At 72.4% G+C, this 57,671-nt stretch carries 41 protein-coding genes and 2 pseudogenes (1 of these 43 running past the window's edge); 12 read left to right on the top strand and 31 right to left on the bottom strand.

Features of this window, described 5'->3' with window-relative positions:
• Window positions 1–106: 106 nt before the first annotated feature.
• The 11 genes from V2S66_RS23080 to V2S66_RS23130 all read right to left on the bottom strand — a co-directional run bounded on the left by V2S66_RS23080 (window position 107) and on the right by V2S66_RS23130 (window position 10,242).
• The gene (locus V2S66_RS23080) at window positions 107–1,330 is read right to left on the bottom strand and encodes a serine hydrolase domain-containing protein (protein ID WP_330797994.1); all 1,224 of its coding nucleotides are present in this window, start codon (window positions 1,328–1,330) and stop codon (window positions 107–109) included.
• A gap of 212 nt (window positions 1,331–1,542) precedes the next feature.
• The gene (locus V2S66_RS23085; protein ID WP_330797996.1) at window positions 1,543–2,235 is read right to left on the bottom strand and encodes a hypothetical protein; all 693 of its coding nucleotides are present in this window, start codon (window positions 2,233–2,235) and stop codon (window positions 1,543–1,545) included.
• A gap of 251 nt (window positions 2,236–2,486) precedes the next feature.
• The gene (gene lepB, locus V2S66_RS23090) at window positions 2,487–3,350 is read right to left on the bottom strand and encodes a signal peptidase I (protein WP_330797998.1); all 864 of its coding nucleotides are present in this window, start codon (window positions 3,348–3,350) and stop codon (window positions 2,487–2,489) included.
• A 145-nt stretch (window positions 3,351–3,495) separates the two neighbouring features.
• The gene (locus V2S66_RS23095) at window positions 3,496–3,633 is read right to left on the bottom strand and encodes a hypothetical protein (protein ID WP_330798000.1); all 138 of its coding nucleotides are present in this window, start codon (window positions 3,631–3,633) and stop codon (window positions 3,496–3,498) included.
• Window positions 3,634–3,754: 121 nt separating this feature from the next.
• A complete protein-coding gene (locus V2S66_RS23100) occupies window positions 3,755–3,931 on the bottom strand; it encodes a hypothetical protein (protein ID WP_330798002.1) in 177 nt (58 codons plus the stop codon).
• Between the two features lie 100 nt (window positions 3,932–4,031).
• Window positions 4,032–4,607, bottom strand: a complete 576-nt coding sequence (locus V2S66_RS23105) for a DUF5994 family protein (RefSeq protein ID WP_330798004.1) — start codon at window positions 4,605–4,607, stop codon at window positions 4,032–4,034.
• 443 nt (window positions 4,608–5,050) lie between these two features.
• On the bottom strand, window positions 5,051–5,764 hold the full coding sequence (locus tag V2S66_RS23110) for a CoA transferase subunit B (protein WP_330798005.1): 714 nt from the start codon (window positions 5,762–5,764) through the stop codon (window positions 5,051–5,053).
• A complete protein-coding gene (locus tag V2S66_RS23115) occupies window positions 5,764–6,552 on the bottom strand; it encodes a CoA transferase subunit A (protein ID WP_330798007.1) in 789 nt (262 codons plus the stop codon). Before V2S66_RS23115 ends, V2S66_RS23110 begins: the two co-directional genes overlap by 1 nt.
• A gap of 70 nt (window positions 6,553–6,622) precedes the next feature.
• Window positions 6,623–8,329, bottom strand: a complete 1,707-nt coding sequence (gene mhpA / locus V2S66_RS23120) for a bifunctional 3-(3-hydroxy-phenyl)propionate/3-hydroxycinnamic acid hydroxylase MhpA (RefSeq protein ID WP_330798009.1) — start codon at window positions 8,327–8,329, stop codon at window positions 6,623–6,625.
• Between the two features lie 3 nt (window positions 8,330–8,332).
• Window positions 8,333–9,259, bottom strand: coding sequence for a VOC family protein (locus V2S66_RS23125; protein ID WP_330798010.1), 927 nt, complete (start codon window positions 9,257–9,259; stop codon window positions 8,333–8,335).
• 128 nt (window positions 9,260–9,387) lie between these two features.
• Window positions 9,388–10,242, bottom strand: coding sequence for a fumarylacetoacetate hydrolase family protein (locus V2S66_RS23130; protein ID WP_330798012.1), 855 nt, complete (start codon window positions 10,240–10,242; stop codon window positions 9,388–9,390).
• Window positions 10,243–10,389: 147 nt separating this feature from the next.
• On the opposite strand from V2S66_RS23130, the gene V2S66_RS23135 reads away from it, so the two are divergent.
• Complete coding sequence (locus V2S66_RS23135; RefSeq protein ID WP_330798014.1) at window positions 10,390–11,253, top strand: FadR/GntR family transcriptional regulator; 864 nt, start codon at window positions 10,390–10,392, stop codon at window positions 11,251–11,253.
• A gap of 32 nt (window positions 11,254–11,285) precedes the next feature.
• The gene (locus V2S66_RS23140; protein WP_330798016.1) at window positions 11,286–11,633 is read left to right on the top strand and encodes an IclR family transcriptional regulator domain-containing protein; all 348 of its coding nucleotides are present in this window, start codon (window positions 11,286–11,288) and stop codon (window positions 11,631–11,633) included.
• A 7-nt stretch (window positions 11,634–11,640) separates the two neighbouring features.
• Here V2S66_RS23140 and V2S66_RS23145 read toward each other — a convergent pair whose 3' ends face one another.
• The 5 genes from V2S66_RS23145 to V2S66_RS23165 all read right to left on the bottom strand — a co-directional run bounded on the left by V2S66_RS23145 (window position 11,641) and on the right by V2S66_RS23165 (window position 16,955).
• Window positions 11,641–12,336, bottom strand: a complete 696-nt coding sequence (locus V2S66_RS23145; RefSeq protein WP_330798018.1) for a sterol desaturase family protein — start codon at window positions 12,334–12,336, stop codon at window positions 11,641–11,643.
• Window positions 12,337–12,461: 125 nt separating this feature from the next.
• Window positions 12,462–13,673: a condensation domain-containing protein gene (locus V2S66_RS23150; protein ID WP_330798019.1), complete on the bottom strand. Its 1,212-nt coding sequence runs from the start codon at window positions 13,671–13,673 to the stop codon at window positions 12,462–12,464.
• Window positions 13,670–14,590 (bottom strand): NAD-dependent epimerase/dehydratase family protein, encoded by a 921-nt coding sequence (locus V2S66_RS23155; RefSeq protein ID WP_330798020.1) that lies wholly within the window; start codon window positions 14,588–14,590, stop codon window positions 13,670–13,672. Before V2S66_RS23155 ends, V2S66_RS23150 begins: the two co-directional genes overlap by 4 nt.
• The gene (locus V2S66_RS23160) at window positions 14,587–15,720 is read right to left on the bottom strand and encodes a GNAT family N-acetyltransferase (protein ID WP_330798021.1); all 1,134 of its coding nucleotides are present in this window, start codon (window positions 15,718–15,720) and stop codon (window positions 14,587–14,589) included. Before V2S66_RS23160 ends, V2S66_RS23155 begins: the two co-directional genes overlap by 4 nt.
• On the bottom strand, window positions 15,717–16,955 hold the full coding sequence (locus V2S66_RS23165; RefSeq protein ID WP_330798023.1) for an aminotransferase class I/II-fold pyridoxal phosphate-dependent enzyme: 1,239 nt from the start codon (window positions 16,953–16,955) through the stop codon (window positions 15,717–15,719). The genes V2S66_RS23160 and V2S66_RS23165 overlap by 4 nt, the downstream gene beginning before the upstream one ends.
• A gap of 749 nt (window positions 16,956–17,704) precedes the next feature.
• Between V2S66_RS23165 and V2S66_RS34600 the strand changes: the two genes are divergently transcribed.
• On the top strand, window positions 17,705–17,995 hold the full coding sequence (locus tag V2S66_RS34600; protein ID WP_413966462.1) for a response regulator transcription factor: 291 nt from the start codon (window positions 17,705–17,707) through the stop codon (window positions 17,993–17,995).
• Window positions 17,996–18,062: 67 nt separating this feature from the next.
• On the opposite strand, the gene V2S66_RS23175 is transcribed toward V2S66_RS34600, so the two are convergent.
• The gene (locus V2S66_RS23175) at window positions 18,063–24,272 is read right to left on the bottom strand and encodes a ricin-type beta-trefoil lectin domain protein (protein ID WP_330798025.1); all 6,210 of its coding nucleotides are present in this window, start codon (window positions 24,270–24,272) and stop codon (window positions 18,063–18,065) included.
• A gap of 339 nt (window positions 24,273–24,611) precedes the next feature.
• On the opposite strand from V2S66_RS23175, the gene V2S66_RS23180 reads away from it, so the two are divergent.
• Window positions 24,612–31,673, top strand: coding sequence for an RHS repeat domain-containing protein (locus tag V2S66_RS23180; RefSeq protein WP_330798026.1), 7,062 nt, complete (start codon window positions 24,612–24,614; stop codon window positions 31,671–31,673).
• 117 nt (window positions 31,674–31,790) lie between these two features.
• On the opposite strand, the gene V2S66_RS23185 is transcribed toward V2S66_RS23180, so the two are convergent.
• Window positions 31,791–34,712, bottom strand: coding sequence for an AfsR/SARP family transcriptional regulator (locus tag V2S66_RS23185; RefSeq protein WP_330798028.1), 2,922 nt, complete (start codon window positions 34,710–34,712; stop codon window positions 31,791–31,793).
• A gap of 361 nt (window positions 34,713–35,073) precedes the next feature.
• Between V2S66_RS23185 and V2S66_RS34605 the strand changes: the two genes are divergently transcribed.
• The 3 genes and pseudogenes from V2S66_RS34605 (at window position 35,074) to V2S66_RS34615 (ending at window position 35,962) form a co-directional block, all read left to right on the top strand.
• The gene (locus V2S66_RS34605) at window positions 35,074–35,199 is read left to right on the top strand and encodes a hypothetical protein (protein ID WP_413966463.1); all 126 of its coding nucleotides are present in this window, start codon (window positions 35,074–35,076) and stop codon (window positions 35,197–35,199) included.
• A 122-nt stretch (window positions 35,200–35,321) separates the two neighbouring features.
• Window positions 35,322–35,693, top strand: a pseudogene (locus V2S66_RS34610) (FAD-dependent monooxygenase); the annotation flags it as partial.
• A 62-nt stretch (window positions 35,694–35,755) separates the two neighbouring features.
• On the top strand, window positions 35,756–35,962 hold the full coding sequence (locus tag V2S66_RS34615) for a hypothetical protein (protein WP_413966466.1): 207 nt from the start codon (window positions 35,756–35,758) through the stop codon (window positions 35,960–35,962).
• A 201-nt stretch (window positions 35,963–36,163) separates the two neighbouring features.
• Here V2S66_RS34615 and V2S66_RS23195 read toward each other — a convergent pair whose 3' ends face one another.
• The 3 genes from V2S66_RS23195 to V2S66_RS23205 all read right to left on the bottom strand — a co-directional run bounded on the left by V2S66_RS23195 (window position 36,164) and on the right by V2S66_RS23205 (window position 39,264).
• Window positions 36,164–37,687: an MFS transporter gene (locus V2S66_RS23195; RefSeq protein ID WP_330798030.1), complete on the bottom strand. Its 1,524-nt coding sequence runs from the start codon at window positions 37,685–37,687 to the stop codon at window positions 36,164–36,166.
• Window positions 37,684–38,325: a TetR/AcrR family transcriptional regulator gene (locus tag V2S66_RS23200; RefSeq protein WP_330798032.1), complete on the bottom strand. Its 642-nt coding sequence runs from the start codon at window positions 38,323–38,325 to the stop codon at window positions 37,684–37,686. Before V2S66_RS23200 ends, V2S66_RS23195 begins: the two co-directional genes overlap by 4 nt.
• Before the next feature lie 624 nt (window positions 38,326–38,949).
• Window positions 38,950–39,264, bottom strand: a complete 315-nt coding sequence (locus V2S66_RS23205; RefSeq protein WP_330798033.1) for a hypothetical protein — start codon at window positions 39,262–39,264, stop codon at window positions 38,950–38,952.
• Window positions 39,265–39,632: 368 nt separating this feature from the next.
• Between V2S66_RS23205 and V2S66_RS23210 the strand changes: the two genes are divergently transcribed.
• Window positions 39,633–40,187, top strand: a complete 555-nt coding sequence (locus tag V2S66_RS23210; protein WP_330798035.1) for a hypothetical protein — start codon at window positions 39,633–39,635, stop codon at window positions 40,185–40,187.
• Window positions 40,188–40,611: 424 nt separating this feature from the next.
• On the opposite strand, the pseudogene V2S66_RS23215 reads toward V2S66_RS23210, so the two are convergent.
• The 4 genes and pseudogenes from V2S66_RS23215 to V2S66_RS23230 form a co-directional block, all read right to left on the bottom strand.
• A pseudogene (locus V2S66_RS23215) lies at window positions 40,612–40,818 on the bottom strand (transposase); the annotation flags it as partial.
• Between the two features lie 286 nt (window positions 40,819–41,104).
• The gene (adh, locus tag V2S66_RS23220; protein ID WP_330798037.1) at window positions 41,105–42,622 is read right to left on the bottom strand and encodes an aldehyde dehydrogenase; all 1,518 of its coding nucleotides are present in this window, start codon (window positions 42,620–42,622) and stop codon (window positions 41,105–41,107) included.
• A 113-nt stretch (window positions 42,623–42,735) separates the two neighbouring features.
• Window positions 42,736–43,971 (bottom strand): transcriptional regulator, encoded by a 1,236-nt coding sequence (locus V2S66_RS23225; protein WP_330798039.1) that lies wholly within the window; start codon window positions 43,969–43,971, stop codon window positions 42,736–42,738.
• A gap of 199 nt (window positions 43,972–44,170) precedes the next feature.
• Entirely contained in the window at window positions 44,171–45,325 is a 1,155-nt protein-coding gene (locus V2S66_RS23230) for an ROK family transcriptional regulator (RefSeq protein WP_330798042.1), read from the bottom strand.
• Window positions 45,326–45,768: 443 nt separating this feature from the next.
• On the opposite strand from V2S66_RS23230, the gene V2S66_RS23235 reads away from it, so the two are divergent.
• Window positions 45,769–47,922, top strand: coding sequence for a fibronectin type III domain-containing protein (locus V2S66_RS23235; RefSeq protein ID WP_330798043.1), 2,154 nt, complete (start codon window positions 45,769–45,771; stop codon window positions 47,920–47,922).
• Between the two features lie 418 nt (window positions 47,923–48,340).
• Complete coding sequence (locus V2S66_RS23240; protein WP_330798045.1) at window positions 48,341–50,527, top strand: alpha-galactosidase; 2,187 nt, start codon at window positions 48,341–48,343, stop codon at window positions 50,525–50,527.
• Window positions 50,528–50,587: 60 nt separating this feature from the next.
• On the opposite strand, the gene V2S66_RS23245 is transcribed toward V2S66_RS23240, so the two are convergent.
• Complete coding sequence (locus V2S66_RS23245) at window positions 50,588–51,220, bottom strand: ATP-binding protein (RefSeq protein WP_330798047.1); 633 nt, start codon at window positions 51,218–51,220, stop codon at window positions 50,588–50,590.
• Window positions 51,221–51,413: 193 nt separating this feature from the next.
• Here V2S66_RS23245 and V2S66_RS23250 point away from each other — a divergent pair, with 193 nt between their 5' ends.
• Together V2S66_RS23250 and V2S66_RS23255 are read left to right on the top strand one after the other, a co-directional pair.
• On the top strand, window positions 51,414–51,656 hold the full coding sequence (locus V2S66_RS23250) for a DUF397 domain-containing protein (RefSeq protein ID WP_330798049.1): 243 nt from the start codon (window positions 51,414–51,416) through the stop codon (window positions 51,654–51,656).
• 87 nt (window positions 51,657–51,743) lie between these two features.
• Window positions 51,744–52,646, top strand: coding sequence for a helix-turn-helix domain-containing protein (locus V2S66_RS23255; protein ID WP_330798051.1), 903 nt, complete (start codon window positions 51,744–51,746; stop codon window positions 52,644–52,646).
• Window positions 52,647–52,741: 95 nt separating this feature from the next.
• On the opposite strand, the gene V2S66_RS23260 is transcribed toward V2S66_RS23255, so the two are convergent.
• From V2S66_RS23260 to V2S66_RS23280, 5 genes are all read right to left on the bottom strand, one after another.
• A complete protein-coding gene (locus V2S66_RS23260) occupies window positions 52,742–53,554 on the bottom strand; it encodes an SAM-dependent methyltransferase (RefSeq protein WP_330798053.1) in 813 nt (270 codons plus the stop codon).
• 102 nt (window positions 53,555–53,656) lie between these two features.
• On the bottom strand, window positions 53,657–54,529 hold the full coding sequence (locus V2S66_RS23265) for an LmeA family phospholipid-binding protein (protein ID WP_330798054.1): 873 nt from the start codon (window positions 54,527–54,529) through the stop codon (window positions 53,657–53,659).
• On the bottom strand, window positions 54,526–55,161 hold the full coding sequence (locus tag V2S66_RS23270; RefSeq protein ID WP_330798056.1) for a TetR/AcrR family transcriptional regulator: 636 nt from the start codon (window positions 55,159–55,161) through the stop codon (window positions 54,526–54,528). The genes V2S66_RS23265 and V2S66_RS23270 overlap by 4 nt, the downstream gene beginning before the upstream one ends.
• Before the next feature lie 155 nt (window positions 55,162–55,316).
• Complete coding sequence (locus tag V2S66_RS23275) at window positions 55,317–57,179, bottom strand: coagulation factor 5/8 type domain-containing protein (protein WP_330798058.1); 1,863 nt, start codon at window positions 57,177–57,179, stop codon at window positions 55,317–55,319.
• A 205-nt stretch (window positions 57,180–57,384) separates the two neighbouring features.
• A protein-coding gene (locus V2S66_RS23280) for a hypothetical protein (RefSeq protein ID WP_330798061.1) crosses the window boundary here: on the bottom strand, window positions 57,385–57,671 show its 3' portion. Its footprint extends 1 nt past the window's final position; 287 of the gene's 288 nt are visible here — the last part of the coding sequence; only part of the start codon is in view: it crosses the right edge, with 2 bases visible at window positions 57,670–57,671; its stop codon occupies window positions 57,385–57,387.

Genomic DNA, 57,671 nt, shown 5'->3' on the forward strand with positions numbered 1-57,671 from the left:
CCGCGGGGGGACGGGGGCCCGCGCCGGCCCCGCCCCCCCCCCCGCTCCCCTCGCCGCGACGTGCAGGCCGTGGAGGGGCGCCGAGGGTGCCACCGGACCGCGGGCGTCAGTCGAACAGGGCGCAGGTCACCGCATCCATGAGGGACGCGCCGGTCCGGTGCTCCTCCTTGTCGAGGGTGGAGGTGGCGAAGAAGAAGGACGCCGTGCGACGGCCGGTGGGGTCGGTGACGTTGTACGTCGCGTAGCCCGGGACGACACCGATGTGGTCCCACACCGCGCCGCAGGAGGACGCCTCGCTCTCGATGCCGAGCCCGTAGCGCAGGTCGTCCGGGTCCCCGGGCCCCTCCTCGGGCACGGTGGTGCGCATCTCGGCCAACTGGGCGGCGGGCAGCAGGCGGCCCGACATCAGCGCGGTGTAGTAGCGGGACCAGTCCCGGGCGGTGGACACGATCGCGCCGTCCGCTTCGGCCGCGGTGAGGTAGTCGCCGGTGACGTCCACGTGGCCGTCGTGCCGCGGTCCCGCGTAGTCCCGGAACTCGGGCGGGACGTCCGGCGGCATGTGGGCGGCGTCGGGTTCGTAGCCGTGTGCGTGCGGGCTGCGCCAGGCGTCGCCGGTGGTGTAGAAGGTGTGGCGGAGTCCGAGCGGCCGGGCGATCCGGTCGCGCACCAGAGACGCCAGGCTCTTCCCGGTCGCCCTCTCCAGAACGGCGCCGATCGCTATGTAGTTGGTGTTGCTGTAGGACCACTGGGTGCCCGGCGGGAACAGCGCGGGGTGCCCGGCCACCAGGCCCAGGATCTCCTTCGACGTCCACACGTGGGAGTCATGGCCGGTGAGCGCCGGGGCGAGGGCCGGGTCGTCGGTGTAGTCGAAGAGCCCGCTGGTGTGGTTGAGCAGCATGCGCAGGGTGATGGCCCTGCCGTCGTGCACCTGGCCGGGCAGCCACTTGTCCACCGGGTCGGTGAGGGCGAGCCGGTGCTCGGCGACCAGTTGCAGGACGAGGGTGGCCATCACCGTCTTGGTGTTGGACGCCTCCCGGACCTCGTCGTCCGCGCCGAGCCGGTGGTCCTTCCTCGTCCAGGCGGCCTGCTCGGTGATCTCGATCGGCCTGCCGTGACCGTCGTCCACCCGCACGATCACCCCGGGCATCCCCTCGTCCACCAACTCCCGCGCCAGCGCCCGCAGGTGCGCGCGCGTCCGCGCGTCGCCGTCCTGCGGGACCGACGAGACCGTCCCGCGGCCGGCCGTCGCCCCGGTGTCGCCGGCGGCCGCACGCGACGGCGCCGCCGCGAGGGGAACGATGAGAGCCGCGGCCGCGGCCACCGTCAACACGGCGCTGAACCTGGTCAGTTGTGGACGCCGTCGAACGCGGGCACCGACACCCAAGGCATGCTCCTTCGTGGATCCGCTGCGGGTTACCACTGTCGAGCACGATCGGGGTGCGCGCGGGATAACGCGACATCTCCGCGCGGCGGCGGGTGAGCGGCGCGATCGGCCTCGTCGAGCGTCGCACTGCGGGCCGGCGCGGGACGGCCGGTGGCAGCTCACCCGCGCTTGCCTCCGCGGGCCGGAGACCGCTTCGCCGGCGACGCGGAGGAGTCCCGCTCCTTCGCCGCCTTCCTGGCCATCGCCTTCGCGGCGGGCGGGTTCTTCGGGCCCGGCTTCCTGGCGGCCCTCTCGGCCCTGGCCTTTCCCGCCATCGCCCTGGCCTTGGCGGCGGGAGGGTTGCGCACTCCGGCCGCGTGCGGGGAGGACTCGTCCGCGCTCTCGCGGCGGGCAGGACGGCGCCGGGAGGACGGCGGAGGCACCTCTTCCTCGGCCCCCGACCGGGCCTCCGACTCGGCCCGAGCCTCGACCTCCGGCCCGGCCTCCGCCTCGGCGTCCTCCTCGTCCGACGCCTCGGCGTCCTCCCCGTCCGCTTCGGACGTCCCCGGGTCGTCCTGCTCCGGGCCCGCGTCCGCCGGGGACGCTTCGTCGTCCTCGTCCCCGCCGGCCTCGTCGTCGAGGAGCGCGCGGGTCTGCCGCTCCAGAGCGCTCGTAAGGGATTCGCTGACCTGTTCGAACTGGGGGCTCTCCGCGAACTTCCTGATGCCCTGGCCGATCAGGGACATCGGGTCCATGGCGCGGCCCGTCGCGAGGGACAGGAGGCCGAGAGCGAACTTCTCCTTGTTGTTGCGGCCGACGAGATATCCGGCCGCGACGCTCGCCGCAACGATTGTCCTGGTTCTGGAATCCATAGCCATCGCCCTTTGGGAGAGTGCGGAAAGCCTCATGGGGGCGTATTCCGTGCCGCCGTCGACCGCTTCCCCGACGGAGCGGCGGACCGACCTGGACGCCCGGTGCGGGAGCGCCGCGTCAGGGCGGGGCATCGTCCGAGGACATGCCCCACACGTCCACCATCCTTCACCTGGCGGGCGCGCGCATCTTCCGGGCCGGCGTCCGGCATCCCGTACGGCCGTTTCCCGAGCGCCACGGGCCTCCGCGCTCGTCAGAGCCGGCGGTGCCGACGCCACAGGACGAGGGGGACGGCCCCGGCCAGACCCAGCGCGCCCGGGGCGGCCGCCGACGCGGCGCGGATGCCCGGCTGTCCGAAGGTGTCCGGGACCGGCAGGGTCGCCCAGCGGTCGATCGGCCAGGCGACGACGACGGCGCGCCCGACGACGTTGCCGACAGGGACGAAGCCGTGCGTCGTGTCGAGTCGGTGGTACCGGGAGTCCGACGAGTCCTGGCGGTGGTCGCCCATGACCCAGATCCTGCCCTGGGGCACGGTGACGTCGAACTGGCCGCCCTGGTCGTCGCTGCTGCACGGGGTGTTGCCGGCGAAGACGTAGGGCTCGTCCAGCGGCTTGCCGTTGACATACACCGGTCCCGTGCCCCGGCACTCGACCGTGTCGCCGGCCACGCCGATGACCCTCTTGATCAGGTCCCGCTCGCCGGCCGCCGGCATGAGCCCGATGAAGCCGAGGGCCTTCTGCACGGCATCGGGGTGGCGGGCTCCCTCGCCGCCCAGCCAGTCCGCCGGGTCGTGGAAGACCACCACGTCCCCGCGCTCGGGTTTCGAGCCGAACCAGGGGGTCAGCTTGTCGACCAGGACCCGGTCCCCTGGCTGCAGAGTGTTCTGCATCGACTCCGAGGGGATGGAGAACGCCTGCATCAGGAAGGTCTTGACGAGCAGCGCGAGCACCAGGGCGACGACCACCAGGATCGGCAGTTCCCTCCACAACGAGCGCTGCCTCCGGCCTTCCGGTCCTGGCCGGTCGGACGGCTCCGCGCCGTCGTGGTCCCCTTCGCCCCCTCCGTCCCCGTCGCCCTCGATCCGGGCAGCCCCGTCCGTCCCCACAGCTCGATCCACGCCGGCTCCCGTGTCCGCCTCGTCGTGCTTCGTCGTGCGCCCGGCCGGCGCTGCCGGCCCCCAGCCAGGAGAACGATCGGGAGTTCCCCGCGCACCGGGCGGCGAGGGGCCGCGCGTGGCGGGCGGGCCACTCCGGCGCTTCCCCCTACTTCAGGCGGGTCCTGCCGTTGCAGTTCGTGTCGGGGCAGAACCAGTCCAGGGTGTAGAAGGGATCAGGACGCGCCTCGGCCGTCTCGACCTTGACCGCCGCGGGATGGATCGTGCGCTTGCAGTAGGGGCACATGCGGGACAGCCCGGCCAGCTCACTGGCTCGGCACCGTCGGGGCAACGCTCGGGTTTCCATACTCATACCGTTCGCAGAAGGTCCTCGCCGGCGCCGAGATCGGCGCCGGCGCCGATCTCGGTCAGTTCGGGGCGGGGGCCGCGTCGCGGGCGTCGGTGTCGCCGGCCACCTGGCCCGGTGTGGGCCGGTCGTCGAGGCGTCCGCGAGCGAGCCGGTCGCGTGGCGGCGGCGTCGGTGAGGCGCGGGACGCCTGGAACCCGCCGTCGGCGGCGATGACGTGGTCGCGGTCGGAGATCACAGGGGGCCCGGGCGGACCGGGCCGGAGGCGTGGACGATCAGGGGCGGGCGACGGCGTTGCCGGAGCCGTGCCGAGGGGGCGTGTGGTGCTGGAGCCGCCCTCAGGCCGCCCTCGTCGCGGGGTCCGGTGACGCCGGGAGCGCCCCGGGGGCGGCATGGCCGGCCTCGGAGTCCCAGACCGCTTCCGGCTTCTCCTGGGGCGTTTCGGCCGCGACGTGCTCGGCCTCCGCCATCAGCTGGCTTCCGGTGGCGGTCCGCCGCGGGTCGGCGGCGGCGGCCATCAGCCAGGCGGCGGTGGCGGGAGGAGTCTGCGGCGGGATCACCAGGAGGTCCCAGCGGCCCGTACGGTAGGAGAGCAGCATCACCTGATGCCGATCCTGTTCCTCCTTGAACCAACCGACCTTCACCACGTGCCCGTTGGCCGACACCTTGCGCGGAATCGCGGGCCAGTACGCGGGGTTGACGGTGACGTGGGTGATCCGGTCCCACTTCACGTCGAGTTCGCCGATCAGGGCGGGGAGTTCGGCGGCCACATCGCGGGAGTACGGCCACCACGCTCCGTCGATCCTGGCGGGGGCGGAGCCGGCGGGCGTCAGTGAGACACGCAGCTCCTTCGAGGAGACCGGGACCTCGGGTGACTCTCCGGTCGGCAGTGTGCGCACAGTCGTCGCCGTCATGGCGCGAACCTCACCCCGGGCCGGTTCGCATCGGTCCGGTGGTCGTCAATCGCCGAAAACGACACGAGCTGGATGCGGGTGCACGAAATACCCTCGGTAGTCCCATCGTACTCCTCGGTGGCCGGGCGCGGGGTGGAGGTGCGCGGCCGGGCCCCCGCCGCGGCCCTGCTGCGACGGCGGCGCCGGCTCGGGCGAGTGCCCCGACGCCTCCAGCCGCGGGACCGCGGCGCAGGGTCCGGTTGCCGCCGGCGCCCGGTGGTCAGCCGATCGCACGAAGGGCGCTGCCCGGTCGGCTGCGAAGGCGTTCCACGGCCCGCGCCGCCGTCTTGTCGGCCGCCGGGTGGACTCCTGCCCGGCGAGGGGGGCGGGTTCGGCCGTGAACCACTCGGGGGCGGCCAGTGCGGTGGCGCCGAGCAGGGCGTCGACGGCGTACGTGTGGCCGTTCAGGCCGGTGCCGGCCAGGAGCGGCGCGGCGTGGCCGCCGATGGGCCCGGTGACCGGTTCGACGATGAGGCGGGACCGGATCCATGGTGAAGGATGGGTGCCGCTGTCGCCGCGCGGATGTCGGCGGGGGTGACGCCGGGGGCTGTTTCGACGAGGACCAGTCCGTCGTCGGTGACGTCGAGGACGGCCAGGTCGGTGATGATGCGGTGCACGCAGGTGCGCCCGGTGAGGGGGAGGGTGCACTCGCTGACGATCTTCGGGCTGCCGTCCTTGGCGCTGTGCTCCATGAGGACGATCACGCGGCGCGCGCCGTGGACGAGGTCCATCGCGCCGCCCATGCCCTTGACCATCTTGCCGGGGATCATCCAGTTGGCGAGGTCGCCCGCGGCGGAGACCTGCATGGCGCCCAGCACGGCGGTGTCGATGTGGCCGCCGCGGATCATCCCGAAGGACAGCGCGGAGTCGAAGAAGGAGGCGCCGGGCAGGACGGTGACGGTCTCCTTGCCCGCGTTGATCAGGTCGGGGTCGACCGCGTCCTCCGCGGGGTAGGGGCCGGTGCCGAGGATGCCGTTCTCCGACTGGAGGACGACGTGGACGCCCGGCGGCAGGTGGTTGGGGATCAGGGTGGGCAGGCCGATGCCCAGGTTGACGTACGAGCCGTCGGCGAGTTCGGCGCCGGCTCGCGCGGCCATCTCGTTCCTGTTCCATGCCATCAGCCGCGCACCGTCTCCCGGGTCGTGGACGGCGTCGCGGAGACCGTGCGCCGTTCGATGTGCTTGTCCGCCGCGTCGCGGGCGTCGAGGGGGACGATCCGCTGGACGAAGATGCCGGGCAGGTGGATCTCGTCGGGTGCGAGCTCGCCGGGCTCGACCAGCTCCTCGACCTCCGCGACGGTGACGCGCCCCGCCATCGCCGCGAGCGAGTTGAAGTTCCGCGCCGACCGGTGGAAGACCAGGTTGCCGTGGCGGTCGCCGCGGGCGGCCCGGACCAGGGCGTACGCGGTGGTGATGGCGTGCTCCAGCACGTAGTCGCTGCCGCCGAAGGTCCGTACCTCCTTGGCCGGGGAGGCGACGGCGACGGCGCCGTCCGGGGCGTAGCGCCAGGGCAGGCCGCCCTCGGCGACCTGGGTGCCCACCCCGGCCGGGGTGTAGAAGGCGGGGATGCCGCAGCCGCCGGCCCGCAGGCGCTCGGCGAGCGTGCCCTGCGGGGTCAGTTCGACCTCCAGCTCGCCGGAGAGGTACTGCCGGGCGAACTCCTTGTTCTCGCCGACGTAGGAGCCGGTGACGCGGGCGATGCGGCCGGCGTCGAGCAGGATTCCCAGCCCGTGGCCGTCGGTGCCGCAGTTGTTGGAGACGATCTCCAGTCGGCCGGCGCCCTGCGCGTGCAGCCGGCCGATGAGGACGCTCGGGATGCCGCAGAGCCCGAATCCTCCTACGGCCAGCGACGCGCCGTGGGGTATGTCGGCCACCGCCTGGTCGGCGCGGGCCACTGTCTTGTCCATGAGGGAGTCCTTTGTCAGCCACGCCGCCGGTGCGTGCGCGGGCCGGGCCGGTGGGCGGCTGGTCGGAGCGCTAGCGGTCGGGCGTGGTGGCGAGCGGCCTGGCGGCCGTCGGGGCGGGAGGCGTGCCCGGCGTGCGGTCCGCGGTACTGTCCGCGGCCAGCTGGGTGCGCAACTGCGCCACGAGGCCGGGCAGTTCGTGGGGGAGCGCGGTGGCGCCGTACAGATAGGAGTCGGGGCGGATCAGGGCCGCCGTGTGGCCGTGTGCGACCAGGTGGCCGAGGTAGGCGCCCTCCGTGTCGAGGTAGCCGCCGGACGCCGACGGCTCGCTGGACAGCGGTACGACGGTGGTGCCGATGGAGTCGAGGAAGGCGCGGTCGGTCTCGTCGAGGGCGTCGAGCGGGCCGGCGCCGTCGGTGAGCAGGGTGAAACCCGGGCCGGTGAGGTCGTCCAGCAGCGCGGTGCGGCCGGCGTGGGCGACGGGGAACTGGGGGGTGAGGTGGCCGACGTCCGGTGCGCGGCTGCCGTCGGGCCCGTGCTGGAGGACGCCGTCGCCCAGGACCGGCGGCGGGGCCGGCGGCAGCGCACGCGCGGGGTCGGCGTCCGCGGCGATCATGCGGGCGTCGCGTTCGGCGGCCTGCGCGGGGTCCAGGACGCAGATGACCTGCCCCAAGGCCATCGACATGCCGACGGCGTGCTGCAGGTGGACGCTGCGTTCGCTGGTGTAGGTGTCCAGCAGGCAGGCGCCGGCGAGTCCGCGCAGGACCAGGTCCATCTTCCAGGACAGGTTCGCGGCGTCGCGCAGGCCCGAGCACATGCCCTGTCCGGCGAACGGCGGCATCTGGTGCGCCGCGTCGCCGGCCAGCAGCAGCCGGTCCTGGTTCCAGCGGTCCGCCCAGCGGGCCTGGAAGGTGTAGACGGCGTGCCGTTCGATCGTGGTGTTCCCGGGTGTGCGCCCCCACGGCGCGAGCAGTTCCCAGGCCGACTCCACGGTGTTGAGCTGCTCGACGTTCTCGCCGGGCAGCCGCATGAACTCCCAGCGGCGGCGGCGCGGGCCCCCGGAGACCACGGTGGTGGGGCGGGCCGGGTCGCACAGCTGCCAGTTCATCGGCGACCACGGCACCTGGTCGAAGTCGTGGGGGAGGGTGTCGACGATCAGCCAGTCGTAGAAGAACCCGAGGTCGGTGACGGCGACGTTCATGCGGGAGCGGACGAAGCTGTTCGCGCCGTCGGCGCCGACGACGTAGCGGGCGTCCAGGACGCGCTGCTCGCCGCTGGTGGTGCGCGCGGTCAGCCGCACCCGGTCCGCCCGCTCGTGCAGGGCCACCACGTCGTGGCCTCGGTGCACGGTGACGGTGGGCTGTGCGCAGGCGGCCCTGGTGAGGACGGCCTCCAGGTCGGGCTGGGAGAAGAAGTTCGCCACCGGCCAGCCGCTCGGGCCGGTGCCCGACCAGTCGATGCGGACCAGGGGCTCGCCCGCGGCGGTGCGCCACTCGTAGTGGTCGGGGACCGGATCGGTGACGGAGGCGACCTCCGCGGCGATCCCGGCGTTCTGGAAGATGCGGCCGACCTCGTCGTCGAAGTGCACGGCGCGCGGCAGGTCGTACGGCTGCGGCCAGCGCTCCAGTGCGACGACGCGGTGGCCGGCCCGGCCCAGGAGCAGCGCGAGCATCTGACCGACGGGGCCGAAGCCGACGATCGCGACGTCACAGGTTTCCGCGGGGGCGGCGGGGGCGGCGGGGGCGGTGAGGCCGGCGGGGGCGGTGGGGTCGGGGATCACGGGTCACCTTGCCTGGCTGTGCGTGCCGGTCATGAGGGCGGCGAGGTCCTCGGGGTGCAGGAACGAGGGGGGCGGGGGCGGACCCCAGTCGAACAGGCCCTTGGCGCCTTCCAGCACCTCCGGGGTCCACAGCTGGTCGTCCACGATGCAGTCCATGTCGGAGTAGTACTCGGAGAAGTTGCCGGCCGGGTCCTTGAGGTACCAGAAGAAGTTGGAGCCGGCGTGGTGGCGGCCCAGGCCCCACACGTGCCGCTCCGGGTGGTCCTCCAGCATCGCGAAGGCGCCGCGGCCGACCTCGTCGACGTCGTCGACCTGCCAGGAGGTGTGGTGCAGGAAGGTGACGGGGGCGGCCAGCACCAGGATGTTGTGGTGGTCGGTGGAGCAGCGCAGGAACGCCCCGTGGTCCTTGATGTAGTCGCTCGCCCTGAACCCCAGGCCGTCCCGGAAGAACGCCGCGGTGACCGCGAGGTCGGTGCTTCCGATCACGGCGTGCCCGAGCTTGCGCGGGCGCACCGCGGCCGTGCGCAGCACGCCCGGCGCTCGGGAGCCGGCGCGCTCGGTGCGGCCCGGACCGTTGTACGGGGTCGGTGCCACCGGGTCCTGCACGAGGCGCGGGGCGATCTCCAGTACCGCGCGGACACCCGTCGGCCCGTCGTAGGCGGTCAGCGTGCCGGGAGTGCGCTCGACCGTGACGTCGAGGCGGCACAGCCGGTCCGCGGCCGCGGCCAGGTCGTCGGGGTGGTCGACGCCGACGCGCACCTCGATCAGGCGGCGGGTGGCCGCGGGCACGATCCGCAGCTGGCGGCCGGCGTCGCGGGTGCTGAACCATCCGTCGGCCTCCGCACCCAGACCGAAGTCGGTGTAGTAGGCGGCGGTCCGGGCGACGTCGGGGACCCCCATGGTGACGGAGGTCAGACGGTGCAGTGCCATGTCGGGGACTCCTTCGTCCGTTCGGCCGTGGCAGGTGGCGGCAGTGCGTGGCGGTGCGTGGCGCTGGGCGGCAGCGCGTGGCGGTGGGCGGCGGTGGGTGCGGACGCGGCCGGTGGGTCGCGGCGCGGTCAGGCGGTGAAGCGCTGGCGCAGCTCGCCGATGCCCTCGATGGTGCTCACCAGGTCGTCGCCCGGGGCCAGCCAGCGCTGCGGGTCCCGGCCCAGGCCCACCCCGGCCGGGGTGCCGGTGAAGATGACGTCGCCGGGGAGCAGCGGCAGCACCGCGGACAATCCGGCGATCAGGGCGGGCACCGAGAAGATCAGGTCGCGGGTGCGGCCCTTCTGGACCTCCTCGCCGTTGATCGTGCACCGCAGTTCGAGGTCGTCGGGGTTGTCGAACTCGTCCGGGGTGACGAGCCACGGTCCGATCGGTGCGAAGCCCGGGAAGGACTTGCCGAGGCTGAACTGGGGGACGGGGCCGGCGAGCTGGCTGACCCGCTCGGAGATGTCCTGCCCGACCGCGAGCCCCGCCACGTGCTCCCACGCCGCGTCGGCCGATACCCGGTGGGCCTCCGTCCCGACCACCGCGACCAGTTCCACCTCCCAGTCGGTGTGGCCGCCTTCGGGCAGGACCACCTCGGTCTCGGGGCCGCTGATGCTGGTCACGAACTTGGTGAAGACCGGCGGCAGCCCCTCCGGCGCGCCGAATCCCGATTCCGAGGCGTGGTCGCGGTAGTTCAGCCCGATCGCCAGCACCTGCCGCGGCGCGGGGGCGGGCGCGCCCAGGTCGGCCGCGGTGAAGGCGCTTCCCTCCGGCAGGCCGCCGCGCTCCTCGGCCTCGGCCGCCCAGGCGCGGAACTCCGCCCAGCGTGCGTATACAGCCTGCGGATCGGCGCCGAAGCAGCCCGCGCTGGCCTGCTCGACATCGATCGCCCGGTCCTGCCGAACCAGTACCAGTCGGTCACGAAGATTGGCGATGCGCACGGGCACTCCTGGGAAGCGAGTCGAACCGGATCCGGTGCCCGAATCCAGCATGATGATTATCATGATGTTGCGCGGTGGTGAAGCTGACGTCAAGCCCCGAATGCCGTAACGTGCATATTCAATTGCTCGATAGCACCGGGAGGGACGTTGAGCGCCGCACGTGACGACAGCCACAGCCTGTCCACTGCACGGCAACGCCAGGACGGCCGCACCCCCGCCGACGGTCGCCCCGCGGCCGGAGCGCCGGGCGGATCGCTGACGGCCGGCCCCCTGCCGGCCGGCTCGCCGTCGGGCCGCGGCGCAGGCGGGGCCGGCACCCGCGCGGAGGCCGCCGCCCGCCGGCTCATCGACCTCGCCGAGGCGACCGGCCCGGGAGTGCGGCTGGGCACCAAGGAGGAGCTGCGGGTGCGGTGCGGGGTCTCGGTGGGCACCTTCAACGAGTCGTTGCGGATGCTCCAGGCCCGCGGGGTGATCACGGTGCGCCCCGGGCCCGGCGGAGGGCTGTTCAGCGCCGAGCAGTCACCCATGGTCCGGCTGGGCAACTCCGTGCTCGCCCTGGACTCCCAGCAGACCGATGTGGCCGAGGCCGTGCGCATCCGCGACGCCCTCGACCCGCTGCTCATCGAGGACGCGCTCTGGCACGCCTCGCCGGCCGACATCGCCGGACTGCGCGAGCAGTTGCACGCGATGGCGCTGGCGGTCTCGGCCGAGGACCCGGTGGCCTTCGTCCACGCCAACTGGCGGTTGCACGCCCGGATAGCGGCCATCAGCCCCAACGCACTGCTGCGTTCCCTCTACAGCAACCTCCTCGACCTCATCGAGGCCCACACCCTGGCCGTGCAGCCCTTCGGCGAGGAGCCGCTGCGCGAGTACATCGCCGCACGCCACCAGCTGCACAGCGACCTGGTGGACGCCCTGGACCGGCGGGATCGCGACGAGGCGCTGCGTCTCATCCACGACCACAACACGAGCCCGAGCAGCCAGGAGCCCGCCGCCGATCCGGCCGGCTGACCGGCCGGGCCCGCTGTACCGGGTGGGCGGCCGTGCCCCTTCGCTCCACCGGGGCGGGCCAGGTCCTGCCGGCCTTCTCCGGCTCCGCCGAGCAGCAGGCGTGCCTCGACCGTGCATGGCGCACCGGACCCGAGGACGTCCCGATCCCTGCCGGTGAGCTGCGCCAGGCGCTGGCCGAGGTGCGACGGCGGGGTTGCGCCACGGTGGTCCGCGCGAGACCTGGTCCGCTGATGTCGGTCGCCGCCCCGATCCAGGACGGCGGCGGCACGGTGGCCGCGGCGCCCGCGGTCGGCTCGGCGCCGGCGATGCCAGGAAGTGGGTCCTTCCGACGCAGCGGACATGTCATTCAACGGCACAGCGGCGCCGCACCGCCCCGCTGAGTCGCAGTCAGATGCGCCGCGAGGTGAACCGCGACCGCGCCTCGGGCCGACAGCGGGCGCCGCACGGTCGGTTCGCCGGTGCCCTGCGCTTCGGGGCGGTGGCGAAGACGTGGTCCCAGTAGGGGCAGCTGATGCCGAAACCGCGGCTGTCGTCCTGGAAGTGGTGCCGCAGGTGGTGGTTGCGCAGGCGGCGCCCGAGTGCGGTCGACGGGGAGTCGTGGTGCAGGTGGAAGTGCAGCTCGTCGTAGACGACGTACCCGGCGACGTAGCCGGTCGCGGCGGCGGAGCCGTGCCCGGCGCCGAGCACCAGCAGCATCACCCCGACGGGGGATCCGATGATGGGGAGACTGGCCAGGGGAGGCATGACCAGGCGCCGCGGGTCGTTGGGATGGTCGTGGTGGATGCCGTGCATCACCCAGTGCAGCCGCTCTCCCCAGGGGCCGCGGGGAGAGAAGTGGAAGACCGCACGGTGGACCCAGTACTCCGTCAACGTCCATGCGCCGTAACCGAGCACGCAGTCTCCGACGAAGGTGGCCGGCTTGAGGCGGGCGAGCGCCAGGACGGCGAGGAGGACGACCACCGGGCCGTACAGGAGCACGGGCACGGCCGGGTGCACCCGGGTGAAGCGGTCGAGGAACGGTGAGCGGAACACCGGTGGGGAGGCCCGTAGGCGCTGGGCGCGATCGGTGTGAGGGAGCGTCATCGCTCGTTCCTCTCGGAGTACGGCTGTCCGCGCCCGTCCGGATCGAGGGGCGCGGGCGACGCCTGCGATCCAGGTGCCGACATGTCACCATATCCAACGGATCGTTGGGCCGGTCACGGCGAACGTCAGCCGAGTGCCGTCGTGAGGTGGGACATCGCCCGCTCGCACAGGTCCTGCGAGCCGGCGGCGTCCGTCGACGTCACGCTGAGGCACAGGCGGCCCTCGACGCCCAGGGCGATGACCAGGGGCGCACCGGAGAGGCTGGTGTGTGCGGCGCCGTAGAGGGCGGACAGGCGCAGGGGGCCGTAGTCGGTGGGGATCGGGAGGCGGGTGTTGCTGATCGACACATCGAAACGGGCGCCTTGGGACTCACTGCGGTGGAGCAGGGACCCGATCGCCTGGTGGGGGACGAAGGCCATCAGGCGGTAGGCGCGGACGAGCGGGCCGAGTTCGTCCGGGGCCAGACGGCGGTGGATGTCAGCTCTGACGGTACGGACCTGAGCCCAGAAATCGGTGCCGGTGGTGTCGATGGGCTGGACGAAGGCGGTGGCGTAGAGGCCGACGGCCGAGCGGGCGGCCGGGTCGAGGACGCGGCGCAGGTCTGCCGTCACGGCGATGTGCACGGATCGCGCGAAGGCGCGGGCGAAGGCGGTGCAGAGCGCCGCCTGCAGGGTGGCGCCTTCGGCGCGGCAGCGGGCCAGGAGCGCGGCGGTCTCCTTCTTCCCCAGGGACCAGGTGGCGAAGGTCAGGGGACCGCCGGGGTGGGGTCGGTGGGTGCGGCCGCTGAGCGAGCCGGCGAGTTTGCGGAGGTCGGAGAGCGCCGGCCTGGGCCGGGGCAGGAGTGCGTCGGCGGGTGCTGGGAGGACGGGCGCGCACGCGCCGTCGGCGGGGCCGCGGAGGATGTCGTGGATGACGATGGCCGCCGAGTTCACGTCGGAGACCAGGTGGTGGTAGACGCTGATGAGATCGAAGGACTCCCCGGCGTCCACGAGGACGAAGCGGGCCAGCGGACCGGTGACCGTGTCGAAGGGGCGCTGGACCTCCTCCTCGACCACCCGGGCCCACCTGCCGGGATCCGTCGCCCGGACGACGCGGAGCTCCGGGCCGGGGACGCCGTCGGTGGTGAGCCACGCCCGCCACCGCCCGGTGCCGGCGACGCGTGCCGCGAGGAGCGGGTGGCGCCGTCGTGCGGTGGCGAGGGCCGCACGGAGCACGCTGGGCTCGGCGCGGCCGTGGATTCGGGCGATGACGGCGAAGTTGACGGGCAGCACCTGGCCGGCGGCCCAGACGAAGCGTTCCTGCGCGGAGAGCCTTCGGCGCGCCGCGGGCTCCCTCACGGTCTGCCGCTTCGATGGCCGAGGGCGCTCTCCAGGCCCTCGTGGAGCAGGATGCGCGGGGTGAAAGGGAGCCGGCCGCCGGCGCAGGTCCAGTCAGGGTGCACGAGTTCGCTGATCTTGTCCGGATTGAGCAGGGAGGCGCGGCCCAGGGTGCGGGCCGTGGACATCGCCACGAGCGCGGGGATGTGGACGAGGCGGGGCGGTCGTCGGCCGACGGCGGCGGCAGCGGCGGCGCCGATGTCCTGCCAGAGATGTTCGGTGCCGTCGCTGACGTGGTAAGTCGCTCCCGCGGCGCCGGAGTCGGCGGCCAGCAGCAGGGCCTGGCACAGGTCGTCGACGTGGATGAGGGAGTAGCGGCGCGGTCCGCGGGCGCCGACGGCGGGCAGCAGTCCGGCCCGGACCGCTGTGACCAGGCGCGGCAGGAACTCGGCGTCGCCGGGGCCGTACACGATCGGCGGCCGTACGACCACGCCGGGAACCCGGTCGGCGGCGTCACGCAGGGCGCGCTCCCCGCCGAGCTTGCTGCGGCCGTACGCGGAGACGGGATCGGGCGGGTCGTCTTCGTGGCGCAGCCGTCCCGGGCCGGCCGCGGCGAGGGACGAGCAGTAGACCAGGCGCGGCGGCTGCGGGAGGGCGGCGACGGCGGCGCACAGGCGGCGGGTCCCCTCGGTGTTGACCTCGGCGAAGTGCCGCGGTGTGCGGGCCTTCGTGAGTCCTGCGAGGTGGATGACGCGGTCGGCGTCCCGCACGGCCGCCGACAGGCCGGCCCCGGTGGCGAGGTCCCCCTGGACGGTCCGGGCGTGGGGGACGTGCCGGCGGTCGCGGACGAGGGCGGTGATGTCGTGCCCGTGTGCGGCGAGCCGCGCGACCATCCGGGCGCCGATGAAGCCGGTGGCCCCGGTGACGAGGTACTTCACGCGGTGCGCTCGTAGAGGCGGTGGGTGCGGAAGTGGATGCCGCCCAGGGCTTCGGTGGAGCGGTTGGCCAAGTGGTTGTCCTCGAGGATCCAGGACACCTCGGTCTCGGTGTAGCCGAGGCGGAACGCGGCGCGCTGCGCCTGGGTGATGAGCGCGGCGCCGAGGCCGCGGGTCCGGTGCTCCTTCCTGACCCCGGCGGCGATGACCCGGATGCGGTCGATGCGGCGGGTGGCGCGTTGGACGCGCACGAGCCCGATGGGCAGACCGTAGGTGGTCAGGCGGCCGCGGGCGGCACGCAGGGCCTGGTTGGCGTCCGGGAGGATGAGGGCGAAGGCGGCGGGCTCGCCGTGGACCTCGGCGATCTGGACCAGCTCCGGGCGCATCAGGGGCTTCATCTGCCGGATCGTGTGGGCGAACTCCTGGTCGGTCATGGGGACGGAGGCGTAGTTCTCGGACCAGGCGTCGTTGTAGATGCCCCGGATGGCGGCCATGTCGGTGTCGAAGCGACGGCGGTTCATCGGGCGGATCAGGACGTCAGGCGCGCTCAGGGCCTCTTCGGCGGCCCGCCGGAAGAGGGCGGGGGGCTCCCCGCCGGCGGGCATCGGAACGCGCCAGGACAGCAGGTCCTTGGCCTTGGTGAAGTCACAGCCGGCGAAGAGCTTCGGGTAGTAGGGAGGGTTGTGCGGCATGAGCATGGTGGGCGGCCCGTCGAAGCCGTCGACGAGCAAGCCGCACTCGTGGTTCGTGGAGAAGCTGAGCGGGCCGAGCATCCGGGTCAGGCCCTGCTCGCCGAGCCAATCGGCGGCGGCGTTGAAGAGGGCGGCGGCGGCCTCGGTGTCGTCCACGCACTCGAAGAGGCCGAAGTGGCCGCACTTCGGGTCGTGCCGCTCCTGGTAGCGGGGGTCGGAGATCGCGGCGATCCGTCCGATGACGGTGCCGCCTCGGCGGGCGAGATAGAGGCGAACCGCGCCCACCGCGTGGAAGGGATTGCGCCGCGGGTCGAGGAAAGCCCGCTGCTCGCGCTCCAGCGGGGCGACCCACAGCGGGTCGCCACGGTAGAGGGCGTACGGGAGGCGGATGAAGGCGGTGGTGTCGGCGCGGCCTTCGACAGGCGTGACGGTGACGGTCATGACACACCGGCCGCTGTGGCGGGAGCGAGCCGCTGGTGCGGGGCGGCCTGGGGCTGCGGGGGGATGAGCCCCAGGCGCCGGCCCGCGGCGGCGAACGCGCCGAGGATCCGGGCGATGTGGTCGTCGGTATGGGTGGCCTGCAGCGACAGCCGGATCAGCCCGTGGCCCTCCGCCACCGCGGGGGCGACCACCACGCTGGTGAACACCCCCTCGTGCAGGACTTCCTGCCACATCCGCCCGCACATCCCCGTCTCCCCGATGTGCACCGGAACGATCGGAGTCAGTGACTCCCCGGTGTCGAAGCCGAGCGCCCGCAATCCGGTCCTCACCCGCCGCGCCACCTCGAACACGCGTGTACGGCGCTCGGGTTCCCGCACGATGACCTCCAGGGCGGCGAGCGCGGCCGCGGCGGAGGCCGGCGGCATGGACGCGGTGAAGATCACCGATCGGGCCGTGTAGCGGAGGAAGTGGATCACCTCGGCGGGTCCGGCGAGGAAGCCGCCGATCGACCCGAAGCACTTGGAGAAGGTTCCGGTGCAGAGGTCGACCTCGTCCATCAGGCCGAAGTGCTCGGCGACCCCCCGACCGCCGGCGCCCAGCAACCCGATGTCATGGGCGCCGTCGACCACCAGCCGGGCGCCATGGCGCCGAGCGAGGACCGCTAGTTCGGGCAGCCGGCACACGTGGCCCTCGACGGAGAAGAGCCCGTCCGTGATGATCATCTTCGCGGCCTCGCCGTCGGCGGCGACGAGTTGCCTCTCCAGGTGCCCCATGTCGGAGTGCCGGTACCGGCGGCTCTCGGCCCGTCCGGCCCGGACCGCGTCGACCAGGGAGGCGTGGTTGGCCATGTCGCTGAAGACGACGTCCCCCCCGCCGAACAGCGGGGTCAGCGCCAGGTTCGCCTGGTGGCCGGTCGTGGTCACGATCGCCGCCTCCTGGCCGAGGAACGCGGCCACCGCACGTTCCAGCTCCTCGTGCAGCGGCAGCGTCCCGCCGATCAGCCGGCTGCCGGAGCACGACGTGCCGTACCGCTCCACCGCCCGCGCCGCCGCCGTGGAGACCCGCGGATCACCCGACAGCCCCAGGTAGTCGTTGCACGCCGCCATCACCACACGCGCCCCGCCGATCAGGGCCTCGCCGTCCCTGCCTTCCACCGCCTGGTACAGCGGCCGGGGCCCCGGGCCCGTCATCGTCCGCATGACCGGCGACAGCTGCTTGGCGAAGATGTCCGCCACTGAGTCTCTCCTCAACGTCGATTCCCGTGGGCCCGACTCAGCTCCGCGCGCTGACCCACGGATACAGCACCGGGTCGCACCCGCTTCCCCGGGTTTCCCGCGATCGCAGGACGCCGTGCGGGCGGCCAGGACCACGACCGTGAAAGCCACGGACCTGGCGAAGTGTCCGGCTATGCCCACCTAACGGCCGAACCGGGAAATAGTCACCCGGCTCGATCGAGGAGGGCGGGGCGGCGGACGCCGTCGGTGCGGTCGAAATCGGCCCGCCTTCGGCGGTCGACCGACGTCCGGAGACGACACCCGAGGTCGGACGGGGACGCGGGCCGTCGCCTCGACCCCCGTGATCCCCTGTCCGACCTCGTCCTAGGACGAATCTAGGACGGCCGGAGGAACCCTGTCCTCAGCGTCTCCAAGAAGGTCTGCCGTTCCCGCGAAACGAGCGGGAAGAGCAAGGAGACGTGCGGTCAGGGCAGGGGTGGTGGCCACGACGGTGGCCGTCATGCGGACGTGCCACCAGGGGGTAGACGATGACACGCACTGATCTGGGAACCGGGGGCTCACACCATGCCGGCGGGTATGACCGTTTCCCCCACGAGCCCGCACCGCTCGGGGAGTGGTCGCGGGCACGGCCTCACGAGGCCGGGTGGAGCTGCCTGGAGGGCGACCTGGGGGTGGCCGTGGTCCGGGCGCCCGGGACGGACGCAGCCGGTGCAGCACGATGGCGCGAGGCTCGCATGGACGTGCGGGGGATGGCGAAGAGCCTCGGACCGGTCGGAACCCTGCCGGACCGCGGCGTCGGCGGCCTCCTGCCCGGTACGGGCGCGGCGCGGGTGCGTCCGGGTCAGGCGGCTGAGCCCAGTGCTGTGGAGCGCAGGCTGCTCGGCCTCCTCGCGGAGGGGCTGACCGATGCCACGGTCGCCAGGCGACTCAACGTGTCGCTGCGGACCGAGCGGCGGATGGTCGCCGAGTTGATGCGGCGCCTGGGGGCCAGCGGCCGGTTCGAGGCCGGGGTCAAGGCCGCGCGCCGACGCTGGATCTGACGCGAGGGGACGGCGGCCCGCCGGGAGGTCTCCTGGGCGAGCCGCCGTTCGAGGGCGCAGGGGCGGATCAGGTGCCCTCGACGCCGATCTGGCGCAACTCCAGGTAGTGGTCGCCGTTCTGGTCGACACCCAGGACCGTGGCGGTGACCTTGACGTACCTCGCGCGCGTCGCGTTGAAGAGGAACTGCTGAGGCGCGTCACCGGGCTTGGAGTAGTTCCCCTCGTCGGCCACCGTCGTCCAGTTCGTCCCGTCCACGCTGACGGCGATGGTGAAGGTGTCCGGGAAGCCCGCGCCGATGGTCTGGGCGGCCTCGTCGCGCGGGTAGAGGTCGACCTCACCGATCTGGTGCGTGCTCCCCAGGTCGGCCTGGGCCCACTCGGTGGCGTCGGCGGTGCTGTCGAACCGGCTGGCGTAGCCGGGCACCGTCGTGGTGCCGCGGTAGATGCCGTCGGTCAGGTGGGCGGCCTCCCAGCCGGCGGTCTGACTGGAGGCCGTCGCGATGCCGCCGGCCGCCAGGTCGGTGCCCAGCGGAGGAGTCCATGCCTGGTTCGCGTTGCCCAGGCAGTCGTAGATCTGGAGCTGGGTGCCGTTGTTCAGCGATCCGTTCAGATCGTCCAGGCAGCGCCCGGAGTTCGGGTTGAGCAGATGGATGTGGCCGTTGCCGTCGGACTGGGCGACCCACTGCTGGTTGGCCCAGCCGTCGCAGTCGTGGAGCTGCACCAGGGTGCCGTTGGCGGTGGCACTCGGGCCGCCGGCGATCTCCAGGCACTTGGTGCCGTCGGAAGCGGCGAGGGTGATGGTGCCGTTCGGGTTCATCGACCAGTTCTGGGGTGAGCCGCCGTTGCAGTCCCACTCGTTGACGTGGTTGCCGTTGGTCTGCTGACCGTAGTAGTCGTCGATGCACTTGCCGCTCAGCGTGGGGCTGTAGAGCGGCCCGCGCGCCGCGGTGGGGGTGAACCCGGAGTTCGTGTAGAGCCAGGTCACCTGGTCGGGTGTGAGGGCCTGCTGGTAGACACGGGCGTCCGCGATACCACCGGTGAACCGGGCGCCGACGGCCCCGCCGCGGTCCTTGGCGCCGATCACCAGCGCACTGCCGGCTTTGGCGGCGCTGTTCCAGGCCAGATGGTTGGTCGCGGTGCCGGCGAGCCGGCCGTTGACGTAGATGCGGATGGTGCCGGAGGTCGCGTCGAACGTGCCGACCAGGTGCGTCCAGGTGTTGAGCGACACGGCCGAGGCGGGGGCGGCGGCGAGGGTCCAGCCGGGGGCGGGATCGTCGCTGGTGGGCATGACCATCGCCCAGGACTGCTGTGAGTCGTCGTAGTCCAGGTAGAAGGACTCCATGGTGGTCCCGGTCTGCGACAGGATGAAGTGGTAATCGGTGGTGTCGCGGAGGTTGACCCAGGCGGCGGCGGAGAACGACTTCGAGGTGTCGACGGCCGGTGCCGCCATGATCTGGCCGTTGCCGTCGAACGTCGCGGACCCGTCGGGGCTCCAGGTCACACCGGAGCCGCTGAGCGTGCCGGGACGGCCGCCGGGGCTGCCGGTGTCGGCGGCGGTGGTTCCGCTGCCGTCGGAGAGTCTCCACCGGCTGACCGGGCCCGCGGTCATCACGACCGTGCCCGAGGTGGTGGCGGTGGCGCCGCCGCTGTCGGTCGCGGTCAGTTCGACCGTGTAGGTGCCGGGCGTGGTGTACGTATGGCTCGCGGTGGCCGCACCTTGCGGTCCGACGACGGTGCCGTCACCGAAGTCGTAGGTGTAGCCGGTGATGGCCGTGGTGCCCGGGTAGGACGCGGTGGCGTCGGCGGTGACCGGAGTGCCGGTCATACCGGTGCCGGGGAGGTTCAGCCCGAGGCTCGGACCGTCGGTGCCGGTCGGGATCAGGCGGAGGGTGTCGATGCCGATGACGTACCGGTTGCCGGCGCTCGCCGGGTTGGTCCCGGTCATGGTGAACGTGAAGCTGTGCATGCCGGCGCTGAGCGTCACGGTCCCGAAGTGGACCGGGACGATGGACACGCCCGAGGCCTGGTAGGCATCGAAGGCGACCGGCAGTGACGCCGCCTGGGCGGTGCCGGAGTCGACGGTGACCGACACCTTCCCGCGGTCGTTGGTCCTGGTCAGCGTCGGGGCGACGGTGTACGTGCCGGCGTTGGCCACGTAGTAGTTCAAGGTGACCGACTGGCCCTGGGCGTTGCCCGGAAAATAGAGCTGGTACCCGTTGGACAACGAGATGCCGCAGCAGTTGCCCTGGGTCTGGGTGGCCGGGCCGGTGGCGCTGCCCCAGATGGACTCGGCCTCCGCGCTCTGGGTCTGGCGTGCCCCGGTGGGCAGGACGAAGCGCTGGGCCGGATCGGGGCTGGCCGCGGTGTCCCAGCATGGCCACAACTGGAAGGGGTTGAGGTTGTTGCTGCTCGCGCCCGAGTCGTCCAGGCACATGCCCGCGGCCGGGTTGTAGATCCAGTAGTGGCCGGGCGCTGACGGGGACGGGATGATGCGCCATGTCTGGTACGCGGCCCTGTGGGTGAGGTCGCAGCCCTGCAGGGTGATCCTGGTTGCCTGGACCAGGGAGCCGCTGGTGTCGATGCAGGTGTTCTGCCGGCCGTCGCCGCCCATGAACCGGACGGTGCCGTCGGGGCCGAAGGCCCACTGCTGGGGACTTGTGGCGTTGCAGTCGTAGAGTTCGATGGCGGTGCCGTCGGAGGTGCCGCCGTGCAAGTCGTCCACGCACTTCTGGCCGGAGGGGCCGCCGGCGACGTCGTTGACGATCTGCCCGTTGACGCCGGTGGTGATCGCGGTGCCCTGCAGGTTGCTGACGCCGGCGGTGGCGCCCCAGTTGACGGCGGTCGCGGTGGTCTGGCTCTGGGCGGCCGGGTCGGCGCCGATCGGCCCCAGCGTGACCGAGACCTGGCCGTCCGGGCTCATAGCCCAGAGGTCGGGGTTGCTGTCGCCGTTGAGGTCACCGGCGGTGTTGATCCAGGAGTACGGGGCGAACTGGCCGGTGGTGCCGAGTTGCTGCTTGCTGCTGAGGTCGCCGAGGCCGGCGCCGAGGGTACCGGTGTCGGTGTGGTTGGTGAACTGCCACAGGGTGCCCGAGGGGTCGTCGGCCCACAGGTCGGGCATGCCGCCCGAACCGCCGGGGTGGCCCGCGGCGTTGCCCGGGGCCATCACCCGCATGAGCGACCAGTCCCAGCCCGGCTGGGAGACCGAGAGCAGCACGGGGTTGGTGAGCTGGCCGATACCGGCCGGCGAGAACATCCAGACCCTGGAGGTGCCCTGGTAGTTCTCGACGGTCACCAGGTTGGTCTTGCACGCGGTGGTGGGGGCGCTGATGGCGCAGCCGCCGCGCGCGGGCCCGAGCGCGATGATCTGCTGGACGGAGTTCCAGGTCGGGTCGTAGCCCACGCAGCCGCCGTTGAGCGCGCCCGGCGTACAGGCCGGCCGGGTGACCAGGGACTGCTGGGTCGAGGAGAAGGTGTTCAGCGTGGTCGGTGGCGTGTAGCCCGGCTGGGTGCTGGCCGAGGCGATCTGGGAGTTGAAGTAGTAGGACAGGTGCCCGTCGCCGAAGCTGTCCTTGTCCCAGGCGAACAGGTCGTCCGTGGGCTGCACCCGTTCGGCGCCGCGGTGCGTGATCAGCGCCGTCGACCACGACCTGCCGTTGGGAGCCGAGGCGGCCGGTGCCGCCTGGACGGCGTTGGCGGAGCCCGCCGGGTCCAGATTGGCAGGGTAGACGATCAGGTTGCCGTTGTCGTCGGCGCCCATCAGGTTCGGGATGCCGTCACCGGTCACGTTGCCGAAGGACACGGGCTGGAACGCCTGCGCCAGGAAGAAGTCGTAGCGGGCGAAGGCCGAGACGTTGCCGGCCTTGTCCACGGCGGAGACGTAGAGGTAGTTGGTGCCCCAGCGCTCGCCGTCGCCCGCGCCGGAGGGCAAGGTGATCGGCGCGGTGGCGTCGGTGGTGCCCAGGCCGGTGGTGCCGGAGGCGCTGGAGCCGACGGTGCCGCAGGCGGCGTTGGCGATGCCGTTGCAGTTCCCGGCGCCCTCGTTGGTGCTGGGGGTGTTGAGAGCCCACTCGAAGTGGTCGATCCCGGTGGTGGGTGCGGTGGCGTTGACGGTGATGGTGCCGCCGGTGCCCACGGTCGGGTACGAGGGCAGTTGCTGGCCGGTTGCGGGGAAGGTGGACCTGGTGACGGTGGGCTGGTGGGGAGGCGTCAGCGCGGCGGTGAACCAGCACTGCGGGCTGGCCGGCGCCGGGTAGTTGTTGCCGTTGTTGTTCCAGGCGTTCCACAGGTCCTGGCCGTTCGGGTTGACGAACTGGCCGTTGGTCATCCACTCGTCGTCCAGGGCCTGGCCCCAGAGCGCGTAGGTATGGCCGTCCTGCAACGTGATCGGGCTGCCGGCGTAACCGTTGCTCCCGGTGGGGGAGACCGCGGTGAGCATCTTCCCGGTGACCGTGGTCGGCGCGGCGTTGTACCCGTAGCCGGCGGTCAGCGTCGAGGAGTAGTAGCCGGGGCTGGGGTAGTCGTCGGCCATCAGTGCCCAGGACACCTGCCGGGAGTCGAGGTCGTTGAGTGGAATGCTGATGCCGACGTCGGCCGCCTGGACGGGCAGGTAGCCCGCGGTCTGCTCGGTCGCGCCGCACGGGTTCCTGGATCCCTTGTGGTTGCCGATCGGCGTGTCGGTCACCGACGGGGTGCCCCACCAGGGCTCTGACACGAAGTTGACGGTGACGTTGGGGTTGTAGCCGCCGCTGTTCTGCACGTAGAACGCGCCGTAGTTGTTGGTGGTCGATCCCTCGTTCGCGGCGCGCAGGCCGACGGTGTAGGTGCTGCCGCCGCCGCTGTAGACGTCCTGCACCTGTTTGGTGATGTTGACGCTGAACCACTGGTTCTTGCAGTTGGTCGACCCGCCGAAGGTGCTGATCGGATTGGTGAAGTCGGCGCCGGAGGTCGGCCACAGGTTGGTGTTGCTGCCGCCGTTCTGGTTCGACCAGGTGGAGTTGGTGTTGAAGGGGTTGGCCCGCCACGCCTGGGTCGAGGGGCAGGTGGCGCTCTGCGAGATCAGGTTCAGGAACGCGCCGGTGACGTAGCTGACGTTCTGGCCCTGGTCACCGGGGTGTGCGCTGAAGTCGCTGGGCCTGGGCAGGTTGAAGGCCGAGAACGACATCAGCGAGCGGACCAGGGTGCCCCCGCTGTTGCCGACCCGCACGGCCGAGGTGTCGTACGGGCTGTACGGCCACGGGTTGCCGTCGTAGACCGAATGGCCGTTGGACCAGAGCTCCAGCCAGTTCTGCGGGTTCTCGACCCACTGCGGGTCGATGGTGACCGGCCAGACCGTGGACCGCGAGGTGAGCAGCGACCGGCTCGGAGTCACGGTCACCGAACCGTGGGACACCGCGGCCGGCATCCTCGCCAGGTGCGGGCGCGTGGCCGAGCCGGCGGCCCGCGCCTCTTCGCCCTTCGCGGCGGCTGGCGCCGGCTCGGCGGCCGAGTCCCACATGACGGGGGCGGGCCCGCCGAAGACCTCGTGCCCCTCGCGGTCCTTGGCCGTCACCCCGCCGTCGGACGTGGCGCCCACCGAGAGCCCGGTGCCGGTGACACCCAGGCGGATGCTCTTCAGCGCCGGGTTGGCGGCGGCCTTCGCGTCGTGGACCACGAACAGGTCCTGCACGCCGGCCGGCAGCGCCACCAGTTTCAGGTCCACGCCCGGATACACGTCGGCGTAGGTCGCCGTGTCATGGGACAGCGTCGGGGCGGGCAGCGCACCGCCGGGCCAGGTGAGGGTCAGGGTGTGCCCGGCGCGGTCGTCGACCACGGCCAGCGGGCCGCTCCCGCCGCCCGAGAGCCTGACGGCCGCCAGCGCGACCTTGGACCCGATGCTTCCGTCCGCGTTCCTCACCACAGTGGTGTCGATCGGCCGCCAGGAGCCGTTGACCTTCGCGCGCTGCGGGGTGAGGAACTCCTGGGCGGTGAAGGCCCCGGACGGGTTGGCCGTCAGTGTGGTGTAGGGGTTCGTCGCGACGTCCACCCGCACCGCTTTGCGGGTCTTCTTCGCCTGTGCCATCGCCGTGGCCATACCGCCGAGCAGCGGGTTCCCGCGGGCTTGCGGCGCTGAGCCGCGCGGCGTCGCCGGAGTGCCGGAGTGCGGCACGGTGTGCGGGGCGCGTTCCGCGGCCGACCCGGCCGAGTGCGGGTGCGAGGCCGCGGGGGCCGTGGAACCGCCCGTCGACGGAGCTGGCGTGCTCACCGCCAGCGCGGTGGACGGCAGCGCGCCGGCCAGCATGGCGGCGACGGCAACGGCAACGGCTACGGACGCCGGGCGCAGAGGGGTTCGCCGTCGTGTGGGAGGTGATCCTCTCACCGATCCTCCAGATCACGGTGGTTGTGGGCGCGCGGACCGCGAAGTCGGCGCTGAAGCCTGGACTGTAGGTGCCGGTGTGCGGGCGGGTCCCCGGTCGCGCACGGAGGTTGGCACCTTCCTGCCAGATCGACCTGGTACGGCTGCCGGCGGCCTCGCCGGGGGTGTTTCACTGCCGGGTGTGAGATCAGGGAGGGCGGGAACGCCGGTCCGCGGCTTCGCCTGTCCGCCGGCGAGGTTCACGACGAAGGAGATGGCGGGGGAATGAGCTTCCGGAGGGCGGGCACGGTGTCCGCGTCGTCCAGGCGACCTGCGGCCAGGATGCGGTGGTGCACCGCGGTGACCGTCCTGGCGGTCCTGTCGGGGGTGCTGGCCGCGCCGGTGCCCGCTCTGGCGCGGTCGGCCGTCGCGGCGGAGAAGCACGGTGGGCGGCCGCATGCTCAGAAGGTCTGGAAGCCCAGAGACGTCAAGGTCCTCCCGAGTGTGCACCCGGTCAAGGGACCGCCCCGCCACGGCACCGACGCCGCCCCTCACGTCATCTCGCCGCCGCCGGTGAAGCCGTCGTGGCCGCGGGCCGCGACGTTCACGGTGGCCCTGGGCGGGGCCACCGTTCCGAAGGCGTCCACGACCGGCGGAGCGGACGCGGACGCGGCCGTGGCCGTCGCCCCGAGCGGCACACTGGCGGCTCCGGCGGGCGGCGCCGAGCGAGCGCCGACCGGCCACGGCCCGGCATCCGTCCGCGTCACCGTGGCCGATCACCGGACGGCCGCCGCCGCGGGCGTGCGGGGGACCGTGGTCCAGGTGGCACGCGCCGACGGATCGACCGAGGCGGGCGCCGTTGACGTCTCCCTCGCGTACGGAGCGTGGGCCGAGGCATTCGGCGGAGACTTCGCGGATCGTCTGAGACTGGTGCACCTACCGCCCTGTGCGCTGACCACTCCGGATGTGCCCTCCTGCCGGGTGCAGACACCCGTCCGGACGGTCAACGACCGTGAGCGCCGCCGACTCCTCGCCACGGTCGCGCTCCCGGGCGCGGCGACCGAGCCGCAGTCCCGGTGGGCCGCCGCCCCCCAGGCCCGGACCCAGGCGCTGGTGCTGGCCGCGACCAGCACGGCTTCGGGCGCGGACGGGGCCTACACGGCCACGTCCCTGAAGTCCTCCGACTCCTGGACGATCTCGGGGAACTCGGCTTCGTTCGAGTGGTCCTACCCGATGAACAGCCCGCCTTCTCTGGGCTCCGGCGGCACGAGCCTCTCGCTCGCCTACGACTCCGGTTCCGTGGACGGCCGTACCACCGTCTCGAACGGCCAGACCTCGGTGGTGGGGGAGGGGTTCGAGCTCGGCGGCGCCTCCTCGTACATCGAGACCAGCTACAAGCCGTGTGCGAAGGTCGACCCGACCGGTTGGGCGAGTTCGGGCGACATGTGCCTGGGGGTCGCGAACGCGGCGATCTCGGGCGGAGCGCATGCCGGGGAGCTGGTGCGCGACGACGCCGACACGTCGAAGTGGCGGCTGGCGGCCGACGACGGCACCCGGGTGCAGTTCCTGCACGGCACCACGGGCGGCTCCAACAACACCGCGAACCAGGCCTTCTGGAAGGTGACAGGAACCGACGGGACGGTGTATCTGTACGGTGCGAACCGGCTGCCGTCCGCGTCGGGCGGCACCGGTGGCGACAGCCCGACGTACTCCACCTGGTCGGAGCCCGTCTTCGGCACCGGCTCCGGTACGTCGTGCAACGATCCCACGGGAACGGAGAGCCCGCAGAGCTGCCTGCAGGCGTGGCGGTGGAACCTCGACTATGTCATCGACCCGCACGGCAACGTCACGCGTTACAGCTACGCGCGGGAGCTGGACAACTACCAGCACCAGAGCGCGACCACCGCATACACCCGTTCCGGCTACCTGCGCGAGATCGACTACGGCTGGCAGACGGCCGACGTCGCCACCGCCACGGGCCTGCTCGCCGACGGCAACGCGGCCGGCGCCCGGCCTGCCGCGACCGTGCTGTTCGACTACGCGCCGCGCTGCGTCAACTCGCCCACGAACACGGCCTGTCCGACCGCCCCGCCGAGCGTCGGCTCGGGGATCGCCACCACCGGTATCACCGCGGGCAACCAGGCGTCCTTCACGGACGTCCCCTACGACCAGCACTGCGACGCGGGCAGCACCTCCTGCACCGTCTACTCGCCCGCCTACTTCTCCACCGTGCGTCTGACCGGCGTGCGCACCGCTGTCAACGCGGGGGCGTCGACCGGCAGCCAACCCTCGGGTACGCCGGTCGACTTCAAAGCGGTCGACAGCTACGCCCTGAACCAGTCGTTCCCCGCCCCGGCGGACCACGCGACCGCGGGCAACCGGCCGCAACTGCGGCTGGACTCCGTCAGCCGCACCGCGTATCTGACGAACGCGGACGGCACGGTGGCCACGTCGGCGGCCCCGGCCATCCCGGTGGTCAACTTCGGCTACACGCAGCTCCCGAACCGCTCGCAGGCGTCGAGCCTCTACAACTCGGCCCCGTTCTACCGGTTCCGGCTCGACGACATCACCGACGAGCTGGGTGCGGAGACGCTCGTCGCCTACGGGCGCCCCAGCACGCTCGACTGCGGCACCACCGCACCGCCGGCCACCACCGCGAACGCCACCCTGTGCTTCCCCGAGTACTTCGACAACAACGGCACCCTGGTGCTCGACTGGTTCAACAAGTACCTGGTCACCGGCGTCACCGTGAACGACAACACCACCAAGAACGCCGGTTACCGCTACGCCGCTTCGCGCAGCACCAACTTCGGCTACCTGGGCACGCCGGCCTGGCACACCGACGACTCCGAGCAGGCCGACCCGGCCCACCGCACGGCCGACGGGTTCCGCGGGTTCCGGCAGGTGCAGATCACCAGCTCCGGCGAGTCCCCGGGAGCCAACGCCAAGTCGGTCACCACGTACTTCCAGGGGATGGACCAGGATCCGACCGGCTACGTCTGCCTGAACGACTCCCATCACCAGGCCCCGACCAGCACCGCCTGTCCGAGCGGCGGCTATCGCGACGACAACGCACTGGCCGGCGAGGCTCTGGAGACGCAGATCTACGCCTCTGACACCTCCCCGACCGTGTCCCAGGACGTCATCACCGTCCCGCAGGACCCGACCGGACCCGGGATGGTGACCGCGGTCCACACCCGGCTCTCCGGTCTGCCGCCGCAGCGGGCGCATTTCTCGCAGGTGCAGCGGAAGATCACCTACGCGCCGCTGGCCTCCGGCGCGCTGCGCCGCTCGGAAACCGACTACACCTACGACGACTCGCTCCCCTCATTCGCCGGTTCAGGGGGCGTCGGCGGAAACGGACACCTGATCCTGGCCGACGACAAGGGCGACACCGACGGCAACGGCAACCCGAACGGCGACGTGCAGGAACTCTGCACCTTCACCGGGTACGCCGGGAACACCGCCTCGGGCGTCGACGGGGTCCAGTGGACCGCCTACCCGATGACCACCATCACCTCGACGGTCCCCGCGGGCCGGAGCTGCACCACGACCTCCGAGACCACGGCGACCACCGTCTCGCAGACCCAGACCCTGTATGACGATCAGCCGCCGGGCACGGTCGCCGTCGGCGATGCCACCACGACCCAGGCCGCCGCGTCGTTCAACGGCGACTGGACCACCACGGGACAGGCGACGTACGACCGGTACGGTCGCAAGACCAGCAGCACCGACGCGGACAACCACACCACCAAGCTCGCCCTCACCCCGACCACCGGGCTGCTGCCGACCCAGCTGGCCACCACCGACCCGGCCGGCTGGACCTCGACCATCACCATGGACCGCGGACGCGGCGTCACCGAGAGCGTCGTCGACGTCAACGGGCGGCGCAGCGACGCGGTGTACGACGGCCTCGGCCGCGTGGTGAAGGTCTGGCACCCCGACCACCCGAAGGCCCAGTACGCCGGCACCCCGAACACCGTCTACGACTACGGCCAGTTCGGAACGACGGTCGGCGCCACCGCGGCCGCCCCCAACGCCTTCGTCGAGACCCGGACGCTGCGCGAGAACAACTCCTACGGCCTGTCCTTCTCGATCCTGGACGGTTTCGGCGACCAGGTGCAGACCCAGGCCACCCCACCCGACGGCTCCGCCGGTCTGGTCTCCACGCAGGCCGAGTACAACTCACAGGGCAAGGTCACCCGCACCGCCACGAACAACTTCGACGGCGGCGACACCCCGGGGGGAACCTTCCGCTACTACGGCAACGCGCTGGCCTCGCAGACCGTGACGACCTACGACGGCCTGTCCCGCCCGCTGACCGTCACCCAGTACCACAACGGGGTCGCCGTCCCGGGTGCCACGACCACCACGGCCTACCCGGGCGTCGACCGTACGGATGCCACCGCCCCCGCAGGCAACGGAACGGCGTCGGCCGCGGCCACCTCCACCTTCACCGACGTCCGGGGCCGCAAGACCGCGCTCTGGAGCTACCACAACAGTCCGCCGACTCCGACGGGCAGCGCGGCCGACGCGGACGTGACCGGATACGGCTTCTCCTACGTTCCGGGCGGCACCAGCTCGACGACCACCGACGCCACCACCAGGAACATCTGGACGACCACGACCACCGACCTGCTCGGCCACCACATCACCAAGAGCGACCCGGACGCCGGGACGAGCCACACCGTGCTGGACGACGCGGGCCTGCAGGTGCAGACCCAGGACGCGCGCGGTCAGTTCGTCTCGTCCTACTACGACGCGCTGGGCCGGAAGACCGCCGAGTACCAGGCCCAGCGGCCGGACAGCGGCACGCCGGCGGCCTCCACCGAGCTGGCGTCGTGGAGCTATGACACCGCGTCCTCCTCGGACGGCCATCCCAACCGCGGCCTGCCGACCGGCTCCACCCGCTACACGGACGCCGGCACCACCGCGTACACCAGCGGGGTCACCGGCTACGACGCCGGCGGACGTCCGCTGGGCAGCTCGGTGACCATCCCGGCGGCCGACGGCAACGGCGCGCTGGCGGGCACGTACCGGACCAGCAACAGCTACACCCCGGTGACCGGTCTGCTCGACCACACCGACCTGCCCGCCGCCGGCGGTGTGCCGGCCGAGACGGTCTACAACTCCTACAACGTCAACGGTCTGCTGCTCGCCGCCGGCGGCAACGCCGACTACGTGGTCGCCACGCAGTACGACCAGCTCGGCCGGATCCTCTCCCGCACCCTGGGGGACTATCCGTACCAGATGGTCCAGCAGAACCTCTACGACAGCGCCACCGGTCGCGTCACCAACACGTTCACCGACACCACCGCGGGCCGGAGCACCGTCAACCCCACCCAGCTCAACACCTACAGCGTCGACGACGTCTCCTACACGTACGACGCGGCCGGCCGCCTCACCTCCACCGCCGACCTGCAGAACTGGACCGCCTCCGGCTCCTACCAGCCGGGCCCCCAGGCCCGCGACCTGCAGTGCTACACCTACGACGCCGCGGGCCGCCTCACCAACGCCTGGGCCGACAAGGGCGATCAGATCCCATCCGCCACCACCGACCTCAACAGCCCCACCACGGCCACCGGCGGCCTCGGCTCCTGCGCCTCCTCCACCTCCAACAAGCCGCCGTCCAGCGCCTCGTCCCTCGGCGGGCCGGCCCCGTACTGGCAGACCTACGCCTTCGACGCCAACGGCTCCCTGACCGGCGACCGTTCCTCGGTCACCGACCACGACATCACCGGCAACACGGCCAAGGACACCGTCCGTACGTCGAACTACCCCGCGCCGGGCAGCACGGGGCCGAACCTGCTCAGCAGCGTCACCACCACCGGCGGCGCCACCGCGACCGACTCCTACACCTATGACGCCGCGGGTGACACCGAAACCCGGACCCTGGCCTCCGGCCCCCGGCAGAGGCTCACCTGGGACGCCGAGGGCCACCTCACCACCGTCACCGACAGCAGCACCAGCCCGGCGACGACGGCGAACTACCTCTACGACGCCGACGGCAACCAGCTCATCCGCCGCGACGCCAAGGGGTCCACCGGCACCACGACGCTCTACCTCGGCTCGACGGAGCTGTACCTGGACTCCGCGACCGGGACGGTCACCGGGAACCGCTACTACACCTACCCGTCCGCCCCGTCGATCGTGGCGGCGAGCAGCGGCTCCCTGACGTACGAGATCGCCGACAACCAGGGAACCGGCAGCACCGCCGTCGACGCCGCCACCGGCCACGTGGTCGCCCGTCGCTACGCCAAGCCGTTCGGTGACCCCCGCGGCACGGCCGCGCCCAGCTGGCCGGACGACCACACCTTCCTCGACAAGACCGCCGACGCCTCCACCGGGCTGGTGGACATCGGTGCGCGCAAGTACGACCCCGTCACCGGGCGATTCACATCCGCCGACCCCGTGTTCCAGCCCGGCAGCCCCCAGGCGATCGGCGGCTACGCCTATGCCGGCGACGATCCGGTGAGCACCTCGGACCCCACGGGCCTGAGCCCCACCTGGGCGCAGATCATCGCTGCCGTGGTGGCCGTGATCGTGGCGGTGGTCGCGGTGGTAGCCGCCGGCACCCACTCACACCAAGGGACGACTCTCTCGGCGTCGGGTTCGCATCAGCCGAAGCAGCCGACCTGCAACCAGGGCTTCCACTACAACGGGCACGGCTGCGGACCCGACGGCGGTGTGGTCACTCCCGGCATCGCCCGGGGAATCGACCCGACCGGAACGCGCCCGCTCTTCCCCAGCAGCGACAACCTCTACGACCCGAACCGCTGTGTGGCGGTTTCCGAGCAGGACCAGCACTGCATCTACACCGAGTATACCGAGCCTGCCAACTGGCTCGAGTCCGAGGGCAACGGCATCTGCGACGGCATATCCGACGGCATGTGCCAGCTCAACGAGATCCCGAATCCGCACCCGAACAACGTGGGTGGTGGCGGGCCGGGAGTCACCCGCTCGGCGAACGGTGACGTCCCCGACTGGTATCCGAGGCTGATGCACGATATCCAGTGGGTGCCGGTCATCGGAGACCTTGGTGCGGCCGCAATGCTCCCCTGGGACGCGGTGCACGGGGACACCAATGCTGCGTTCGGCGACGCCTTGGGCCTCATCCCGTTCGCGAAGGAGGTCAAGGGCCTCGAAGGCGTCGAGAAGTGGACCGTCAAGGCTGCCGACTGGCTCGGACACGACCTGCTGAGCGTTTCGCCCCCGGGTGTCGGGAGCGCCACGCTGCCGCCTTCGCCGAGCCCCGGCCCGCCCCCGCCCGGACCCTCGACGTCCGTCACACCGCCCCAGGCGGTCGCTCCGCCGATGTCGGTCACGCCGCCCCAGCCGACACCGTGACGCCGCCCCGGGAGCGGTCCCCACCGCGGACCGCTCCCGGCGCCGGAGGAACTCCACGCCGCCGGGTCCGTGCGCGGCACCGACGACGGCCAGGACGTGGAAGGCGGCTCGGCCCGCTCACGGCGACGAGGGCAGCTCCGGCGCGTCCGCCTGGAGCATGCCGCCGATCGTCCGCCGCAACTGCTGCGCCCGCTCGCGGCGCCGACCCGCCAGCTCAGGCACGTCGGCGGCGGCGTCCAGGTCGCCGATCAGTTGCCAGCACGACGCCTCATCCAGGCGGTCTCCGTGCCGGTGGAACAGCTCCGCCGCGCGCTCCAACGCCGGCACCGCCTGCTCTCGGTCGTGCCGGCCGGCGTGCACGCGGCCGACTTCGAGCAGTGTGTACGCGGCGCACCGTTCGTCGGCGAGCCGCTCGAAGGTGGTCAGGGCCTGCCCCAGGCAGCGCAGTGCCTCATCCGGATCACCGCGCCGGTCGTGCAGCCCGCTGAACCGCCGCAGTACGACCGCCACCCGATGCACGTCGTCGAGCGCCCCGGCCTGGCGCAAGGCGGCGTCGAACAAGGACTCCGCCTCGTCGAGCGCGCCCTGCATGAGCCGCATCACGGCAAGCGAACAGAGCAGCTGCGCCTCAAGGGGCCGGTCGCCCTCGTCGACCGCGATGGCCAGCGCCCGCCCGGCACGATCGGCGCCTTCGTCGTAGTGGCCCCGCACCCGGCTGATCGTGCTGAGCATGGCCAGCGACAGGGCCTCACCGCGGCTGTCCTTGACCTCCCGGCCAAGCCGCGCGGACGACTCCAGCACGCGGGTCGCCGCGTCGAACTCGTCCCGGTAGATGTGTAGTTGGCCGAGCCCGCGCAGCAGCACCGATGCGCCGAGTGCGTTGCCTGCCGCCTCGACCGCGTCCAGCGCGAGCCGGTGCCCGTGCTCCCAGTCCTGATACAGGCAGCGGTGGTCGTAGTACGTCGCCGGGGCGGCCGCCAGCTCCCATGCCAGCTCGTCGAGTCTCCAGTGCGCGGCGAGTTTCACCGCGCCGAGCAGTGTGTCGCGTTCCGCGTCGAACCAGCCGACCGGGTCGGCCATCAGCCGGTCCACGACCGGGCCGGGCAGCGACAGGCGGGGGGCGCCCGCGGGCTCGGCCGCCAGCAGACCGGCCGGGAGTCGATCGGCGGCGCGACCGGCCAGGTCGAGCCAGGCCGACAGCACCCGGACCATCGCGTCCCGTTTGTCCGCCGCCGGCAACCGGTCGGCGATCTCCACGGCACACGTCCTGATCAGGTCGTGCAGCCGGTAGCGCGGCTGGCCGATGGCGTCGGTCGCGGTGAGCCGCACCAGGCTGGCGTCGACGAGGGTGTCCAGCACCTCGTCGGCATCCGAGCGGTCCAGCAGCGGGCCGACCACCCAGCCGGGCAGACCGTAGGGGCCGAGCAGGCCCAGCAGGCTCAGCGCGCGTACCGCCTCGTCCGGCAGCAGCCGCAGGCTGAGTTCGACGCTGGCCCGCACGCTCAGATACCCGGTCTTCAGCTCGGCCAGGCGACGGGACTCGTCCTCGATCCGTTCCCGCAGCACCCGCAGCGACCAGGCCGGGCGGCCCGTGAGCTTGGCGCCGGCGATCCGGATCGCCAGCGGCAGGCCGCCGCAGAAGTCGAGGATCGCGTCGGCTTCCCTCGGTTCCCGCTCGACCCGCCGCCGCCCCACGATGCCGGTGAACAACTCCCGCGCCTCTGCCGGGCTCAGCACGTCCAGGTCGATGTGCCGGGCGCCGGGAAGCTGGGTCAGCAGCATACGGCTGGTGATCAGCACAGCGCAGCCGTCGGCCCCGGGCAGCAGCGGCAGCACCTGGGAGGCGTGTCCGGCGTCGTCCAGCACCACCAGCATCCGGCGGTCCGCCAGCAACGACCGGTACAGCGCCGCGCGTTCCGACGCACCGTTCGGGATCGCGCTGCCGACGATCGAGAGCGCGCGCAGCGCCTCGGCGAGCATGAGCGCCGGATCGCGCGGCTCGTCCGACGTGCCCGCGAGGTTGAGGTAGAGCTGGCCGTCGGGGAAGGCGGCGCTCGCCAGCCGCGCGGCGTGCGTCACCAGAGTGGACTTCCCCACGCCGGGACCGCCCATGACGACCACCACCGGGGCCCGGTGCTGCCCAGATCCGTCGAGGAGCCGGGCGACCTCGGCCAGCGCGTGGGCACGGCCGACGAAGTCGGGCACGTCCAGCGGCAGTTGTCGCACCGGCATCGCCATACCCGGTTCGTCGCCCGCCGGGCCAGGACGCTCCGCTCCTGTGCCCGGGGGACCGCTCGCCGGGCCACTGGCGTTCAGCGCGGGATCGGCGGCCAGGATGCGCCCCTGCAACAGCTGGATCGGCGGGGTGGGGTCGACGCCGAGTTCGTCTGCCAGGGTCCGGCGCAGCCGCTCGTACACCTGCAGCGCCTCTCCTTGCCGCCGGCACCGGTAGAGGGCGGTCATCAGGTGTTCGGCGACATGCTCGTCATAGGGGTGCAGGCGCAGCATGGCGGTCAACTCCTCGACCACCTCACGATGACGTCCCAGGTCGAGTTCGACGCTCAGACACCGCTTGTGCGTGGCCGCGCGCTTCTCGTTCAGCCGCGCCGCGTCGAACTCCAGGATCCGACTGGAGACGTCCACCAGCGCGTCTCCGCGCCAGCAGGCCAGCGCGCGCCGCAGTGCGACCGAGCTCTCGAACGGGGTCGTGCACTGCCCCGCGAGCTTCCGCTCGTGGTCGAACTCCAGCAGGTCGAGCTGATCCGGTGCCAGATGGATCTGGTAACCCCCGCGCCGCGTGCTGATCAGGGCACCGGGCGCTCCGCCCGCGGCGAGGTTGCGGCGCAGCCCGGAGAGGGCGTCCTGGACCTGACGGACCGCGGTGGCGGGGGCCTTCTCGTCCCACATCACGGCGACGAGCCGGTCGGTGGCGACGACGTTGTTCGGATCGACCAGGAGCGCAGCCAGCATCTTGGCCTGTCGAGGCCCTTCGAGCCGGACCTCGCGCCCGCCGATCTGGGCGTGTAACGGCCCCAGCACGCCGAATCTCATATCCCCCCCGGAACCGCACGTTCGACGGCGATCCCCCCGCCGACCTCGCACAGGGACGAATCTAGGACGGCCGACGGATCCGTGTCCACACCATCTTTGTGCGGCATCCCGATCACCGCCGCGCCCCGGAACGGACACCCCGGGCGGGTCGGTCCGGTTGCCGTTCCAGCGCGTTGGGCAGCCGCGCACGGTCACGGTGTCAGGGCTGCGGCGCCGGCGATGACGAGGTCGATGCCGACGAGGAACCGCTCGCGTTCGTCGTGCCGCCGAGTGCCCGGAGCGGTCCGCCGAAGCCCTCGAACAACTGCGGTTCCACGCGATCATCCACCAGGGCGCCGACGCCGCACGCGTGCTCGACCCGGACGGCAAGGTGCTGCTCGAAATCCCCGGCGACTCGACCACGCGCCCCGAGGCGCTGCGCGGGAGCCTTCGCCGGATCCCGCTCGACTCCCTGCCCGAGGGCACCGTCCAGTGAAGGTCTCCGGTGTCCGCGCCCTGGGCGCAGGTCGGCACGAGCTGGCCTTCGCCGACGGAACGACCGCGGCCACCGACCTCCTGGTCGGAGCCGACGGCGCCTGGTCCAAGGCCAGGCCGCTGGTGTCCGACGCCACGCCCGAGTACGTCGGCACCACCTTCGTCGAGACGTATCTGCACGACGTCGATGCGCGGCACACCGCGACGGCCGAGGCGGTCGGCGCCGCCGCGATGTACGCGCTGACGCCGGGCAAGGGGACCGTCGCACACCGCGAGGCGGACGACGTCCCGCACACGTACGTCGAGCTGACGCGCCCCGCGAGTGGTTCGCCGCCGTCGACTTCACCGACGCCGCCGACGCGAGTGCCCGGGTCGCGGCCGAGTTCGACGGCTGGGCCCCACCCCACGGCCTTGATCACCGAAGGCGAGACCGCGCCGGTCGCGCGCATGATCCACACGCTCCCGACGGGTCACCGCTGGGACCACGTGCCCGGCGTCACCCTCCTGGGCGACGCGGCGCATTTGACGCCGCCGTCGGGCTACGGCGCCAACCTGCGATGTTCGACGGCGCGCAGCTCGCCCAGGCGATCGCCGCCCACCCCGGTGACACCGACGCGGCACTCACCGCCTACGAAGAGGCCCTGTTCCCCCGCAGCGATGCCTTCTACGCCGCCGCCCACGCGATGCTGGACCTGGTCCTGGGCGACCGCACGCCGTTCGACTTCATCGACCTCCTCCGCGACGGCCCCCAGGACCGGTCCTGAGCCACCCGGCCGACTGACGCCGGCTTCGAGGAGGGCGGCCGGCCGCCGGCCGGGGAAGGGCCCGACGCCCAGGACGGTGGTGGCGCCGGCAGAGGGCCCCGGTGCCGGCTGCGTGGCACCCGGTGCACCCGGCCTGGGTGGGGGCTGCGAGCAGGCCGGCGGGGCCCAGGACGCCGCTGGTTCGCGACGGCCCCCCGTGGCTCAGGGCGATGTCAGCGGGCGGTCACCGGTCCTGGCCGAGTCCCCGGCCGGGTCGGCTCTGCCGTCGGGGCGGCTCTGCGGGCCGGCGTCGACCAGGGTGGCGGCCACGCACGCCGACGCTGCGAGCAGTGCGGCTGCGACCCAGAAGGCGATGCTGAACCCGTGGACCATGGCGGCCAGCCTCAGCTGCGTACCGGCCGCCCGGGAGTGGGCATCGGCCGCGTGCGACGCGGCGTAGCGGGCCGCGGCGCTGTTGGCGACGGTGCTCAGGAGGGAGGTGCCGATGGCGCCGCCGACCTGCTGGGATGTGCTGACCATCGCTGAGGCGACGCCGGCGTCTTTCGGCTGCACGTCGCGCGTCGCGAGGTTCATCGCCGGCATGAACACCAGGCCCATGCCGAGACCGAAGACGAGCAGCGCGGGAAGGACGACCGCCCAGTAGGACCCGCCGACCGAGATCCGGGTCAGGACCAGTGTCGCCGCGGCCGCGATCAGTGCGCCGGGAACCATCAGGAACCGTGGGGGAACCTTCGGCAGCAGCCGTACGGCGACCTGGGTGGAGCCGCCCATCATGCCGACGACCATGGGCAGGAACGCCAGGCCGCTCTTGATCGGGCTGTAGCCGAGGACGATCTGGAGGTAGAGGGTCACGAACAGCAGAGCGCCGAACATCGCGACCACCGCGAGGCCGAGCGCCAGGTACGCGCCGCCGCGGTTGCGGTCCGTCACCACCCGCAAGGGGAGCAGCGGGGCCTTCCCGCGGGCCTGGACGAGGACGAAGAGCGCGAGCAGCACCACCGAGCCGATGAGGCATCCCAGAGTGGTGGGCGAACTCCAGCCGTCGCTCTCGGCCTTGCTGAAGCCGTACACCAGCGACGCCAGGCCGGCGCCCGCCAGCACGATGCCGGGGACGTCCAGGCGGTTGCGGTTGCCGCCGCCCGCCGGCTCCTTGATCACGAACACGGCTCCGGCCACTGCTATCGCGGCGAAGAAGACGTTGACGTAGAGCGTCCAGCGCCAGTCGGCGTACTCGGTCAGCAGGCCGCCGAGAATGAGGCCGACCGCGGCCCCGCCGCCGGAGATCGCACTGTAGATCCCGAACGCCTTCGTCCGCTCTCTGGGCTGGGTGAACAGCACCGTGAGGAGCGAGAGCGCTGCCGGCGCGAGCACCGCGCCGAAGGCTCCCTGCAGGGCGCGGGCCCCGATGAGCATGCCGGTGTCGACCGACGCGCCGCCCAGCGCCGACGAGCCGGCGAAACCGACCAGGCCGATGACGAAGGCGCGCCGGCGTCCCCAGCGGTCCGCTATTCGCCCTCCGAACAGCAGCAGTCCTCCGAAGGCCAGCGCGTAGGCCGTGACGATCCACTGGCGGTTCGCATCGGAGATGCCGAGGTCCCGCTGGGCGGACGGAAGGGCGACGTTGACGATCGTGCCGTCCAGCACCACCATCAACTGCGCGAGCGCGAGGAAGGCCAGGACCTGCCAACGCCGAGGGTCCAGTGGCTGTGCGGTGGAAACGCTCATGACGGGAACCCTGTCCGACCGGAGGTGGGGGTGGACGTGTCGCGAGCCGGCACGCTGTGGTGGGCCAGCGGCAGGACGACCTGATCGATCAGGGTGAGCGCGAATGCCGAGTCGGGCGCCAGGCCCGTGGTGATCATCCGGTGGATCGCCAGGGCGGGCAGTACGTCGGCGAGCGGCCCGAAGTCCGGCCGCGACGGGATCTCACCGCGAGCGACGGCGCGCTCGAACATCGTCCGCAGGATGCGCTTACGGGGGGCGATGAACCGCTCGGCGAACGCGGCCCGCAGATCCGCGTCATGCACCAGCGACGAGACGAGGCCGGCGGTCACCGACGTCTGGAAGGGGTCGTCCCCCGAATCCAGGTGCCCGGCGAACTCCACCAAGTCCCCTCGCAGCGAGCCCGTGTCCACCCGGTCCGGCGCCGCTTTCATCCGGCTCAGGGCATCCACGACCAGTTCGGCCTTGCCCGGCCAGCGCCGGTAGACGGTCGCCTTCCCGGCCCCTGCACGCGCAGCGACGGCGTCGATGGTCAGCCGGCCGAAGCCGACCTCCGCCAGCAGTTCGAGCGCCGCCCGGCAGAGGTCGTCATCCCTGGAGGCATCGCGCTTGCGACCCGGTGGGACGTCCAACGAGGGCATCGGGGTCCCTCCTTTCTCAAAACTGAACGAAACCGTATCGGAACTCTAGCGTATCGGAACGTCTTCGTCTCGCAAAGGGAGGGGAGCGCCTGTGCGCCAAGGGCGCGTGCTTGTGCGCTCACGGTGGAGAGTCCCTGCGGACGGAAGGTGCCCGCCCTGGCACAAGGACCGGTGCCTCCTGGCGTGCGGGAACGATGCGCATGGTCAGCGGTGCCGCCGCCTGCCGGCCGCCGGGCGCGTACGTGCGGATCGGTTCCCTCGACCTGGTCGCGCAGGCCGAGATTCAGGCCGCAGAGGGCAGCATCGAGCAGGCGCGCGCCACCAGTGGGTTCGAGAGCGATGACGGGCGCTCACCGACAGGCCTTGTGTGGAGGTGGGTCTTCAGGTTGATGGTGCTGGGCGAGGAGAGGGGCAGCTCGGTGGCGGGCCGGCCGATCCCAGACGTAGGGGGCGGCCGCCGTGTGGTTCATCGGCAGCTCCGAGTGGTGCTCGCCGCAGCACGATCAGGTGAATCCGAGATCTTTGGCCTCGGGCAGGGAGCCTAGCGATCCGGCCCATGAAAGCCACCGCGCCCCCTATCCGGCCCCGCGGCCGGATAGGGGGCGCTCGGTCATGTCCAGGAGGTCAACAGTTGGTGTCTCCCGCGCGGAACCACTCATCGCTGTGTCCTGCGCCGTGGCCATTGATGTAGAGCTTGCTGCCGACCTGCGCCGTCTGGCCGGTGCTGTAGATGGTGCCTCCCGCTGCCACGGAGTAGACCCAGGTGCTGTCCCCGCCGCCCGGAGAAGAATAGAAGGGCGCGGTGGTGAGGGCGTGGCACGTGTAATACGTGAATGCAGGGGTGGCGGCTGCGGCCGAGGTCGTGGCCAGGAGGCCGCCGGCACCGAGTAAGGCAGCGGTGCAGGCGCCTGTCAGGGCACGCTTGCTGGTACGCATCATGATCGTCTCCAGTGTGAGGAACCTCCTCTGCCCCCCGGCGGCAGAGGCGTACTCCGGAGAGCCTGCCCGCCAGTGCTCACCAGGACACAGCGTCCGGTCTTCCGGCCGGTGCGAGACCCACTACTGCGAGGTCGGCGGGCTCCTGCAGATCCTGACAGCCCCGGAAGGCGACTGGGCTCCCGCCGAACAACCAGCATGGGCGATCCACCGCACTGCCCACGGGGACGGCATGCCGGCCGCTACGCCTCGGGGCTGACAACAATGCCCCGCTCCGGGGGTGTTTGTCACAGCCAGGCAACAACGCCCCATACCGCCAGGTAATGCTGGGATGATCCCGGTCTCCACCTGTGCAGACCTTTGGGGGGCACATGTCGTACCAGCAGCCGGGGCCCGGTTACGGGCCACTGCCGACCGCCCAGTGGGGCGCGCCGCAGCCTCCACCGCCGAAGAAGTCCAAGCTCGTGCCGATCCTGATCGGCATCGGCTCGTTCATCGTCGTCCTCGTCATCATCGGAGCGGCCACCGGCGGCATGAAGACGGGCGGCGGCGAGCCCAGCACTACGCAGGCCGCCGCGCCAGCGGACCCCACGCCAGCGCCGAGCAAGGCACCCGCGAAAGCGCCGGCGAAGCCCGAACCGGCGTTGGCGAAGACGGTCCTCACCGAGTCCGGGCACGGCATCAAGACGACCGCGAAGTTCACCGTGCACGGGGACTGGGACCTGCACTACACCTACGACTGCACGTCGTTCGGGTTCCAGGGCAACTTCATCGTCACCACCGGGGGCACCGGCTTCCCCGACCCCCTGGCCAACGAGATCGGGAAGAAGGGCACGGACATCACGCACCAGCACGACGGAGGGACCTTGTACCTCGACGTCAACTCCGAGTGCTCGTGGACCGTCAAGGTCGTCGACATTCCCTGACCCCGCACACGACAGCGCCCCGCCCGGCACGTCGCCAGGCGGGGCGCAGATGGCGTGTGCGGTGATCACGGGTCACCCCCGCACACGCCGTCGCCTGCGCGAGGCGCTCTTTACGCCGGTGGATGGCGTAGGAGCCCACGACGATGACCAGGGCGCAGCGGAGTCTTTCGGCGAGCGTCTCAGCAGGTACTGACGAGGCCGGCGGCGAGCAGCGGCGTGCGGCCGAGGGCGCGGAAGGACCAGGCGGTCCACCGCCGGGCCCGTCGGGCGGCCCGTCAGGCGGGCTCGTCAAGGCGTCTGCGGTGCTCGTCGGTGAACCGCCCCGGGTTCGGTAGAGATTTCAGTTTGTGGTTGTGACCTGGGGTTTCGTGGTGGTGAGGTAGTAGTTGGTCTCGTATTCGGCGGGTGGGATGTGCCCTACCACCGCGACATCGACGGCCAGGCCCAGGCGCCCGCCGTCGAAACGCGGCAGCGACAGCCCTGCCAGCACCGTCCGCAAACGGTCGGTGTCGATCCGGCCGTGGTTCAAGCCGCCGTACATCGCTCCGTGCCCACGACGATGCTCGGGCAACAGCGGCAAGTCCACCGGGGACTTCACCGCACCGTCCGCACACAGCACCGCGTCCGCCAGCATCCAGGTCTTGTTCAACTACTACGCCAGGTTCCTCGCGGGAGCGCAGGACCACGCCAACGGCCGCATCGAGGAGTCCATGCGCCACTGGGCCAACAGAGAAGAGGCCGCAGACAGGGAGCGTCAGGGAATCTGGCCCGGAAATGCCCCGGAACAGCTGGTCAGAGGTGGGATACCGGTGGGAGAAATCGGGAGAACACCAGGCACTGTGCCGCGCCGGCGCTGATGAGTCCGAGGCGGTGCCCGGCCTGGTGAATGGCCAGGCCAGGCACCTCTTTTGGGGAGTCTAGAAGAAGCCCAGCTTCTTCGGCGAATAGGACACGAGAAGGTTCTTGGTCTGCTGATAGTGCTCCAGCATCATCTTGTGGTTCTCCCGGCCGATGCCGGAGTTCTTGTAGCCGCCGAACGCCGCGTGCGCGGGATAGGCGTGGAAGCAGTTGGTCCACACCCGGCCGGCCTTGATCTCGCGGCCCATCCGGTAGGCGGTGCTGCCGTCGCGGGTCCAGACGCCCGCGCCGAGTCCGTACAGCGTGTCGTTGGCGAGCTTCATCGCCTCGTCCACCGAGTCGTAGGTGGTCACCGAGACGACCGGGCCGAAGATCTCCTCCTGGAAGATCCGCATGTCGTTGGTGCCGCGGAAGATCGTCGGCTCGATGTAGTAGCCGCCGGGCAGGCCCGCCACCGTGCGCGGGGCGCCGCCGGTGAGCACCTCGGCGCCCTCCTGCCTGCCGATGTCGATGTACGAGAGGATCTTCTCGTACTGGTCGTTGCTGGCCTGCGCGCCCAGCATGGTCGCCGGGTCGAGCGGGTCGCCGCCCCTGATCGCGCGGGTGCGCTCGACGCAGCGGGCCATGAACTCGTCGTAGATCCCCGAGTGGATCAGCGCGCGGGACGGGCAGGTGCACACCTCGCCCTGGTTGAGGGCGAACATCACGAAGCCCTCGACCGCCTTGTCCAGGAAGTCGTCGTCGGCGGCCATCACGTCGGGCAGGAAGATGTTGGGGCTCTTGCCGCCCAGCTCCAGGGTGACCGGGACGATGTTCTCGCTGGCGTACTGCATGATCAGCCGCCCGGTGGTGGTCTCGCCGGTGAACGCCACCTTCGCCACCCGCGCACTGGACGCCAGCGGCTTGCCCGCCTCGACGCCGAAGCCGTTGACGACGTTCACCACGCCCGGCGGCAGCAGGTCCGCGATCAGCTCGATCACCAGCAGGATGCTCGCCGGGGTCTGCTCGGCCGGCTTGATCACCACGCAGTTCCCGGCGGCGAGGGCCGGCGCCAGCTTCCAGGTGGCCATCAGGATCGGGAAGTTCCACGGGATGATCTGGCCGACCACGCCCAGCGGTTCGTGGAAGTGGTACGCCACCGTGTCCGCGTCGATCTCCGCGATGCTGCCCTCCTGGGCGCGGATCGCCCCGGCGAAGTAGCGGAAGTGGTCCACCGCCAGCGGCAGGTCGGCGGCCAGCGTCTCGCGGACCGGCTTGCCGTTCTCCCAGGTCTCGGCGACCGCCAGCCGCTCCAGGTTCTCCTCGATGCGGTCCGCGATGCGGTTGAGGATCAGCGCGCGCTCGGTGGGCGAGGTGCGCCCCCACGGCCCGGCCGCGGCGTGCGCGGCGTCGAGCGCCGACTCCACGTCCGGGGCGGTCGATCGGGCGACCTCGCAGAAGGTCTCGCCGGTCACCGGGGACGGATTGTCGAAGTAGCGTCCCTCGGCGGGCGCGACCCACTCCCCGCCGATGAAGTTGTCGTAGCGGCGGGCGTAGCTGACGATGCTGCCTTCGGTGCCTGGCTGCGCGTAGACCATGGCGGCGCTCCTGAGTACGCAGGGGGTACGACGCGGCCACTGTGGCCGCCGGAGGTTGGCGAAAGGTTGGTCCCGCCCGCGGCGGCGGTCCCGCGGACGGGCGGCCGCTGGTGCTACGGGCGGTCGGCCGTGGCGAGGCGGCCTGCGGCCAGGGCGCGGCGGCTGTCGGTGGGCGACAGGGTGCGCAGCGCGTGCCGGTGGATCTCGGCGTCGTAAGGCGCGCGCTCGCCGTAGCGCAGGGCGTGCTCCGGGGAGCCGGCCGCGAGCACCGCCTCGCGGACCACGACCTCCAGCTGGGCCCGCCAGGCGAGCACGCCCGGCGCCTCGGAGAGCGGCAGCAGCGGCCCTCGGTAGAGGTCGACGGCCGTGGCGGTGTCGCCGCGCTCCAGTGCGCGCAGCAGCTGGACGGCGTCGCAGTCCACCGGCGCGGTCAGCGCGTACCTGCGGGTGGCGACCGCGCCCTGCAGCGCCCGGCGCAGGTGCGAGACCTCGGCCTTGAAGGTGGAGGCGGTGACCGGCCGGTCGCCGTACAGCGCGTCGCGCAGCCGCTCGGGGGAGAAGCCGTCCGGCTCCAGCGCGAGCAGCGTGAGGATCTCCACCTGCCGCGGCGGCAGGTGCAGCGGCGCCCCGCCGCTGGTCGCCCGGCTCGCGCCCAGGCAGGCCAGCCGCACGCCCGCGGCGGCGGGCGGCTGCGCCCGGCGTTCGCGTGCCAGGTCCCGCAGCCGCCCCTCGATCGCCGAGGTCAGCGTCCGCACCGTCGGCAGCGCCAGCGGATGCGAGCGGTCCCAGGTGGTCGACAGGTCGAGGACGCCCAGCACCCGGCCGTCCGGGCCGTGCACCGGCGCGCAGTAGCAGACCCAGCCGTGCAGCGCCGCGACCAGGTGTTCCGCCGAGAAGACCGTGCTCGGCCGGCCGGTGCGCAGCGCGAGGGAGAGCGCGTTGGTGCCCATGGCGCCCTCGTCCCAGCGGCCGCCGGGCGCGAAGTTGACCTGTTCGGCGCGGCGGCGCATCACCCGGCCGCCGGCGGTCCACACGATGGTGCCCTGCTCGTCGGTGACCGCCGCCACGAACCCGGCGTCCTCGGTGATGCCGCGCAGCTCCTCGGCCAGCTCGGTCACCGGCTCGCGCAGCGCCGACCCTGCCCAGCCGACGCCCCTGCGGGCCGGCGGCGCGCTGCGCAGGCCGGGGTCGACGGTGGGCAGCGAGCGCCTCCACGACTCGCTGACCTCCGCGCTGAGCAGCGCCGTCACCGGTGCGAGCGGTGCGGCGGCCCGCAGCTGCGGCACGCGCAGCGCCCACTCCTGCTCCAGAGCGGCCCTGCGCTGCTTGAGCGCACCTTGTCCTGCCATGGTCTTCCCGACTTCTTCGTCGTTCGACGCACGCCTCGTGCGACCGCACGCGCGGTCACTTCAATGAAGGCACACCCAGCCTGCGGAGTCGAGTCCTGCGGCCGTGATCGTGACCCGGAGGATCGCCCGGTCCCGCCGATCGCCCCGTCCCTCCCGATCGGCCGAGCGCCCGGCCGCCGGGCCCGCTCCGGCCGTCCGGTCACTTGACGGGCGCGAAGAGGTGCTGGGCGGCGACCGCGGCGCCGCCGCGCGCCCATTCCTCGAACGGCAGCGGGCGGACCACGATGTCGCAGTCCGCGGCGGCGCCGAAGGCGTGGTCGGCGAAGGTCTGCCGGATCTGGTCGGCGTACAGGTCGTAGGAGGCCACGCCCTCGCCGGAGATGATGATGCGCTCGGGGCCGATCAGGTTGGCGACCGCGGCCAGCGCCAGCCCCATCACGTGTCCCGCCCGGGAGAACACCGCGCGGACCGCGGCGTCGCCGTCGTGCGCCCGGCGTACGGCCTCCGCCATGGTCAGCTCCGGGTCGCCGGTGGCCTGCCTGGCCTGTTCCGTGATGGCGTGGGTGGACGCGACCGCCTCCACGCAGCCGGTGTTCCCGCAGGTGCAGGTGCGGTCGGTGCCGCCGACCGGCAGGTGGCCGATCTCGCCGGACACCCCGTGCGCCCCCGACACCACACGGCCGCCGATGGACAGCCCGGCGCCGATCCCCGCCCCCACGGTGACCAGCGCGAACGACGAGAGGCCGACCCCCGCGCCGAACCACTGCTCGGCCACGGTCAGCGCCCGCACGTCGTTCTCGACGACGGTCGGGGTGCCGGTCGCGGTCTCCACCAGGTGGGCCAGCGGCACCCGGCGCCAGTCGAGGAAGGGGGAGTAGGACACGGTGCCGGTCTGCCCGTCCACGTCGCCCGAGATGGTCACCCCGATGCTGTGCACCGCGCCGTCCTGTGCGGCGCCGGCCTCCTCGCGCAGCCGCGTGACCAGCCGCGCGATGGCCAGGACGACGGTGCCCACGTCGCGCGAGCCGAGCGGCGCGCGCGCGGTCGCCAGCGGTTGCGCGGTGAGGTCGGCCAGCACGCCGATCAGCTCGTCGCCGGTGACCTTGACGCCGACGAAGCGGGCCCGCTCGGCGCGGACCGCGATGAGCGTCGCCGGGCGGCCGCTCGCCCGCTCCACGACCGGCCGGCCGAGTTCGGTGATCCAGCCGTCGGCGAGCAGCGGAGTGGCGACCTTGGTGATCGCGCCGGCCGTCAGACCGGTGCGCCGTCCGACCTCGGCCCTGGTCAGCGGCCCGTGGGCGAGCAGGGTCTGGAAGACCAGGGCGGCGGCGGGCGGCTGATCGGCGAGGCTCATGCCCTGGACCATACATTTCCAGTGGAAACCAAGGAAGGGAGGTGGCTGGGTGCCCTGCGGGCCGATGTGGGGGAGGGCGTGTCCCCCTGTATGGGGCCCTTGAAGGCTCCCCTTCGGCGTCCCGAGGCGGATGGGGAGGCTCCTTCTGGCAGTTGGCTGTGGCCGACATCGGATTTTCCCTGCCGACTATGTTGACGTTGGAAGGAAACCCTGGCTACATTCGCCGCACTCCCCGCCGGTGCGGACGGGACGGTTCCGCCGGTGGGAGTGCGGCCGGCTCTCCTCCCCTCCGGCCGTGGTCCGACTCCCTCGGTGGTGCTCCGGGACGACCACCACCGGGGGACCACCCGTTCCCCCATTCCTCAGGCGGCTGACCGTGCGCGGGCATGGCGGGACCCGTCCGGGTCCGGCCGCACGCCTCCGCGCCGAGATGGAGTACACCCATGGCTCGTCCAGCAGGACCCGCACTCTCCGCACGGCGCGGAACACCCGCCCGCCGCGGCGGACTTCTGCGCACCCTGGCACTGCCCGTCCTGGCAGTCGGCGCGCTCACCGCGACGCTCGCGGTGCCCGCCGCCGCGTCCGCCGCGCCCGCCCAGGCCCCCGCCCACGCCCCGACCCTCGCGGGCGCCACCACCAGCCGCGCGGCGACCGGCACCTCGGCGCTCGCCGCCAAGCCCTACATGGGCTGGAGCAGTTGGAGCCTGGAGTCCACCAACTTCCCCGGCTACGGCGGTGAGAACTGGCTCACCGAGGCACATGTGCTGCAACAGGCCGACGTGGTGGCCGCCAAGCTCAAGCCGCACGGCTACGACTACGTCAACGTGGACGCCGGCTGGAACCTCGACGACGGCAAGAACGTCTTCGACGGCTACGGCCGGCCGATCGCCGACAGCAAGAAGTTCCCACACGGCATGAAGTACGTCGGCGACCAACTGCACCAGAAGGGACTGAAGTTCGGGCTCTACCTGGCGGTCGGGCTCTACATCGACGCGTACGACGACGGCAGGACCCCGGTCTACGGCGCGCCCGGCTGCACCACCAAGGACCTGGTCTACCCCGACCTGCGCAAGACCAGCGGCTGGGACAACGTCTCCTACCAGATGGACTGGTCGAGCCCCTGCTCGCAGAAGTACATCGACTCCGTCGCCGACGAACTCGCCTCCTGGGGCGTGGACTTCCTCAAGATCGACGGCGTCGGCCCGGGGTCCTCCCAGGGCGACGCGGCGCACGACAACGTGCCCGACGTGCAGGGCTGGCACCGCGCCCTGCAGGCCGCCGGCCGCCCCATCCAGCTGACGCTGTCCTGGGCGCTGGCCCACAGCAGGGCGGACGTCTGGAAGGCCGACTCCAACGGCTGGCGCGTCGACACCGACGTCGAGTGCTACTGCGACACCCTGGTGACCTGGAACAGCTCGGTCAAGGGCCGCTGGACCGACGTCGTGCCGTGGATCGACGACGCGGGCCCCGGCCACTGGAACAACCTCGACTCCCTCGACGTGGGCGTCAGCCCGATGGACGGCCTCAACGACGCCGAGCGGCAGAGCTACGCCACCTTCTGGGCGATCGAGTCCGCGCCGCTGTACACCGGTGACGACCTCACCAAGCTGGACCCGTACGGCCTGTCGCTGCTCACCGACGACGAGGTCATCGCGGTCGACCAGGCGGGCAACCCGGCCCGTCCGCTGAGCCAGTCCGCCGACCAGCAGGTCTGGTACGCACGCAACGCCGACGGCACCTACACCGTGGCCCTGTTCAACATGGGCGCCGGCTACTCCGACGTGACCGCCGACCTCACCTCGCTGGGCATCTCCGGCAAGGCGTCGGTGCGCGACCTGTGGGCGCGCAAGAACCTGGGCGGCGTCAGCGGCGGCCTCACCGAGAACCTGCCGCCGCACGGTTCGCGGCTGTTCACCCTCACCCCGGCCAAGTCCGGTGCCCACCCCGGCGTCCCGCTCGGCCTGCACGGCACCGCGTCCACCGCGGGCAGCGTCTCGCTGGCCTGGAACGCCGTGAACACCGGCGCCTGGCCGGTCACCGGCTACGACGTGTACTCCGGCGCCACCGAGGTCGCCACCGTCACCGGCACCAGCGCCACGGTCAACGGCCTTGCACCGGGAACCGGTTACTCCTTCACCGTCGTCGCGCACGACGGCAGGGGCCGCACCTCCGCGCCGAGCCCCGCGGTCCCGGTCACCACACCCGCCGCCGGCGGCCCCACCTCGTACGAGGCGGAGGCGCCGGGCAACACGCTCAACGGCAGCGCGAGCATCGGCGACTGCTCCGGGTGCTCCGGCGGCAAGAAGGCCGGCAACCTCGGCGGCGACGGCAACACGCTGACCATCAGCGGCGTCACCGCACCGAAGGACGGCACCTACCTGCTGCAACTCGACTACGTGGACGGCGACTCCAGCCGCACCCTCGTCGTCGGCGTCGACGGCGCCCCCGTGAGGGTCCCGGTGTTCGGCGGCAACGACAACGACTGGGGCCAGGCGCGGTCCGTCACCGTCCCGGTGCGGCTGAAGGCCGGCGGGAACACCCTCACCTTCGGCAACGCGACCGACTACGCCCCGGACCTGGACAGGATCACCGTCTGAGCCGGGCGGTCCGAGTCGGGTCGTGCGAGTCGGGGCCCCACCGGCCCGTCCGGCCGGTTGACCGGGGCCCGCCGGGACCCCGCGCGGCCCCGGCGGGCCGGCCGGCAGCCCTGCCAGGCGAAGGCGTCCAGGACCGGCGCCTTCTTCCCCTCCCTCCCCGCCGCGACGACCGCCTCGGCGCGGGCGCTCGGCCGGCAGGGCGTGGATCTGCCGGTCTTCACCGACATGCTGAAGAAGAATGAGCTGTACCCGTCTCCTGTGTACGGCAACGGCGCCGCGATCCAGGACGCCGCTCGGGAAGAACCGACCCACCGCAAGCACCCGGTGTCCGGCGGGGCCGCCGCCGCGGGGCGGACCGCTCCGCACCGCCGTCCGCCCCGCGGCGGCGGCCCCGCCGGACGAATGGAAAGGACTCCGTATGCCCACCACCCCCGCGCGGATCGTCACCCTGCGCGCGGCAGGCACCAGCTTCGTCGTGGAACTCAGCGAGCCGGTGCCCAGAGTCCTGCACTGGGGAGCCGACCTCGGCGAGCTGTCCGAGGACGCCGTCGAGGCGCTCGCGCTGACCGCCGACGGCGCCATCCTGAACAACGCGATCGACATCCCGCGCCGCCTCACCGTCTGGCCCACCGAGGCGGAGGGCTGGCACGGCACGCCGGCCCACCACGGCCACCTCGCCGGCGGCGCCGGCGCCCCCCGCCCGGCGCTGACCGGCTCCGCCGTCCGGCAGGACCCGGACGGCGGCGGCGAGCTGACCCTCGCGCTGGACGACGCCGCCGCGGGACTCGACCTGGCCCTCACCTACACCCTCCACCCGTCGGGAGTGCTCGCGGTCGCCGCCGCCGTCACCCGCCGCGCCGACGGCACCGACCCGGCGCCGTACGACCTCGCGCAGGTCACCACGGTGCTGCCGGTGCCGCGCCGGGCCACCGAGATCCTCGACTTCACCGGCAAGTGGAGCCGCGAACGCTCCCCGCAGCGCCGCACGCTGGACCACGGCACCCACGCCCGCGAGGTCCGCCGCGGAAAGCCCGGCCTGGACTCGCCCTACCTGATGACCGTCGGGGAGCAGGGCTTCGGCTTCGGCGCCGGCGAGGTGTGGGCGGTGCACGTCGCGTGGAGCGGCGACCAGCGCTATCTCGCCGAGCGGCTGCCCGAGGGCGCCGGCGTGCACGCCTCCGTCCTCGGCGGCGGCGAACTGCTGCGGGCCGGCGAGATCCGCCTCGCACCCGGCGACACCTACCGGAGCCCGGTCTGCCACTTCGCCTGGTCCGACGCCGGGCTCGACGGTCTCGCCGACCGCTTCCACACCCTGCTGCGCGCCAGGAGCACGCACCCGCGCACCCCCCGCCCGGTGATCCTCAACAGCTGGGAGGCGGTGTACTTCGACCACGACCTCGACCGGCTGCTGGCACTGGTGAGCAAGGCCGCCGAGGTCGGCGTCGAGCGGTTCGTGCTGGACGACGGCTGGTTCACCGGCCGCCGCTCGGACCACGCCGGGCTCGGCGACTGGGCGGTCGACCCGGTGGTCTGGCCCGGGGGGCTGACCCCGCTGGTCGACCATGTGCGCGCGCTCGGCATGGAGTTCGGCCTGTGGGTGGAGCCCGAGATGGTCAACCTCGACTCCGACCTGGCCCGCGAGCACCCGGAGTGGGTGCTCGGCCCGGCCCGCGGCGTCGGCCCCTCCTCGCGCCACCAGCACGTCCTCGACCTGGCCAACCCGGACGTCCGCGAGTACCTGCTCACCGCGCTGGACGACCTGGTCGCCACGTACGGCATCGCGTACCTGAAGTGGGACCACAACAGGGAGCTGCACGAGGCGGTGCACGGACCCGGCGACCGCCCCACCGCGCACGGCCAGGTGACCGCGCTCTACCGGCTGCTGGACGCCCTCAAGGAGCGCCACCCCGGGCTGGAGATCGAGAGCTGCGCCAGCGGCGGCGGCCGGATCGACCTGGGCATCCTGGCGCGCACCGACCGGGTGTGGGCCTCGGACTGCAACGACCCGGTGGAGCGCCAGGAGATCCAGCGCTGGACCGCCCAGCTGCTGCCCCCCGAGCTGGTCGGCAGCCACATCGGTCCGTCGCCCAGCCACACCACCGGCCGGCTGACCTCCGACGCCTTCCGGCTGACCACCGCGCTGTTCGGCCACCCCGGCATCGAGCAGGACATCACCGGCTGCACCCCCGAGGAGCTGGCCCGGCTCACCGCCTGGACCGCGCTCTACCGCGAACTGCGCCCGCTGCTGCACGGCGGCCGCATGGTGCGCGCCGACCTGGAAGGCGACGCGACGCTGCTGCACGGCGTGGTCGCCCATGACGGCGCGGCCGCGCTGTACTGCTGGGCTCGGGTGGCGACCTCGCCCGAAGGCCAGTCAGGCCGGGTCAGGATGCCGGGACTTGCCGCCGATGCGACCTACCGGGTGCGGATCAGGACCGACCTCGGGCTGCCCTCGCTCCACCAGACCAGCGGGCCAGCCTGGTTCGACCGTGCGGTCGAGGGCGAACTGACGCTGCCGGGCGCGGTGCTCGCGGTCGCCGGCGTGCCGATGCCGATGCTCAACCCCGAGCAGGCGCTGCTGATCGAGGTGCGCAAGGTGGCGTGACCGGGCCGCCGTCACGGCGGGAGGCTGCCGACTTGGCACAGGGCCGGGAACGCGGCGGTGTCAACGGCCGCTGGCCAGACGGGCCCAGACCGTCTTGCCGGCGGCCTCCGGCTGCGAGTGCCCCCAGGTCTCGCTGAGTTCGGCCACGATGTGCAGCCCGCGGCCGGACTCGGCGAAGAGTTCGGGCTCGGACATCTCCGGCAGTTGCGGGCTCGGGTCGGCCACCGCGCAGACGACGGCCTGGTCGGTGCGGACGAGGGCGATCCAGGCCGAGGGCCGGTGTCCGGACCCGGTGGGCCGCTCGGCGCGCCCGGGTCCGGCGTGCGGCGGCGCGATGCCGGGACGCAGCGCGTGCGTCACCGCGTTGGCGACGAGTTCGGCGGCGATGGTGGTGGCGTCGTCCACCAGCTCCGGCAGTCGCCACTGCGTCAGGGTGCTGCGCAGGAAGCTGCGGGTGCGGGTGACGCTGGTCGGTGTGGCGTCGAAGCGCAGCGCGGCGAAGCCCTCGCCGCCGTCGTCCCCGGGGCCGCCCCATACGCGCGGCTCGCTGTTCAGGAACACGTCGAGCGGGGTGGGCGGCGGCGCGGTGAAGTCCTGCCGCGATGTCTGAGGCTCCAGCAGATCCCGCTCCGCGTAGGAGAGTTGGCGCCGTCCGTACAGGCCGTTCGCGGAATCGGACGACAGGGCGGTCATGCGGTTCACCCCTCCGAGCGAAGCTGTCGAGCACGCATCGAGATCACGGTAGTACCCACAGTATCGTCTGCGTCCGCATGCTGATGCAATTGCATCCGGAATTGCATTCGCAAGTGCGCGCCGGGTACGTGTGTACCTGTCGTGGTCCACGATGCGGAAGCGGGCCGCGGTACGGCCAGCCCACGAAGGAGTGATGCACGTGCAGCAGTTCGACAACGGTGTTCAGGCCAGTTCGCTCGCCGGTGCGCGGTGGACCAAGAGCGGCCGCAGCAACCAGAGCGGCAATTGCGTCGAGGTGGCCGCGCTGTCCGACGGCAGCGTGGCGGTGCGCAACTCGCGTCATCCGGACGGACCCGCGCTCGTCTACACCCGCGCCGAGATCACCGCGTTCGTGGAGGGCGCGAAGGACGGCGACTTCGACTCCTTCACCGGCTGAAGAGGGCCCGCCGAACGCATCGGTTATGCGGCGGGAGCGGGCTCCCGGATGCAATACTGGCCTGTCCGGTATTCCTTGGGAGCCCGCATGCCCGCTTCGTTGCAGCCCGTCTCGCCGGTGCAACTCGTCGAACGTCGCCCCGACATGGGCGCCAAAGCGATGGCGCGTGTCCTGGGCAACTACCTGCGCGCCCTGCGCGAGAGCCGGGCGCTGACCCCGGCCGCGGCAGGCCACCACATCAGGGCGCACGCGTCCAAGATCAGCCGCATGGAGACCGCCCACGTCTCGCTGAAGGCCCGCGACGTCGACGACCTCCTGGAGCTGTACGGCGTCGGCGAGCGGGAGCGCGCCGAGATCGGCGTCCTGGTCCAGCGCTCCTCCCAGGCCGACTGGTGGCAGCCGTACGGCGAGGTCGTGCCGGACTGGCTCCAGCAGCTCATCGGCCTGGAGCGGGACGCGCACGTCATCCGCACCTACGAGAACCAGTTCGTGCCCGGCCTGCTGCAGACGCCCGAGTACGCGCGGTCGGTCGTGCTCAGCGGCCACCGGCTCTCGCCGCGGCACGAGATCGAACAGCGCGTCAACCTGCGGCTGGAGCGCCAGCGCAGGATGAACCAGCCCGGCGCGCCCGTGCTGTGGGCGCTGATCGACGAGGGCGTGCTGCACCGCCCGGTCGGCGGCCCCGACGTGATGCGCGACCAGCTGGTCTACCTGCTGGACACGCTGCGGCAGCCGGGAGTGCGGTTGCAGATCGCGTCGTACGAGGCCAGCGCGGCGGCCACGCCGGGCGCCGCGGTGACGTATCTGCGCTTCGCCCAGGGTTTCCTGCCCGACGTGGTGTACCTGGAGCACATGACCAGCGCGGTCTACCTGGACCGGCTGGAGGACCTCGACAAGTACCGTGCCGCGCTGGACGAGTTGAGTGCGCAGGCGGCGACGCCCGCGGCCAGCCGGGTGATGCTCGAGGAAGCGCTCAAGCGGTATCTGTAGCGGCGGCGTGCCGCACGCGAAGGGCCCCGCACGCGCCGAACACCGGCGCACGCGGGGCCCTTTCGCGCGTCGCGCTCCGGAGGGCGCGCGCGGGTTCAGAGTTGGGCGACGCCGCCGAACTCTATCCACTCGTTGCTGAGCTGCTTCGGCGCCAGGTCGTTGTCGGCGCGCCAGGTGGAGACCTCGACCAGGCCGGGCTCCAGCAGGTCCAGACCCTTGAGGTACGTGTGGACGTCCTCGGGCTCGCGCACCCGGCCCCAGTGGCCACCGGTGGAGACGTCCATGAACTCGGTGACGCCGCGCCGGGTCTCCTCGTCCTCGCTGACCAGCTGGCACACCACCAGGAAGCTGCCGGGCGGGAGTTTGGCGCGGACCCGCTCGACCACGCCGGCCGGGTCGTCGCTGTCCGGGATGCAGTGCAGCACCGACACGAACAGGGCGGCGATCGGCTCGTCCATCCTTATCAGCTTCTTGAGCTCCTCGCTGCCCCAGATGCTCTCGGTGTCGCGGAAGTCGGCGGTGAGCACCGCGGTGTTGTCGTTCTGCTCCAGCAGCGCCCGGCCGTGGGCCAGCACGATCGGGTCGATGTCGGTGTAGACGACCCGGGCGTCGGGGTGGATGCGCTGGGCGATCTCGTGGACGTTGTCCACCGAGGGCAGGCCCGATCCGTGGTCGACGAACTGCTTGATGCCGTACTCCTCGGCGAGCACCCGGACGACGCGGCGCAGGAAGTGACGGTTGTTCAGGGCGAGCACCTTCATGCTGGGCACCTGCCGCAGCAGCTGGTCGGTCGCCGCCCGGTCGGCCGGGTAGTTGTCCTTTCCGTCCAGGAGGTAGTCGTACATGCGGGCCACGCTGGGCACCGTCACGTCGATCCTGTCGGTCAGCGGTGTGTCCCCGTGTTCCATAGGGCCCCTCATGGCGTCTCGACTCAGAGTGATCCGGCGATTGCGGAAGTAGGGTCATCCTAGGGAGGGATGATCGCCCGGTCGAGACGTTCTCCAAGGTCGTTACGTGGAACAGCCCTTGGACGGGCGGCTGACCGCGGCGGGCGAGATGGCGAGGGTCAGCCGCAGCCCGTCGGCGGCGGCGGTGGCGCCCGTGAGCCGTACGCCCGCGGGGAGTTGGGGCACCGCGACGGTGCGCGGGCCCAGCCGTCCCGCCAGCGTGGAGAGTTGCGGGGCGGTCTTCCCCGAAGCGGCCAGCCGGGCCACCGGGAAGTCCTGGCCGAGGATCACGATGTCGGCCGGAGTGACCGTCAGCCGGTCGTTGCCGGCGGCGATCCGGGCGTGCACGGTGACCGGCAGCGGAATGCCCGCGAGGGTGCCGGTCAGCGCCAGCCCGCCCGAGCCGTCGGGGCCCGGCCGCAGCCCGGCGACGCCGCCGCCGAGCCGCTCGGCCAGCTGGCCGTAGGCGATGGTGGCGGTGGCCGAACCGCCGCTGCTGTGGCCCTTGGTGGTGACGTCGCGCAGTTCGGCGGCGACCGACAGGGTGGTGCCGTCGCGGCGGACGTCGTCGGCGGCGATCCGTACCGTGCCCACGTCGCCGGTCAGCAGCCGCAGCCCGGCGAGACTGCCGCTGAGGTGGGCGGAGATCCGGCCGACCGGGCGCAGCCGGCAGTCGGCCGCGTTCACGATGTGCTGCCGCGCGGTGCGTGCGAGCAGCACGTTGCCCGCGCCGGCCAGCACCACCAGGGCCGCCACCGCCGCGCCGGCCGCCAGCAGCGGCCTGCGCCGCGGCCACCGCCGCCGGGTCGGCCGCGCGGCGCGGTCGGCCGGCGCGGGCTGGGCCGGGGCGTGCTGGACCTGAGCCTGGGCCGGGGCCTCGGTCGGGGCGGCGGTCGTCCCGCCCGGGGGCCGGGTGCGGCCGGGGTCGCTCGTCACGTCGCTGGGGTTCCGATCTGGGAGAGGAGGGCGAGGGCCCGGGGGAGCAGGTCGGCCGCGGTGGGCTGCGCGGTCCCGGCCGCACGCCTGCCGCGCTGGGTGCGCAGCACCGCCCGCACCGCGGACAGCGCGGCGCAGGCCAGCACCGCGGCGTGCAGGTCCCGGTCGGGGGTGCCGGACGGCAGCCGGCGTTCGACCAGCGCGGTCAGCCGCTCCTCGAACCCGCTGAACGCCTGCACCAGCCGGCCGACGACCAGCGCCTCGGTGCCCTCCAGCGGATGCGTGAGCGCGGTCAGGCTGCCGGCCGAGAAGGGCTTCGCGGCGGCCAGCAGCGCCGCGCAGACCGCCTGCAGCGGCTCCTCGCCGTCCGGCCGGGCGGCCAGCTCCCGCTCGATCCAGCCGAACAGCTCGATGCCGTCCGGCAGCAGCAGCGCCTCCTTGCTGTCGAAGTAGCGGAAGAAGGTGCGCTCCGAGACGTTCGCCGCCGCGGCGATGTCGGCGATGGTGGTGCCGGCGAAGCCGCGGGCGGCGAACAGCCGGGCGGCGCTCTCCCGCAGCATGCGGCGGGTCTGCTCCTTCTTGCGAGCGCGCAGCCCGGGCTCCTGTGCGGCGGCGGCCGGCTCTGCTGGCATCTGCACAGCCTAATGGTGGTGTCGGCCATGTCAATTGTCAGTCCTGACACCTTGGGCGCAGGGTCCGTGCCGGTCCTGTGTCGGTCCTGACACTTTCTGGAGGCGCGTCGTGGCGTCCGCCCTGCCCGCCCCGCCCGCCGCCCGGCCGGCGCGGCTCAGCCCGCGGGGTAGCGCACCACGTTCACCGGCACCGTGGCGGTTCCCTGGGCCGGGTCGCCGGAGCCGTTGATCACGTGGTCGATCACGCCTGCGCCGTTGAGCGACACCGTCAGCAGGTCGTGGAAGACCACCCCCGGCCGGTCCGGCGCCTCGAAGCCGTGCGCGTTGTGGATCGTCGGGTCGACGTTGAAGAAGCAGTAGCTGCCCAGCCCCCAGCCCTCGTGGTGGCGGACCCCGTCGGCCACCTTGTACGCCGCGTAGCCGTCGACGCCGTGGTGGGTGTAGGCCGCCTGGTTCGGCGGGTCGTACGGCAGCTCGTTCTGGAACATCACGGTGCGGCCCCGGTCGCCGTTCCAGACCACGTTGTACTTCTGGAAGTGCTCCACGAACAGGCCGGTGGCCAGCACGTTGTCGCCGTTGACCACGACGCCGGTGTCCGCGGTGTTGACCGTCCAGCCGACCCCCGTGCCGTGGTCGGCGCGCCAGGCCCAGATGTGGTCGAGGAGCACGTTGTCGCTGTTGACCACCAGGGCGGTGGACGCCTTCCCCGCGCCCGCGCCGCCGATCCGGAAGAACACGTCCTGCACCGACGCGGGTTCGCGCGGGTCGGTGCGGCCGCCGTGCTTGCCGCCGATCTCCAGCAGCACCCGGGAGTTGACCGGGCCGGCGTCGAAGAGCAGGCCGGCGATCCGCACGCCGCGCGAGTCCGCGACGGTCATCGGCACCACCCCGCGCACCGGCGTCAGCGTCGCGTAGCCGAGGCCCAGCACCACGGTGCCGGCCCACTTGACCCTGATCGTGTCGGTCAGCTTGTAGACGCCGGGCGTCAGCAGCAGGTGCTTGCCCTGGGACAGCGCCCTGTTGATGGTGCGGGCCGAGTCCGTCGGCCGGGCGACGAAGAAGCGGTCCAGCGGAACCGAGGAGCCCGCGGTGGCCCCGCCGCTCCAGGTGGTGCCCACCGCGTCGTGGCGCAGCGCGGGCAGGAACACCCGGTAGCCGCCGGCCTGGTCCACGTACAGGAACGGCTTCTCCCGGCTGAGCGGGCTGGTGGGCAGCGTGGTGTACGGCGGGTTCGGGAAGGACTGCGCGGGCGCCCCCATGACGCCCGCGAAGACCTGGTTCCACACGCCGTTGGACCAGCTGCCCACCGCGCTGTCCCGCGTCAGCCACTGCTGCTGCGAGGCGTTGACGACCTGGCCGTCGACGGCCGAGTCGGCGATGTAGCCGCCGCTGGAGTAGCCCCCCTGCCGGGGGAAGAGGAAGAGCTGGCCGCGGATGTGCACCCGGCGCAGCGGCGCCGCCTGGGAGACCGCCCACCAGTTGACGCCGCCGGTCGGCACCACGGCGAGGTTCTCCGCCGAGCGCCAGAAGTTGGTGAGCGCGCTGTCGCCGCCGCCCGGCTGCGGCTGGCCCTCGACCCGCACCGCGCCGTTGATCGTCACCTCGTCGGGGGTCAGGCCCAGGCCCGCCACCGAGGTGTAGTAGCCGAGCTGCGCGTCGACGTCGTAGGTGCCGGGCTTGAAGAGGAAGGCGTAGCGGCCGGTGCCGAACTCGGCGGCCACCTGCTCGGCGGCCGCCGCGTCCAGCGCGGCCTGGATCTCGGCGACCGGGGTGCTCGGGTCGAAGACCCTGACGTTGGGCCCGAAGTCCGGCTCGGCGGGGGAGTGCCCGCGGCCCGCGGACTGCGCGGCGGCGGGGGCAGCGGCCGCCACCGGCGCCGCGGTGGCGAGGGCGGCCGCGGTGACGAAGGAGCGGCGGCTCAGCCTGCCGGAGTCGGCCGCGTCGGCCGAGTCGGCCGCGGTTCGCCCGGACCGGTGCCCCGGCTCGGGGAGTTCACTGTCTGCGGCCCCGTTCGACATGAGGTACGACCCACCTTTACACACCCGGAGGACGGCCGGCGTCCCGACGGCGCACGGCGGCCGAGGAGCCCCCCGGCCTTCGTGAGAGCGCTCTCTCGAAGACGTACCCTGGGGCTCGGGGAGCGCTGTGTCAAGCGATTCGGAGAGCGCTCTCGCAAGTCCGCGCTCCAGGTGGTCACAGATGTCCGTGGGGCCGCTGGGACCGTCAGGAGCGGGCGCCCGAACCGCGCCCCGGGCCGGGCGCCGCACCGGGGCCGGGGGTCGGCGCGTCGGCCCACGTCATCTCCTTGAGGGCCATCCGGGCGGCCGGCGCGGAGCCCGGCAGCGTCGCCCAGTAGGGGTGCGCGGTGATTCGCACCGAGAGCCGCACCAGGCGGCGCCGCAGCACCGTGGTCTGCGTGCCCGAGCCACCGCTCGCGGCCAGCTCGCGATAGGTGGCGTACCAGTCGCGCTGCGCCTGGACGAGGTCGTCGGGGAAGGAGTGGTGGGGCA

This window comes from Actinacidiphila polyblastidii (genome assembly GCF_036353415.1).
GTDB lineage: Bacteria > Actinomycetota > Actinomycetes > Streptomycetales > Streptomycetaceae > Actinacidiphila > Actinacidiphila polyblastidii.

What these genes read in the sequence shown, in the direction of transcription:
- V2S66_RS23085 (WP_330797996.1), bottom strand. Translation starts at nt 2,235, where the DNA reads ATGGATTCCAGAACCAGGACAATCGTTGCGGCGAGCGTCGCGGCCGGA.
- V2S66_RS23095 (WP_330798000.1), bottom strand. Translation starts at nt 3,633, where the DNA reads ATGTGCCCCTACTGCAAGCGCACGATCCATCCCGCGGCGGTCAAGGTC.
- V2S66_RS23105 (WP_330798004.1), bottom strand. Translation starts at nt 4,607, where the DNA reads ATGACGGCGACGACTGTGCGCACACTGCCGACCGGAGAGTCACCCGAG.
- V2S66_RS23110 (WP_330798005.1), bottom strand. Translation starts at nt 5,764, where the DNA reads ATGGCATGGAACAGGAACGAGATGGCCGCGCGAGCCGGCGCCGAACTC.
- V2S66_RS23115 (WP_330798007.1), bottom strand. Translation starts at nt 6,552, where the DNA reads ATGGACAAGACAGTGGCCCGCGCCGACCAGGCGGTGGCCGACATACCC.
- V2S66_RS23125 (WP_330798010.1), bottom strand. Translation starts at nt 9,259, where the DNA reads ATGGCACTGCACCGTCTGACCTCCGTCACCATGGGGGTCCCCGACGTC.
- V2S66_RS23145 (WP_330798018.1), bottom strand. Translation starts at nt 12,336, where the DNA reads ATGACGCTCCCTCACACCGATCGCGCCCAGCGCCTACGGGCCTCCCCA.
- V2S66_RS23160 (WP_330798021.1), bottom strand. Translation starts at nt 15,720, where the DNA reads ATGACCGTCACCGTCACGCCTGTCGAAGGCCGCGCCGACACCACCGCC.
- V2S66_RS34600 (WP_413966462.1), top strand. Translation starts at nt 17,705, where the DNA reads ATGGCGAAGAGCCTCGGACCGGTCGGAACCCTGCCGGACCGCGGCGTC.
- V2S66_RS23175 (WP_330798025.1), bottom strand. Translation starts at nt 24,272, where the DNA reads ATGCTGGCCGGCGCGCTGCCGTCCACCGCGCTGGCGGTGAGCACGCCA.
- V2S66_RS23180 (WP_330798026.1), top strand. Translation starts at nt 24,612, where the DNA reads ATGAGCTTCCGGAGGGCGGGCACGGTGTCCGCGTCGTCCAGGCGACCT.
- V2S66_RS34615 (WP_413966466.1), top strand. Translation starts at nt 35,756, where the DNA reads ATGTTCGACGGCGCGCAGCTCGCCCAGGCGATCGCCGCCCACCCCGGT.
- V2S66_RS23195 (WP_330798030.1), bottom strand. Translation starts at nt 37,687, where the DNA reads ATGAGCGTTTCCACCGCACAGCCACTGGACCCTCGGCGTTGGCAGGTC.
- V2S66_RS23200 (WP_330798032.1), bottom strand. Translation starts at nt 38,325, where the DNA reads ATGCCCTCGTTGGACGTCCCACCGGGTCGCAAGCGCGATGCCTCCAGG.
- V2S66_RS23205 (WP_330798033.1), bottom strand. Translation starts at nt 39,264, where the DNA reads ATGATGCGTACCAGCAAGCGTGCCCTGACAGGCGCCTGCACCGCTGCC.
- V2S66_RS23210 (WP_330798035.1), top strand. Translation starts at nt 39,633, where the DNA reads ATGTCGTACCAGCAGCCGGGGCCCGGTTACGGGCCACTGCCGACCGCC.
- adh (WP_330798037.1), bottom strand. Translation starts at nt 42,622, where the DNA reads ATGGTCTACGCGCAGCCAGGCACCGAAGGCAGCATCGTCAGCTACGCC.
- V2S66_RS23225 (WP_330798039.1), bottom strand. Translation starts at nt 43,971, where the DNA reads ATGGCAGGACAAGGTGCGCTCAAGCAGCGCAGGGCCGCTCTGGAGCAG.
- V2S66_RS23230 (WP_330798042.1), bottom strand. Translation starts at nt 45,325, where the DNA reads ATGAGCCTCGCCGATCAGCCGCCCGCCGCCGCCCTGGTCTTCCAGACC.
- V2S66_RS23235 (WP_330798043.1), top strand. Translation starts at nt 45,769, where the DNA reads ATGGCTCGTCCAGCAGGACCCGCACTCTCCGCACGGCGCGGAACACCC.
- V2S66_RS23240 (WP_330798045.1), top strand. Translation starts at nt 48,341, where the DNA reads ATGCCCACCACCCCCGCGCGGATCGTCACCCTGCGCGCGGCAGGCACC.
- V2S66_RS23245 (WP_330798047.1), bottom strand. Translation starts at nt 51,220, where the DNA reads ATGACCGCCCTGTCGTCCGATTCCGCGAACGGCCTGTACGGACGGCGC.
- V2S66_RS23250 (WP_330798049.1), top strand. Translation starts at nt 51,414, where the DNA reads ATGCACGTGCAGCAGTTCGACAACGGTGTTCAGGCCAGTTCGCTCGCC.
- V2S66_RS23255 (WP_330798051.1), top strand. Translation starts at nt 51,744, where the DNA reads ATGCCCGCTTCGTTGCAGCCCGTCTCGCCGGTGCAACTCGTCGAACGT.
- V2S66_RS23260 (WP_330798053.1), bottom strand. Translation starts at nt 53,554, where the DNA reads ATGGAACACGGGGACACACCGCTGACCGACAGGATCGACGTGACGGTG.
- V2S66_RS23270 (WP_330798056.1), bottom strand. Translation starts at nt 55,161, where the DNA reads ATGCCAGCAGAGCCGGCCGCCGCCGCACAGGAGCCCGGGCTGCGCGCT.
- V2S66_RS23275 (WP_330798058.1), bottom strand. Translation starts at nt 57,179, where the DNA reads ATGTCGAACGGGGCCGCAGACAGTGAACTCCCCGAGCCGGGGCACCGG.